We start from the raw sequence: 57,671 nt of genomic DNA, 5'->3' as shown, positions 1-57,671 counted from the left end.
ATTATAATCATATGCCATCAGAATTCCGGTTATTATCAGGATAAAAAGCGATGGCATTCCAACAGGTTCAAAGTTTTTTCTGAAAATAGATAATTCTTCTAATGATTTGGTTTTTATAGCTTTTGGAACATATCGCAATAATAAAATCAAATGACCGCCAACCCAAATAGTTGCAGCTAATAGATGAATTATTAAGTAAATTTGATGTAGCATATCAAATACAAATATACTTAAGCTAAAGTTTTATACATCATCACAGCCGAAATATTCATCGCTCGATTTTTAATTTCATCTGCTTTTGCACCTTCAAAAAGTTTGTCAACCGTTTGATTGAAAAGTTCATTCCAATGCTGAAAATGTTCTTGAGTCATGGTGCTTTTTTGATGCAATTCTTTGTGAACAGCCATTGGACTTCCGCTATAGTTGGCAGAATAGAACAATATGTTTTCCCAAAAATTGTACATTTTTGGTAAGTGCAATTCCCAGTTGACTTTGGCAACATCTGTAAACAAATAACCAATAACTTCATCCGTTTTGACTTTTTCATAGAAAGCATTTACTAGCTTTTCTATGTCTTTTCTATTTCTAATATCTGTTTTCATTTTAAAAAGTTTCGGGTTGAAGGTTTCGGGTTTCGGGTTTCAAGCTTAGTCAAAAACTCGCAACTCGTAACCTGTAACTTTGTAACCAATTTTACAAATCTTTTTTATTAAATTTTTTCAACGAAATAAAAAACGGAATAATTACCCATAAACTCAACAAGAAAAATGACACAATTAATCCAGTTGAAGTTCCAAAAAAGTCTTTAAAAATTGCACCTGTATAACCCATCATTGCTGAAACATCAAGATGCAATAGAATTTGAATTCGTGCCAGATCAATTGGACTAAAAGCAGTGATTACGACCATTGCATTTTCGATTGGATAATCTTGTAATTGAAATAATAAAAACAAAACCAATCCGTCAAAAAGTAAGGCAAAAAACAACCAAATCATAATAGCAATGCCGATTCCTTTGGCTTTATCTCTTGTTAAAATAGAGCTTAAAAACGCTAATGCGGTAAAAATTACGGTTATCAAACAGCCATTTAACAACATCATAATACCAATACTATCAGGCGAATTAATTAGCAATGGAATTCCAGCTCCAACAAAAAAAGCTAAAATCATTGAAAAAGAAAGTCCAAGGAATAAGCTTATCCAAATTTTTCTTCTTTTGATAGGTTGACTTAGTAAAAGTTCAATAAATTCGGAACTATTGTACAAATAAATCGTTGCAAAAAGTATGGAAACCAATGGAACTGTAAATAAAATTACATTCAAAATGGTCAAAATTCCTTTTGCAGAATTATCTTCTAGCGCAAACGAACTCCATGATAGGATGGCTAAAATAAAGGTATAAGCCAAAACTATTTTGCTTTTTAGAATATCGAGTAATATGATTTTTATAATTCTGTTCATGACACTTTTGCGAGTTTTGGGTTATGACTTTCAGGTTGCTTTTGTTTCAGAATACTGGCAATTGCTTTTGAAATTTTAGTTTCATTGGTTTCAGATTTTAAGACTTCAACTTTTTTATGAAAATGAACTTCACCATCTTGCATGAAAATAATTTCGGTAATCAAATCGTCTAATTCACTTAGCAAATGTGATGTTATGAAAATGAGTTTTCCTTTTTCTTTTTCTTTTATAATTTTTTCTTTCAAAATTTCAGATGCCAATGGATCTAAACCAGCTGTTGGTTCGTCTAAAATCAACACTTCTGGATTGAATAAAAAAGCTAAAACGGCACTTACTTTTTGAGTTGTTCCACCCGAAAGTGTTCGCATTTGCTTATCAAACATTTTTTCTAATTCAAATGCTTTTAGCAAATCTTCATCTAATTCTTGGTTGGAATTTCTGATTTTTTTTATCATTTCAATGATTTGCCCAATCGTCATATTATCAGGATAACGCCCAATTTGTGGCATATAACCAATGTTTTCACGATAGATATATTCACCTAAAACCGATTTTCCATTAAACTCAATCGAACCTTTATCTGGCAAAACCATTCCGAGAATTGATTTTATCAACGTTGTTTTTCCACAACCATTTGGTCCAATTAGCGCGATGCATTCTCCACTTTTACATGAAAGATTGACGTTTTTCAGCACTTCTAATTTTCCGAATTTTTTATTTATGTTTTTAATTTCAATCATTTTTTATTGTTGCGGGTTTCGTGTTTCGAGTTGCGGGTTTAAATAGTAACTTGAAACATTTACTTTTTATCAAATTTGCTTCCTTTATTATCAGATTTTACTAAATAAGACATAAACGATCCAATTTTTTTACTTTCTGTAATTGTCTTTTCTTTCAAAAAATCAAATTCTTCTTTACTGATATGTTTTCTGTCAAATGCTCTATTCAATTGCGATCTTAATTCACCACAAGAGCCTTTTGAATAACTTAAAAAATTAATGAATTCTCTTCTGCCATTTCTTTCAAATCCTTCAGCAATATTATCCATAATTGAACCCGATGATCTATTCATCTGATTTTTTAATTCAAAATCTTTTCCTAAACTTGTTTTTTCAAACAAATCCCATACATCTTGGCATATTACTCTACTTAATTGCCATATTTCAAGCTCTTCAAAATTATTTACTGTTGCCATATTATTAAGTTTATTATTACTTAATACAAGTTTACATAATTAATCTTTTCAAAACAAAACTCGTAACTCATTTCTCATAACTTTCAACACGTAACTCGCAACTCGCAACTTTTAGAGAACTAACCTATTCATTAAAGGCGTTTTATCTATAAAATTGTCTGGTGTAATACTTGGTAAAACTTTTTCTGATTTGTCTAAAAGTGTTATCATAAAACTTCGGTATAACAACATGGCAGAAGGTGTATTTTCGGTTAAAACAGCAAACAAACTTAATGGATGATACGGCACATCGCCTACTCCATTTTTGTCTAAATCATATCCTTCATATTTATCCCAATAATTAGAATTGAAAGTATTTAAAACCAAGCTTCCATTAGTGCTAATATCGAAAGTGTTTTTTAGATAATTATTGTTTACAATTTCATTTTCCATACAACTTGCTTGAATTTTCATTCCCCAACCATTTGATTCAAAAACGTTTTTTTCGACCTTGATTCTTGATGTTCCTTCCATGTAAATTCCAGAAGTATTTCGGGCAAATTTGTTATTAAAAATATAACTGTCGGCAATTTCTTTGAGCAATAAACCATAAGCAGAATCACCCCAATTTTCTTCAAAATAATTGTTATACATTTTTACATTTTTGGTAAACATGACAGCAACACCAGCACCATTATTTTTAAAAACATTCGATATGTAAGCATCGTCGTTAGAAAACATAAAATGCAAACCATAACGAATGTTTTTATTGGAAATATTTCTCCAAATGATAGATTGTGTTACAAATTCAAAATAAATTCCGTCGCGATGTCCCGAAATTTTGTTAGCAATTATTTGAAGATTATCGCTTTTCCAACAGTGAATTCCGTTTCCAATTAATTGTTCTTGTTTTCCGTAAGCGGTAATTTTATTGTTTTTGATTAAGCAATTTCTAGAATTTTGAAGATAAATTCCGAAGAAATTATTATCGAGAATATTGTTTTCAATTTTTACAAAAACTCTATCATACACTTTAATTCCGCATGGATCATCAAGAGAAGCATAGCCCGAATTAATGATTTTGAATCCTTTGATGACAACATTATCGGCATTAACAGAAACAACTTCAAACTTGCGTTGACCATCAAGTACTGGAAAACCTTTACCAAGAAAAATGATCTTTTTATTGATTAGAATATTGCCTTCTTTATAAACTCCGCTATTTACAATAATGGTGTCGCCATCAACAGCTAATTGAAGAGCTTGCTTGATTTTTTTGACAGGAAATTTGCTTCCTACTTGAATGGTTTTAGCATTTAAAATAGAAAATAAGAGTAAAAATAATATGCAGATTAATTTTTTCATTTATAAGAATCGTAAACTTGTTGCCAAGTCATAGGTTCAGCATTTAATTTGGGTTGGAATTCTTTTTGTTCTTTATCAGATGAAAATGCGGCAAGATTTCCACGCATTGGAGAATTGATTGCTCCGCCTTTTAGAAAAAAACATTTTTCGGCTGCAACTAATTCATTTTCTTTTAAATAATCATTTACAAAAAATACTTTTGAAGGAACTTCGCTTGTTTTGTCAAATTGAATCATGCATGCTACATCATCAAACTTGTAATATCTTCCTTTTTGAGTAATTAATTCGGCACCAAATTTTCCGTTTGCGATTGTCATTTTACAAAAATCACAAGAATCAGAATTTAGTTTAATTGGTTTTGGCTCGTTTGAATTGCAAGAAACCAAAAATGATGTTATTAGCACTATAAAAAATGATTTCATAACTAACTGATTTTCTTTTTAGTGAATAAATTATATTCTTTAAAAACGATGAAAAACAACAATAAACCACAAGCTGTCAAAAACCATCCACCAATATCTGGAATTGAATACGCTCCAAAGTTCAACAATTGTTTGTATCCAATTAACGGCGGTTGATAAGCCATTCCAGGCACTTTTATTGCTGCATTTGGATCAAGATTATGTCCGTATTCATAATTCCATCTATAGAAATCGATGGCTGCTAAAACCACAAAAAGTATATAAGTAATAAAGAATGCTAAAACTGCTTTTCTTTTTGCAAGAAAAATTAGCAACAAAGAAATCACTGCAAAACCTCCGAAAATATAAGGTAAAGCGGTGAACTCGAAAAAGTTTTCGGTATGCAAAGTTGCCATTCCGATGTAATGATTTAATCCGTTGATGATTTCTACATCGCCACCAATTTTGTTAGCATGCAATTTTAAGACCAAACCTTCAGGATATTGTGGAGCTTCTAATTCGATTTGCCACATTGGGACAAAAAGTGAACCAACAAATAAGATTGCAACTATCAATAATATCGCTTTTGAGACTATTGAAATTTTAGATTTTTCCATTTTTTTGTTTATTTAAAGTAATTAGTGACTAGTAATCAACGATTGGCATTTGCATTATTCGCTAACTACTAATCACTATTCACTAAACTATTATTTTGTTGCAGCAGGTAAATTAGTTCCTAAACTAAATGTTAGAGGAACATTGCTACCAGCAGGAGAAACTCTTATGTATCCTTGCATTTCTTGGTGCAATGCACTACAGAAATCGGTACAATAAAATGGAGAAATTCCAACTTTGTCTGGTGTCCATTTTAGAGTTGCAGTTTCACCTGGCATGATTAAAAGTTCACCGTTGTTTGCACCTTTAATTGCAAATCCGTGAGGAACATCCCAATCTTGTTCAAGGTTTGTAACGTGGAAATAGACTTCGTCACCCATTTTTATACCTTCAATATTATCTGGTGCAAAGTGAGAACGAATAGAAGTCATATAAACATGCACTTGATTTCCTTGACGAGTTACTTTGGCTTCTTTTTCACCTTTTGCAACATAAGGATGATGATTATCGGCTATTTTATAGAATTTAAGCTGACCATTATTTCTAATTAAATCAGCTGGTGCTGCTTGAGCATAGTGAGGTTCTCCAATAGTTGGAAAGTCTAGTATTAATTTCATTTTATCGCCACTAATATCATATATCTGAGCAGATTGTGCTAATTCAGGACCAGTTGGTAAATATCTATCTTTCGTAATTTTGTTATAAGCAACAAGATATTTTCCGAAAGGTTTCTTAGAATCTCCACCAGGAATACATAAGTGACCAACAGAATAATAGGTCGGAACTCTGTCTAAAACTTTCAATGATTTGATATCCCATTTTACGACTTCAGAAGAAACAAAGAACGTTGTGTAAGCATTTCCTTTTCCGTCAAATTCGGTGTGCAAAGGTCCTAAACCAGGTTTTTGAACTTCACCATGAAGAGCTGCTTCATATTTTATGACATTAATTCCGCCATAATTTCCATCAAATTTTTTGTCTTTGATGGCTCCCATTAATTTATCAAAGCTAAATACAGGAATCAAAGCTGCCAATTTTCCAGAACCTACAATGTATTCACCTGTTGGATCAACATCACAACCATGAGGCGATTTTGGACAAGGAATCATGTAACAAATATCTTTTAAAGCAGCAGCATCAAGAACCAAAACATCGGTTTTAATTTCAGATTTTGCAGAATGCGTTTTTTCATCCCATGTATTGTGAGCATAACGAGCTTTTTGTTTTATACCTTTTCCAGCTTTGATATATTCTTCGGCTTTTTTCCAGTTTACAGCCATGATAAAATCTTTGTCTTTTTGAGAAGCATTTACCTCTAACAAAGTATTGGCTTGTTCAGTATTATAGCAAGAAAAGAAAAACCATCCATGAGATTTTCCTTTACCCGCATGCGAAAGGTCAAAGTTTACACCAGGTGTTACAATTTGAAATGCTAAATCCATTTCGCCTTCTTTACCTACTTTTACAAAACTAATATGACCTTTGAAATTTTCTTTATAAGTATTAATCGCCACATCACCATTAGAATAATCTGCTGGAACGCTAAAACGAGTTCCTGCCACAACATATTCTGTATTTTCTGTGATAAATGGAGAAGAGTGATTTCCACCACTATTTGGCAATTCGATAATTTCTGCTGTTTTAAATGTTTTTAGGTCAATACGAGCAATACGAGGTGTATTGTTGGCATTACCAAAAACCCAACGACCATCAACTTCACCGTTAGTTTGAGACATTTCGGTGTGATGTAAATCATCCCAAGGCACAAAACCGTGAGAAGTATTCAACATTGGTTTAGTTTCTTCATTATAACCCCAACCTTTTTCAGGGTCAACAGAAAAAACAGGGATAACTCTAAATAATCTTCCACTTGGAAGACCATAAACACTTAATTGACCACTAAAACCTCCTGATACGAAGTTATAGAACTCATCATATTTTCCGGGTGCTACATAGGCTTTTTCTGCATCTCCTGCTGAAGCATCACTTGAATTTTTTGGTTTACAAGATTGCATCAACCCAATAACTAATGCAACAGCTAATGTTGCCTGTACAAATTTGGTTTTCATAATATATTGAAGTTAAATAAGATAGTCTGTTACTTTCACCCAACAGACCATCTCGATTATTTATTTTACACCATCATTTTTACGCATGTATTCTAAAATACTTCTTGCTTCCTCATCTGCTAAACCTTGATTTGGCATACGAACAAGACATATTTCTAATTGTGCTTGAACTTCTGGATCTTTGTCAATCATTGGGTCTGGATTGGTAATGAAGTTCATAATCCATTCTGGTTTTCTTCTTTCGGTAACGCCTTTCCAACCTGGACCAACTAATTTTTCTTCAGTTGTTTTGTGACAAGATGTACATTTTACACCTGCAACTTCTTCCCCTTTTGTTGCCATAGCTTGATCTAAAGCTGCTCCAAGTTCAACCGTTGTAAATTTACCTTCACCTCTTTTTGGGTCGTAAGATGACGGATCGGTTGTTGCTGTTTCTTCAGTTGATGCAGAAGGATTGTATTCTTCTCCTTCTTTTTCCTTTTTACCACAAGAAAATAACATTACTGTTGTGATAATTACTACTACTAGTTTTTTCATAAAATATTTAGTTTAAAATAATACCTCAAAGGTCTGAATAGAATAGACTTAAGTTTTATGACTGCAATCATAAAGAAGATTCTTTTTTTGATAGAATATTAAACTTTTGTTAAAGAATAAACCTTTTCAAAGTTGTCGAGTCTTATCATCATAACATTTAAAAAACATAAAATGAAAAATTTAATTTTAGCATTAGCACTAGTTTTTGGAATAACAACGTTTGCACAAGAACGTAAAATGGGAAAAGAAGACAGAGAAAAATTAACTCCACAAGAAAGAGTTGAATTTCAAGTAAAAAGATTGACAAAAGATTTAGACTTAAGCACCAAGCAAGCCGAGCAAGTAAAGTCACTTATGACAAAAAAAGCAGAAGTAAGAGATGCTAAGAAAAAAGAAATGGAAACAAAAAGAGCTTCAGGAACAAAGCCTACTGCTGAAGAAAGAGAAGCTATGAAAACTAAAATGCAAGACGAAATTACTTCTCTAAAAACAGAGATGAAAACTATTCTTACTGCAGAACAGTATACTAAATGGGAACAAAATTTTGAAGATAGAAAAGATAAAATGATGGAAAAACGTGCCGAAAAAAAGGGGAATAAAGAGCGCAAATAATCATCTATAACTTCAATTAAGATTACTAAACAGTCATGAATTTAATTTATGGCTGTTTTTTGTTATGCTAAATTTTGAAATATATTTTGTCCTTTAATAAAATTACTTTAGATTTGGGTTCTAATTTAAACAATTTTCAACATGAAAAAATTTATTCTTGCTATAACTATTCTTGTTTTTTCTATAAACAGCAATGCACAAGTTAAAAAAGCAGTTGTGACAAAATCTACTACTTCAACAACTACAGTTAATTCTAACAAAGCAACTAATGAAGTAAAAGCACAAAAAAATGTTGCTGATTTAAAAGCATTTACACCATTAACAGATGAAATGTCTTCAATATTACTTGGTTTATTCAAAACTAAATTTAATATGTTAGACGATGCTGGTTCAACGATTGAAAGAAGACAAGTTGTAAATAAAATTATTGAAAGAAAACTTGAATCAACACTTGATGGTGCTACTTTTGAAAAAGTAAAATCCAATGCAACTTTGTTTAAAAGTTTAGTTGATTAATTCTAAAAAGTAATTGATATAAAAAATCCCGTTCCTCTTTATAATGAACGGGATTTTAAATTATAACAAATTTATTATTTAGTTTGAACAATAGGCGGATATTGCGCTAAAATTTTAGAAACAAATTCTTTCACTCTTTCATCTTTCTTGGCTGTATTCTTTGTTAAATAGCCCGATCCTTCACCTTGCCAAATCATTTCTTTTTTAGACGCATCAATTAAATCAATGAATAAAGTTCCTTCTGTATTTGTAGAAACCGATGTTTGCATACCAAAACCAAACGGATTCCAGCCCCATCCCCATCCGTAACCCCAACCAGCATTAAACTGATTAACATTAACTTCTTCTCGTTCTTTTGTGAAAATGTTTACCAACAAATCTGGATTTTCACTTTTTACAAAACCTTTAGAAGCCATAACCTCATCTATCGAACGTAGAATTCTTTTTTTGTCCAAATCAGAAATCTCTACTTTATCTATACCATTTTTATAATAAGCATAGGTTTTATATTTAGTAAAATCTACACTTTTATCAAAATCAGAAGCTACTCTAACTGAAGCACAAGATGTCAAAAGAAAGATAGCAAAAACTGCAGTTAATTTTTGAATTGATTTCATAGTTTATTTATTTTAATTAAAAAGTCCTTCGTCAACTATATTAGGGATGGTCACTTTTAATAAAGGTTGTGTCTCCATAGCTCTTTTTATTGCAAAAATAGCTCCTTCGTTTCTTGCCCAACTTCTTCTTGAAATTCCGTTATTTACATCCCAGAAAAGCATTGATTCTAAACGTCTCGATGCTTCTTTAGTTCCATCAAGAACCATACCAAAACCACCATTAATAACTTCGCCCCAACCAACGCCGCCACCATTATGAATAGAAACCCAAGTTGCTCCGCGGAAACTATCTCCGATAACATTTTGAATTGCCATATCAGCAGTAAAACGAGAACCATCATATATATTTGAAGTTTCGCGATAAGGCGAATCTGTTCCTGAAACATCGTGGTGGTCACGACCCAAAATCACATAACCAATTTCTCCTTTTGCAATAGCTTGATTGAAAGCTTCGGCGATTTTGATTCTTCCTTCGGCATCGGCATAAAGAATTCTAGCTTGTGAGCCAACAACCAATTTGTTTTCTTGTGCGCCTTTTATCCATTGAATGTTATCTGCCATTTGTTGTTGAATTTCTTCAGGAGAATTTTTCATCATTTCTTCTAAAACATCGCAGGCAATTTTGTCAGTTTCAGCTAAATCTTTAGGGTTTCCTGATGCACAAACCCAACGAAAAGGCCCAAATCCATAATCAAAACACATTGGCCCCATAATATCTTGAACGTAGCTGTTATATTTGAAATCGATGTGGTTTTCTGCAAAAACATCGGCTCCAGCTCTAGAAGCCTCTAGTAAAAAGGCATTTCCATAATCGAAGAAATAAGTTCCTTTAGCTGTATGTTTGTTAATCGCAGCCGCATGACGACGTAAAGTTTTTTGAACTTCTTCTTTGAATTTTGTTGGATTATTTGCCATCATTTCATTCGATTCTTCAAATGAAAATCCTGTTGGATAATAACCTCCAGCCCAAGGATTATGCAGTGAAGTTTGGTCGGAACCTAAATCGATATGCAGATTTTCTAGGTCGAAACGTTCCCAAATATCTACTACATTTCCTAGGTAAGCAATCGAAACTACTTCTTGGTTTTCTAATGCTTTTTTAACTCTTGGAACTAATTCATCAATATTTTCAATTACTTCATTAATCCAACCTTGTGAATGACGAATGTGCGTAATTTTCGGATTTACCTCTGCACAAACAGTAACGCAACCTGCAATATTTCCTGCTTTTGGTTGTGCGCCTGACATTCCTCCAAGTCCAGAAGTTACAAATAAACCACCTTTTGGTGATTTTTTTATTTTTCTAAAACCATTTAAAACTGTGATTGTAGTTCCGTGAACAATTCCTTGCGGACCGATATACATATAACTTCCAGCTGTCATTTGTCCGTATTGCGAAACGCCTAAAGCATTCATTTTTTCCCAATCATCCGGTTTTGAATAATTTGGAATTACCATTCCATTTGTAACTACAACTCTTGGAGCATCTTTATGTGAAGGGAATAATCCCATTGGATGACCAGAATACATAGCTAGAGTTTGCTCATCAGTCATTTCTGCCAAATATTTCATAGTCAATAAATACTGAGCCCAATTTTGAAAAACAGCTCCGTTACCACCATAAGTAATTAGTTCATGTGGATGTTGCGCTACGGCATAATCCAAATTATTTTGAATCATTAACATAATGGCTTTTGCTTGCTCGCATTTTCCTGGATATTCTGAAATTGGTCGTGCGTATATTTTATAATCTGGACGCAAACGATACATATAAATTCTTCCGTAAGTTTCTAATTCGGCTTTGAATTCAGAAATTAATTCGGCATGATGCTTTGAGTCAAAATAACGTAAAGCATTTTTTAATGCTAACTTTTTTTCTTCGTATGAAAGAATTTCTTTTCGTTTTGGTGCATGATTTATTTCAACCTCATAAGGCTTTGGATTTGGCAAAACCGAAGGAATTCCTTGTAGTATTTGTTCTTGAAAGGTCATTTTGAGTTTATGGTTTATAGTTTGTTGTTGTATATTATATATTGTATTTTTTACTGAATACTGCGACTGAATACTGCTTACTTTTTTATTGTTCCAGTTTTTTTATCAAATCCATATGGACAATGTCGACATCCGCTTTTGCAGCAGTACCCTCTTTTTAAGTGATATTTTTCTGTAAAACATCGATAACCTTCTGGTGTTAAGTAAAAATCTTCACCTTCGATTAATTTATTTTCATTTTTATCTTCAAACATAAGCACAAATTTAGCAACTTTGCATCATATGATTCTAATTGTTTTCAAATATTTAACGCCAAGAGGTTTTAGAGGATTGACTTTTTTTCCTTTTGTTTTTTTAACAGATAAGGATGATAAGTTGAATACCGTCTTTATAAATCATGAAAAAATTCATATTAGACAACAATTAGAATTGTTAATTTTACCCTTTTACATTTGGTATTTGACAGAATATTTATTTCGATTGATTCAATATAAAGACAGAAAGAAAGCTTACTTCAATATTTCATTTGAAAGAGAAGCTTATGCAAATGAAAAAGACCTTAACTATTTAAAGAAAAGGTCTTTTTGGAATTTTTTAAAATATTCTTATTTTAATTGAAAACAACTTTCATCGAGTCAACCTTTTTTGAATCAACAACCAAATTCAAAACATATACACCTTTAATAAAATTATCTTTGAAGATTTTTTTATTAATATCTTTTCCTTTTTCTTGAACAATTAATTTATTTACAAGATTACCATTGAAATCCATCAATTGAAGACTTACATTTCTATCTTGCTCATTTACATCTATTGCAACATTTAAAATATCACTTGTAGGATTAGGGAATACTGAATTTATCTTTGAAACATTAAACTTTGTTTCTGAAATATTATAAGATGTTTCGTTTTTCTCATCAATTAACTGAGTAAGTTTATCAATCTGAATTTGTTGATCTTTAATTGATTCTACCAAATAAGGGATTAATTCCATATAATTAACCGCTTTTTCACCAGTATCACTTGTTACAACAAGATGAGGAAATATCTTTTCTAAATCTTGGGCTAAAAATCCACTATGCAAATTATCGTCAAATTCAATATCTTCATTTGCATTTTTGTTCCACAAATAGGTTTTTCCTTCTACTTTAAGAATACTCTCCAAAGCATTATCAATTGAATTTATGTCTTTTTTGTATCTTTTATCAGAAGTTGCTAAGTAAGCTAAAGATCTCGTATAACCATTTACTACTAATTTATAGTTTCCGGAGCTTTGAAAACTTCCAAGCATTGTACCAGAAGGAGAAGCCGTCCAACTAAAAAAAGCGTTTGATTGTGAACCTGTTCCTATTCCGACACTAGCAGAATTGTCAAAAATTTGACTACATTTTAAACCATTTGCTCCATCAGATTTTGCTAAAAAACTACTATTACAGGCTGATGTAAAGGCAGCACCTTGTATATCATCAACTAAAATAACATCACCGTCTCTATTAACTGTTAAAACTTGCTTATCTGATGTTGATGTTTGATTATAATTATCATTTTTCAAATTAGTAAATCTCAATCCAGATGGTGTAGCACTAGTCTCATCACTTTTTATTTCTAATTTATTTTGCGGTTTATCAGTTCCAATACCAATCATAGCACTTGCAGAAGTCATATCATCTGAACTAGAAATACCATTAAGATTACTTCCGTAAATTAAATTACCAATATTCAACAAATTATTTAATTGACTACTTGAATTTTGCCCAACAATATAATGCCCTAAAAGAATATTATTTGATCCCGAAATTGCAGTATTTTGATTACCAATTGTAATATTATTATTACCTGTAGTGTTCAAATAGCCTGTATTATGTCCTAAACCAATATTAAATTGTCCGGTATTTTCAGCTCCGTTATAAGACATATATCCAACTATTGTATTAAAGAAAGTGTGAGGTGAACCTAACAAACTATAATTACCTATAACAGTATTATAAGAACCATAATCTGCATTTTGCATTATTGAATGACCAACTAAAACATTGTTGTTATCATTTATACATTTCTTCATTACTCCATTACCTATTCCAATATTAAAATCAGATGAAATGGAGCTTTTCATAGACTCAGCTCCTATGGCTAAATTAGCGTTTCCAAACTCAACATCATATAACGCTTTGTACCCTAACGCAACGTTTGAGCTTCCGCCTTTTAAATTATACAATGCCTTAGAACCGAATGCACAATTATAAAATCCTGCTGGAGGTGTAATAAATGTTTTATCTCCAAAAGAAGTGTTAAACTCGCTAATCAAGCCCGAATTAAAGTTATTCCTTTTAAACTTGACATCAAAATTATTATAGGTTCCTAAATAATTCTCTACACCAGAAACAACGTTTGAAGGTTGTGTTACTTGTGCAAAAAAACTACAAGAATAGAGAAAAACGAATGGTAGGTAAATCTTTTTCATAATTACAACATTTTTATTAATAATCCTTGATTTTGGTTAGACAACAGCATTAATTATCTGGTCGAAAAACAGTTACAATACTGTTAATCGAATTTTATTTCCTTCGAACTTGACAATTTAACTTTAATTTTTTTTACTATATATACATAGAAATCTACTGTACACTAAAAAAAAAATTAGGCAATAACTTACAAAATTAAGAAAGCAATTATCTCAATTCAAAATTTAATTATTTTCTTTTTTCTTATAAATAGTTAATTGACTAACCAACAATTATTTTAAATATATCAAATTGTAGAACACTTTTTATTTAAAACTTTTATCTCTTAAAAACATTTTAAAATTAATTAAAAATCCCTTAAATGCAATAATTAATCGTTGAAATACGTCTTTTTTAACATTTTGAAGTCTTATTCTTATATTATTTCGTAATTTTTTTATTCAAAATAAGAATCCATTAAACATACAAGTAAGCACATTAAGATTAAAAAAGAAATGAAAAAAAGGATTAAAATTAGTTGAAATTTTTAGCTTATTGGTATTAATCTATATACTAACTCTTAAATAGTTAAATAAAAAAATTCACCAAAATATATGTTTATTTTGTTTTTTGATTATTTTTGTAAACTATTTTAAACACAAATCTAAATACCAATAATAAAAAAGTAACCGATTATTCTTATGAGAAAATTATACTTTATAATTGCATTTGTATCCTACTCAGTTTTTGCACAAACAAGCATAACTTTTACTGGAACATCTTATATGTATGTTAAAGATAGATTTGTTTTTGTTAAAAACGGAATAGATCTAAGAGCCAATACAAACTTGTATTTAAGAAACGAAGCCCAATTGCTTCAAGGTAGAGTCGGAACATCGCAAAATGCCGGCTCTGGAAAATTATCAGTTTTTCAAGAGGGAACTTCAGGCGAGTATTCATACAATTATTGGTGTTCTCCTGTAGGTAATACATTATTAGCTTCGGGTAACGAAACATTTGGTATTACTTTATTAAATCAACCTGTAAACAATATTACATCGACTCCAGTAGCTACAATTTCAGCACCAAATTATAATGGAACAGCAAATCCGCTTACAATTGCTGATTATTGGATTTGGAAATACAATACGGGTTTAAACTATTCTGATTGGGATTTTGTTGGAAGTACCACTAGTCTAGGTGCAGGAGAAGGATTTTCAATGAAAGGAACTGGAGGAGATGATACTGCAAACACACTAGCGATAGGAGAAGCCACTGCCAACAATCCAAGCAGTGCAGATGCACAACGATATGATTTTAGAGGAAGAGCTTATGATGGTGACATTACAATTCCTGTTCTTGCCGGAAATGAAACATTAACAGGAAACCCTTATCCATCAGCAATTGATTTAAAAGCGTTTTTATCAGATGTTGCAAACTCTGCTTGTACTGGCATTGCCTATTTTTGGGAGCAAGACAAAACGGTTCTTTCACATTATTTAGCTGATTACAAAGGTGGTTATGGTGCATATTCTCCTCTTGGAGGTGCAATAATTTCTCCTTATGGGAATATGGGTGTATATACTCCCGCAACATTTTATAATTATACAGGTAGTGGTTCAACCATACCAGTAGTAGTTGGTTCTGGCTCAACCTACCAAAGAAGATTTTGCCCTATTGGACAAGGTTTTCAAATTAAAGGTGCTACAAATGGTACAGTAACTATGAAAGATTCATATAGAGTCTATCAAAAAGAAGGCGCTACTAATTATTCACAATTTGAAAGAACAACTTCTTCAATCTCTGATAAAACAGTAAACGATACTAATACTGCTGGTTTTTTACCCGAAATACCATCTGTTTCTGGCTTTGATTACACAACCGTAAGCACGGCACAAGTTCCACAAATGCGTTTTAATGGAATGATAAATAATTTAGGCGTTAGACAAACAACGCTTGTACTTATGCCAGGTGCCTCTGACGGTCCAGAACATGCAATGGAGGCAGAATCGGTAGATGGATATAATAAAGATTATTACTTTTATTTGGGTGATAACAAGCAATACCTAATAAATGTTATTGAATTTGATATAAACAAAAAAATTCCTCTTGGTTTTAAAAACAACGAAACTACAAATTTCAAATTAACGTTAAATGAAATGATTAATTTTGAAACTCCAAATGTATATGTTCATGACAAAATAAATGACACATATACAGATATTGTAAATGGATTGTTTGAGGTTAATCTTCCTGCTGGCGTTAACAATAGTCAATATGAAATAACTTTTACAAATTCGACATTGGCTATAAATAATAATGCTATTTCTAACTTCACAGTTTTCCAAAACAATGATAAAGAATTATTAAACATAGCGAATCCAAACAAAATTGAAATCAACAATATAGTATTATATGATGTAGTTGGAAAAGTTATTTTTGACAAAAAAGAAACTTCATCAAAAGATACTTATCAATTCTCAACTTCAACCTATAGTGATGGTGTTTACATTGTAAAAATTATTTCTAAAGACAATAAAGAGTTTTCTCAAAAAGTAATTATTTCAAATACAAAATAATTCAGAAATTAAACTATAAACTAAGCAGTCTTCGGGCTGCTTTTTTATTAGAACAAGTTTATGAAATCGGAAAATCAATACATTCAACTTGATAATTCAACTATAACTTTAGCTATTAAACGCGAAGACTTATTACATCCTCATATTTCTGGAAACAAATACAGAAAACTTAAATATAACTTAATACAAGCCAAAGAAGAGAATAAAGACACCCTTTTAACATTTGGAGGTGCTTTTTCAAATCACATTGCTGCTCTTGCTTACGCTGGAAAATTACATAATTTCAAAACCATTGGTGTTATTCGTGGAGATGAACTTGAATCGAAAACAAACGAAAACCCAACGCTGAAATTTGCTCAAGAATGCGGTATGAAATTCAAATTTGAAACTCGAGAAAATTATAAAATCAAAGACAATCCTGATTACATAAATAATCTTCACGACGAATTTGGAGATTTTTATCTTATTCCAGAAGGCGGCACCAATGAATTAGCAATTAAAGGCTGTTTGGAAATTTTAAATGAAGATGATACAGACTTCGATTTCATCTGTTGTGCCATTGGATCCAGCGGAACAATTTCTGGAATAATCAAAAGTGCCAAAACTAATCAAACAATTTTAGGATTTCCATCGCTAAAAGGCACGTTTTTTGATAAAGAAATTCATAAATTTGCACCAAATTATTCCAATTGGAAAATAATTAGCGACTATCATTTTGAAGGTTACGGAAAAGTTACTCCAAAATTGGTTGATTTTTTAAATAAATTTTATTCAAAACACAGAATTCCGTTAGACCCAATTTATACTGGAAAGATGGTTTTTGGCGTTATAGATTTAATAAAGAAAAATTATTTTCCTGAAAATTCCAAAATACTAGTCATTCATACTGGTGGGTTACAAGGAATTGAAGGAATGAATTTAAAATTAAAAACAAAGAATTTGCCTCAAATTGAATCTTATGATTAAAAAGATTGTATTTATTTTCATTTCAATACTACTTGTTGCTTGCGGTAGCACAAAATCTGTTGTAAGAACCAAGATAGATGCTAAAAAAACGACTGATCCAAAAAAAGTTTTAGTTTATAGCAAACCTGTAAAAAAAGCAACTAATCCAGCAACAAAGACAGCATCTTCAAAAACAACTACAGCATCGAAATCAACAGTGAGTAAACCAACTGTTCCTGCTAAAAACACAACTGCAACTCCAAAAACAGAGATTGCAAAAAACACTGCAAACAATACAAAACCTTCTATTGAAACCAAACCAGTAGTCCGAAAAACTACTGAAACACAAAAGCCTACAACAAACGAAGTCGCAACTACTAAACTTAGCGATGAAGATAATTTGATATTAGAAATAATAGAAAAGGCACGTTCAAAAAAAGAAAATGAAGAAAACAAACCTCATTATGTAAAAACAGAAGTGTTAGAAGCAACATCTAAAGTAAAAGTTACAACACAAATGGTTCAAGATTACATAAACAAGTATAAAACCATCGCCAAAAGTAATATGGCAAACTTCGGAATTCCATCAAGTATAATTTTAGCACAAGGAATCTTAGAATCAGGAACAGGAAAAGGTTCACTAAGCCTTTTAGCCAATAATCACTTCGGAATAAAATGCAAATCAGAATGGACAGGACCATCCGTTTTCTTTGACGATGATGAAGAACAAGAATGTTTTAGAAAATATGAAAGTGGTGACGAGTCTTATACCGATCATGCAGTTTTCCTAACAAGTCGACCTTATTATGTTCCTCTTTTTGAACTTGAAAAAGACGATTACAAAGGTTGGGCTTATGGACTAAAAAAAGCAGGCTATGCAACCGATGTAAACTATCCAACAAAACTTATTGGCATTATTGAAAAATATAATTTACAAAACTATGATGCCGAAGTTTTAGGAAAAATGATTTTTCAGCCACCTAAACAAGAAGTAGCAACATCAAGCAACGGTTTTACATACCAAGTCAATCCTGGCGATACTTTGTATTCCATTTCAAAAAAATTAAATGTTCCTGTAAAAGTTATTATTGAAAAGAATAATATTCAAAACAACAGTCTTACAATCGGACAAAATCTTATTATCGATTAATCATGTTATACCAAAGAAGTAGTCAGCTTTTTATCGAAGCCGAAAAAGTAATTCCAGGTGGCGTAAATTCTCCTGTTAGAGCATTCAAATCTGTAGGCGGAACTCCTATTTTTGTCAAAAGTGCTAAAGGTGCTTATCTATTTGACGAAGACGGAAATAAACTTATAGATTACATCAATTCTTGGGGACCAATGATTTTAGGCCATGCTCACCAACCTGTTGTAGATGCCATAACCGAAAAAGCCAAACTAGGAACTTCTTTCGGAATGCCAACTGCTCTAGAAACTGAAATTGCCGCCTTAGCCGTTAGTATGGTTCCTAACATCGATAAAATACGATTTGTAAATTCAGGAACAGAAGCTTGTATGAGTGCCATTCGTCTAGCTCGTGGATTTACAAAAAGAGATAAAATCATCAAATTTGCAGGTTGCTATCACGGTCATTCCGATTCGTTTCTTATTCAAGCAGGAAGCGGCGCCATCACTTTTGGAAGTCCAAATAGTCCTGGTGTAACTTCTGGAACTGCCAAAGATACTCTACTAGCTAATTATAACGATATACAAAGCGTAAAAGCCTTAATCGAAGCTAACAAAAACGAAATCGCAGCCATAATCATTGAACCTGTTGCTGGAAACATGGGTTGCATTCCACCACAAAAAGGATTTTTAGAAGCACTACGTGTTTTGTGCGACGAAAACCAAATTTTGCTAATTTTTGACGAAGTTATGACTGGTTTCCGTTTGGCAAAAGGTGGTGTTCAAGAACTATTCAACATCAAAGCCGATATCGTAACTTTCGGAAAAGTAATTGGTGGCGGGTTGCCTGTTGGTGCATTTGCCGCTCGTGCTGAAATCATGAACTACCTTGCTCCTATTGGCCCTGTTTACCAAGCTGGAACGCTATCAGGAAATCCTCTTGCAATGGCGGCTGGTTTAGCAATGTTGACCGAATTAAATGAAAACCCTACCATTTTTGAAAGCCTAGAAAAGAAAACCGATTATCTAGAAAACGGCATTCATAATGTGCTAACCGAAGCTCAAATCGACTTTACCATAAACCGAGTTGGCTCCATGATTTCTGTTCACTTCGACAAAAATCCCGTTATCGATTTCGCTACAGCTAAAAACGGCGACAACGAAACCTTCAAGAAATTTTTCCACGGATTGCTTCAAGAAGGCATTTATATTGCACCATCAGCTTACGAAACTTGGTTTATCACAGAAGCACTGACTTACGAAGATTTAGATTTTACCATCGAAGCCATTAGAAAAGTAGCAAAGAATTTATAGTTTTTTTTAGAAGCTAATCCTGCTGTACGCTATATCTTTATCTTTTTAAAGAAAAAAGATAAAGGATGCCGCTTCCATCAGGGCTAGGAGTTCACGGTGAAAATGAACTTGTAATTTTTCAATCAAAAATCTTCCTCCATTTCAAAAAAATTATTCCAAAAAGTGTAATTTTACCAGCATGGAAGCACCATTAGCAGAACGCATTCGTCCACAAAAATTAGAGGATTATATCAGTCAACTTCACCTAGTTGGACCAAGTGGTTCGCTTACACAACAAATTGCTCGTGGCATTATTCCATCCATGATATTTTGGGGTTCACCTGGAACAGGCAAAACAACTTTGGCACAAATTATCGCCAAACAAAGCAATCGCCCTTTTTATGAACTAAGTGCTATCAACAGTGGCGTAAAAGACATTCGCGATGTAATAGAAAAAGCCAAACAAAGCGGCGGATTGTTCACAGCTAAAAACCCAATTTTGTTTATCGATGAAATTCATCGGTTTAGCAAGTCACAACAAGATTCGCTTTTGGCAGCAGTTGAAAAAGGTTGGGTAACGCTGATTGGTGCCACAACCGAAAACCCAAGTTTTGAAGTAATTCCGGCATTATTATCGCGTTGTCAGGTTTATATTCTCAATCCGTTTTCTAAAGAAGATTTACTTTCTCTTTTAAATCGCGCCATGAAAGAAGACAAAATCATGGCTTCCAAAAAAATAAAACTCAAAGAAACCGAAGCGTTGCATAGACTTTCAGGCGGTGATGGTAGAAAATTATTAAACATTTTTGAATTAGTGGTTAATGCAAGTCCCGAAGGTCAAATCACAATTACCAATGATAAGGTTCTTGAACTAGTTCAGCAAAACACCGTTTTATACGACAAAACAGGTGAACAACATTACGATATTGTCTCGGCTTTTATAAAATCTATAAGAGGAAGTGACCCAAACGGTGCAGTCTATTGGCTCGCCAGAATGATAGAAGGCGGCGAAGATGTAAAATTCATAGCAAGAAGAATGCTAATTTTATCGAGTGAAGATATAGGAAATGCAAATCCAACGGCTTTTATTATGGCAAATAATACGTTTCAAGCGGTTTCTACAATTGGCTATCCCGAAAGTCGCATTATTTTAAGTCAATGTGCAGTTTATTTAGCAACTTCTGCCAAAAGTAATGCAAGTTATATGGCGATTGGTGAAGCACAAGCGAAAGTAAAACAAACTGGAGATTTGCCAGTTCCAATTCATTTGAGAAATGCACCAACCAAATTGATGAAAGAATTAGGTTATGGTGACGAGTACCAATATTCGCACAACTACACCAACAACTTTAGCGAACAAGAATATTTACCAGATGCAATTCAAGAAACTAAATTCTATGAACCTGGAAATAACGCTCGAGAAAATGAATTACGCAAGTTTTTGCAAAATCGTTGGAAAGATAAATATGACTATTAGTTAGAAGTCATTTTCTACAATTTAACCTCAACTTTTTCAGATAGTAATTTTTCATTTTGATAATATTCAAAAAACCATTCGTTATTTTTTGAAATCAAAACACCTTGCAAATTTCCTTTAGCGGCTAAGTATAAATCTTTTACTGAAGTTTTATATATTTTGTAAATCACTTTTGGTTCAGCATTTATCAACTGAAAACCATTAGTTATAGGTTGTGCAAAAAGTTGACTTGAAACCAAATTTTCAGAATTTAGCGATTGATTTTGAACTTCAATTTTCGTTTCTTGAACAACTTTATTTTCTTCGACCACTTTGTCGCCAGCATATTTATACTGAATCGTTTTCATCGAATTAAAAGCTTCACGTAAAGCCAAATTATAGGCAGTCTTATATTCTTTTTCCTTATTAGAACCTTCTTTAGAAGTAAATAAAACTTTCCCTTTACAATCTTTCAATACAACGGTCAGCTTTGTTGAAAACATATTGTTATTTTCTAAAACATCAAAATAAATTTTGTTACAATTATTTTCAAAAAAATCATTTGGCGCTTCGTCATTATCAAAATAGGTTTCAAAACCAAATTGTTGCATGTACATTTTAGAAAGCAAATTCAAATTGTATTGATTTTTTTCTTTCAAAAAAGAAAATTTTGCAGGAACCAAAACATATTTATATTGATTCAAATCTTGAGCAAAACCTATCGAGGTAACTAACAATAGCAAAAATGTAATTTTCTTCATTTTAAAAAATATTTTTTAGTTCAATTAATTGATTTATTTGTTTAATCTCGTTAGAAACTTCTTTTTTAGTTTCATTAAAATAAATAGCTTCCATACCATACTCTAATGCTCCACGAACATCAGCATCAATACAATCTCCAATCATTACAGATTTTTCTTTGCTTGTTTTGGCCGCTTTTACAGCGTATTCAAAAATTGTAGGATGCGGTTTTTTCACACCAGCCATTTCTGAATTGGTAACAGAAATAAAATATTCAGCAATACCAGCATTTTTCAATTTTTTATATTGAACTTCGGCAAAACCATTTGTGATAATGTGAAGTTTATAATTGGGATTCAAGTATTCTAAAACCTCAATAGCACCATCAAAAAGAATATTATTTTCTGGCAAAAAAGTAATATAATCAACAGCCATTTGATAAATTACATCATCAGAAATTGAATAACTCAAAGCATCAAAAGAATCTTTCAATCGTTTGTAGCGTAATTCGTCATGAGAAATTTTATCGACTTGGTACAATTTCCAACAAGCTTGATTTATTGGTGCATAAATTTCAACAAATTGTTTTGTATCAATTTGCGGATGATTTTCTCTAAAAATTCTATCAAAAGCTAATTCAGAATTTCGGTCAAAATCCCAAAGCGTGTGGTCTAAATCAAAGAAAATGTCGGTAATTTTTTCTTGTAACATTTAATTTCCTTTAACGATTACAACATCATCAATATTATAAATCCAATCATCGGCGTTGTCTTCATTATATCTAAAAACACCTTGAACTGTAACATATTGATCCGTTTTTAATTTTGGAAGATTCCCTTTAAATTTCAATCCTGCAATGGTTTCTGGACCTGCTTTTCCACAAAAGAAACAGGATGCAAAAACATTTTTACTTATCGCATAATTTTTGCTATCTATAGGAACAATAAAACCTTTGATAACCACTTTTTTGTTGGCTAATTTTTTAAGATTGTCATTCACAACTGGAAATGAAATTTCACCGTAGGTTGGATGCTTTTTAGAAACAAATCGAATAACCGAAAGTTGTTTCCAAGTAAGCGTGTCTTGCAAAAATGTATTGTTTTCATTTTTCATTTGAGGTTTTGTTTCAAACGAAAAACTCATTGCAACAAATGCAACTACTACCGAAAACAAAATTTTATAACGATTAAGCATTGGCTAATGTTTTTGAAATATTTAATCTATAAGCTTTAATCGCTGGAATTAACGCCGCAATTATACCTACAAAGATAGTCACTAAAAATAAAATTACTTCTTTATTCCAAACAATTTCAAAAGGATTAAATGCCATTTTAAAATCATCTTGAGCAGAATTAGAAATAAAACTTATGGCAATTCTACCAAAAATCGTTCCGAAAAGAAAACCAACAACTACCAAAAATAAACTTTCTATAACTAATAAAAATAGTAGTTGCATTCGGCTTGCACCGTTTATTCGTATCAAAGCAAACTCATATTTTCTTTCTTTCAATCTATTGTAAAGCGCAATAAAAATGGATATTCCCGAAATTAGCATAATAGCATATGCCAAATATTCTAGTGCTTTTAGTCCAACTCCAAATAAACTAAAAATTCTATTGACTTCAATTGCTGGTGAAGCTACTTGCATTTTAGTATTTTGAGCAATAATTCTTGGCCAAGTTACAATTCCCATTTTGTTACGAAACTTCAACAAAACAGCAGTAATTTCCATATTTGGTTCGTCAATAGTCATTTCGTGATGACTTTCTTCTTCGTGTATTTCATGCATTTGCCAAACACTTGGAATGTTGCACAAAATTAAATTATCAATAACTTTTCCCGTTGGCGAAGCAATTCCGGTCACGATATAATTGAATTCTTCGTGCTTCTCACCTTCTTTTGCACTACCGTGAGAACCATTAAATTTTGTTCCTATTTTTAAATTTAATTTCTTTGCTATTTCACTTCCAACAACAACTTCAAAGTTTTTTGAAAACAATTTTCCTTCCGAAATTTTGGCTTGGTACTTTTCTAAATAATCCGAATTGGTGCCTAAAATTTTGTACCCTAAATAATTATCACCAAAAGCCAACGGAATTGCTTTCTCTACAAATGGATGTTTCATCCAAACTTTTGCCGAATCATAACTTATATTTCCCGTTGGATTATCGATATGATAAACCGACGAAAGTATCAATTGCATTGGACTTCCTTGTGCGCCTAAAACCAAATCGACACCATCAATATTACTTGAAAATTTTTCTTCAAATTGTTTTTGCAACAAAATCAAAACCGTAATAATGGCAACACTTGAAGCTAACAAAACAATACTCAAAACTGTATTTAACGGTTTGAACCACAAATTTTTCCAAGCTAATTTTGCAATCATTTTAATTGAGATTTAGTTGGTTAGGAAATTTATCTTTCAAACGCTTGTCGTGCGTAACAATTACCAAAGCAGCTTTGTATTCTTTAGATAATTTTTGAAGCAAATTGGCTACAACCATAGCATTTTCATCATCTAAACTTGATGTCGGTTCGTCTGCCAAAAGGAGTTTTGGTTCGTTTATCAACGCTCTTGCAATAGAAACTCGTTGTTGTTGCCCAATACTTAATTGTGATGGGAATTTATGTTTTTGATTGACCAAATCTAGTTCGTCCAATAACTTTTCGGCTTTTTGAACCGCTTCTTTTCCTGTTGCTAGCCACGAAGCCAAAACCACATTTTCTAATACCGAAAGCGATGCAATAAAATGAGATTGTTGCAAAATCAATCCGATATTTTTTCCTCTAAATTGGTCTAACTTTTTTTCGGAAAGTTGTGCAATATCCGTTTCATCGACAGCAATTTTGCCGTTTTCAGGTCTAAGTAATCCAGCTAAAAGATGCAACAAAGTGGTTTTCCCTTTTCCAGAATTTCCAGTAATCAATAGTGTTTCCGACGAATTGCATCTCAATTCAGGAAATGAAAATTGTGTATGTTTATTATAAGAAAAAGTAAGTTCTTTTGTTTCTAACATAATCAAACGAATAGTGTTGCAAGTTACTGAAATGCAATTCAATTTGTTCTTAGATTTATCTTAAAATATTCCATCATCTTGAAAACTATAATAACCCGTTTCAGTGATAATGATATGGTCAAGTACAATTACGTCGAGTTGTCTTCCGGCCATTTTTATTTTTTCAGTGAGTTTTTTGTCTGGTTCACTTGCATATAATTTTCCCGAAGGATGATTATGTGTAAGAACAATTGAAGTTGCGTTATGTTCAAAAGCAATTTTAAAAACAACCCTCACATCTACAATTGTTCCTGTCATTCCGCCTTTAGAAAGTTGTGCTTTATGAATGACTTTGTTAGCATTGTTTAGATACAAAACCCAAAACTCTTCATGCATCAATTCACCAATAATTGGTTGCATAATTTCAAAAACGGCTTTGCTTGAAGTGATTTTTTTATGTTCAAATGCATCTTCTGAACGTCTTCTTCTACCTAATTCTAAAGCGGCTGCTATCGAAATTGCTTTTGCCTCGCCTATTCCTTTGAATTCCATTAATTGTTGGGCAGAAAGTTTTCCGAGTGCATTCAAATTATTATTGGCAGAAGCTAAAATGCGTTGACAAAGTTGCACGGCACTTTCGTTTCGAGAGCCAGAACCTATAAGAATAGCAAGTAATTCGGAATCGGATAAAGAAGATTTTCCTTTTAGAAGAAATTTTTCGCGTGGACGATCGTCTTCAGCCCACTGATTAATTGGCGTGTACATATTATTTTGGCTTATATTAAAGTACAAAAGAAATAATTATTTCAATCAGTTCAAAATAAATTGATTATAATTTACGTTTTGAAAATAAAAACTTATGAAGTTACTACCTATTTTCCTATTTATCTGCTTCTCATTTGGTTGCAAAAAAAGTGAGATTGTTTCAAAACCAACCGCTTCACTCATTGAAAATCCATCTACTTTTGAAGAAAAATTAGCCAATGCCGCTATTTCAATTGTTGATCCAACTGTAACTTATACACCCGATTATATTTCTTTAAAATATCCAAATGGCGATGTTCCAGCTAAAACTGGTGTTTGTTCCGATGTTGTGATTCGTGCTTATCGCAAATTAAACATCGATTTGCAGAAAGAAGTCCATGAAGACATGAAAGCAAACTTTTCTAAATATCCAAAAAAATGGGGTTTGAAATCTTGCGACACTAATATTGACCATAGAAGAGTTCCAAATCTTGAAGTTTTCTTTACTAGAAAAGGTGAAAAATTAGAAGTTTCTGATAATCCAAATGATTACAAGGCAGGCGAAATTGTAACTTGGATGATTAACGGAAAATTACCTCATATCGGAATTGTAACTCACAAAAAATCAACCGATGGCAAGCGTCCAATGCTAGTTCATAATGTTGGTGGCGGACAAGTTTTGGAAGACTGTTTGTTTGATTATGAAATTGTTGGGCATTTTAAATATATAAAATAAAATTAATCATATATTGTAACACATTTAATAAAATAACTACTTATATCAATATTCAACTTAAAACAAACATTATGAAAAATTTATCTTTACTCGTTAAAACATTAGTAATCGTACTAGGAATTAGCAATGCTCATGCTCAAACAGCTGATGAAGTTGTAAATAAGTACATTGAAACAATCGGTGGAAAACAAAAATTGGAAGCTGTAGCTTCTACCAAAATGGAATTAGTAGCAAATTACCAAGGAATGGAAATTCCTGTGGAAGTTTCTAACTCTAAAGACGGGAAAATGCTTGTCAAAATAAACTTGATGGGAAAAGAAATGACGCAAGTAGCTTTTGACGGAACTACAGGTTGGTCAACGAATATGATGACCATGAAAGCAGAAAAAATGGCTTCAGAAGATATTGAAAACATGAAAAATACTGCCACAAAAGATTTTCCTGATCCTTTTTTAAATTATAAACAAAAAGGATATACTGCAGAATATATAGGAAAAGAGACCAAAGAAGGCACAGAATGTCATAAATTGAAATTAACAAAATTACCTAAATCAGTAAATGGTGCAAAATTGCAAGATGTAACATTTTACTATTTTGACACCGAAAACAATGTTATTGTCATGACTGAATCTGAAATGCAAGAAGGCCCAATGAAAGGTCAAATGGCAACATCTAAAATGAGTAATTACCAAGAAGTTGATGGCATTTATTTCCCTTTCACCATGAACCAATTTGGACAAGAAATGACTGTTAAAAAAATTACACTCAACGCAGCAATCGACCCGAAAGCATTAGAATTTAAAGCAGAATAATTTTAGATTATGAAAACCCTAAAACTAATAGCTTTAATTGGTCTTGTATCTTTTCAAGCGAATGCTCAAGAAGATGTTGTTCTAAAAGGTAAAGAACTGTTTGGAGATATAAAAGCCCGACAAATTGGCCCTGCCATAATGAGCGGAAGAATTGCTGATATTGCACAACATCCTACTAACAATCAAATTATTTACATCGGCGCAGCAGGTGGCGGTGTTTGGAAAAGTAGTGATGGTGGTGCGAGTTTTTCGCCAATGTTTGACAAACATAATCAATCAATAGGCTGCATTACTGTAGACCCTAATAAACCCGACAATGTAATTTGGGTTGGAACTGGAGAAACTTGGACTAGAAATAGTGTTTCTGCTGGAGATGGCATCTACAAATCTACTGATGGCGGATTGAACTGGACAAACATGGGTTTGCCAAAATCTGACCGAATTTCTTCTATTGTAATTGACCCTAGAAATTCAGACAATGTTTGGGTTGGTGTTTTGGGAGCACTTTGGGGTGATAGCGATGAAAGAGGAATCTACAACTCAAAAGATGGTGGAAAAACTTGGACAAAAATTTATGGAATTGATGCTAAAACAGGTTGCTCAGATTTAGTTATTGACCCAAAAAATCCAGATGTTATGTACGCCAGTTTTTGGGAATTCAGAAGAACAGCATGGTCGTTTAATTCTGGTGGACTAAACTCTTGTTTGCTAAAAACTATCGATGGTGGAAAAACATGGAATAAAATTCATAATGGTTATCCAACAGGAAAATTAGGAAGAATAGCAATAGCGGTTGCTCCATCAAATCCTGATATTTTATACAGTGTTATAGAATGTGAAAAAGACAGTCAAAAAGGAATGTATAAATCTACCGATGCAGGAAAAAGCTGGACACATTTAAACAGTGATTTTGCTCTTGTAGTAAGACCATTCTACTTTTCACGAATAGTGGTTGACCCTAAAAATCCTGAAATTGTATACAAAGGTGGACTTTTTGGTTCGATAAGTCGTGATGGTGGAAAAACTTTCAAAAACCTTGGAAGTATGCATGCCGACATTCACGATATAGCAATTGACATGAATGATACGAATAGAATTTATTGCGCAACAGATGGTGGCTTATATAGAAGTTGGAATAGTGGTAGCACATTAGATATTGTTAAAAATTTACCTCTTTCTCAATTTTATCATATTAGTATAGATGATGCTGAACCCTACAATATTTATGGAGGATTACAAGATAATGGTTCATGGTACGGACCAAGTAAAAGTGATGGCGGAATTGAGGCGCGCGATTGGGAAAGCGTGGGTTATGGCGATGGATTTAGAGTTTTAAAACATCCTACAAAACCTATAATTTATAGTGAAATGCAAGGTGCAGAAAATATTTGGCGTTATAACATAGCTACCAAAGAATTAAAAACTATTCAACCTTTGCAAGAAAAAGGTGTTACCAAATTGCGTTTTAATTGGAACACACCAATTGTAACAGGAATTGCGAATCCAGATAGAATATATGCTGGAAGTCAATTTGTTCACGTTTCAGATGATATGGGTGCAACATGGAAAATAATTTCACCTGATTTGACTACCAATAATCCTGCAAAATTAAATCAAGAAAACTCTGGTGGATTGTCTAAAGATAATTCTGGTGCAGAAAATCATTGTACGCTTTTTACTATTGCAGAATCGCCAAAAGATAAAAATGTTATTTGGGCAGGAACCGATGATGGAAATGTTCAAGTAACCAAAGATGGCGGAAAAACTTGGACAAATGTTACAGCAAATATCAAAGGTTTACCTTTAAATACTTGGTGCTATCATATCGAAGCAAGTAATTTTAATGCTGGTAGCGCTTATGCCATTTTTGATGGTCATACCAAAAATGATTATCAAGCTTATGCCTATAAAACAACTGATTATGGTAAAACTTGGAATTCGATTATCACAAAAGACATTGATGGTTTTACTAGAAGCTTACAAGAAGATTATGTAAATGAAAATCTATTGTTTCTAGGAACAGAAAAAGGTCTTTATATTACTATTGATGGCGGAAAAAACTGGTCTAAATTTGAAAACAACATGCCTGCCGCGCCCGTTTTTTATTTAGATTTACATAAAAAAACCAATGATTTAGTAATGGCAACTCATGGTCGCGGCATTATTATTTTAGATGACATTAGTGTTTTAAGACAAGTTACTCAAGATGTTGTTAAGAAAGATGTTCACTTTTTCCAAACTAAAGCGTATCCTAAATTGGAAGAATCTAGTTTTGGCGGAACTGCTTCTGAACTAGAATTTGTTGGCGAAAATCCTAATAGTGCTGCTCAAATAGTTTATTATTTGAAAAAAAGAAACACATTTGGCAAAATGGAAATGGAAATTCAAGATGCAAATGGCAAAAAAGTTGTCAAACTTCCTGCCTCTAACCAAAAAGGAATCAATATTGTAACTTGGGGTTTTAACGAAAAAGGGCCAAAAGGTGCGCAAGGAAAAACCATAGATTTTAGCGGTTTCACAACTCCATTAGCACCTGCTGGTAACTACAAAGCGGTTTTAACAAAAGGAAAAGAAACCTATACTCATGAGTTTGAAATAACCAACGACCCAAAAAGTGTTATAACACAAGCAGCAAGAGAAGAACAATACAAAACAGCTCACATGTTGTTTGATAAAGTTCAAGAGCTAGCTTATATGGTTTATCAAGTTGATGAAATGCTTAAAGCAACAGACGAATTAAGTGCAAAAGTGCCTTCGATGAAAAAAACAAATGCAAAAATTTCATCCGATTTAAATGCGCTAAAAAACACCATGGTTGTCACAACTGGCGATAACTATGTTGGTGCTGCTGAAAAACAGTTACGTGAAAAATTAGGTTCAATATATTCGTCAGTAACTGGTCAATATGATGCACCTTCGCCTTCTCAAAAAGCAAATATTGAAAGTGTAATGGAACTTTTCAATACCGCTAAAAACAAATTTGAAAGTTTAAAAGCAAGTAATTACAAAAAACTTACTGATGCTGCCACCAAAAATGGAATTCCTTTCAAACTAAAAACAATGGAAGAATTTTTAGCTGAATAATTAGTAAAAAAAATGCCTCATAAAAAAGTGAGGCATTTTTTTATTCTATTAGCAAAACATATTTCTAATTGATTAACTCCTTTACTTCATCAAAATTCAATCCACCATAATTTCCTGAACTCATTAGTAATAATGCTGAATTATCAAAATTTTGACTGAATAAGAAGTTTTTAAAATCGGCAGGATTAGTATAAATAATCAAATCTTCTCTTTGAAACGAATGTGCTATTTGCTCGTAAGTTACTTCTTCCAGTTGTTTAATTTTAACAGCATCTGGCGAATAAAAAACAACTGCAACATCGGCTGCATCTAAAGCTCCTTGGTATTCTTTCAAGAATTCGGCATTCAAACTGCTATAAGTATGTAATTCCAAACACGCAATTAGTTTTCTATCTGGATATTGATTTTTGACTGCTTTGGTTGTTGCCGAAACTTTACTTGGCGAATGGGCAAAATCTTTGTAAGCTACTTTCCCTTTTCCTTCGGCAATTTTTTCTAAACGTTTGCTTGCTCCTTTGAAACTTGCAATGGCTTCGTAAAAATCGGCTTCATCAACACCCATGTTTTGGCAAATCCATTTGGCGCCAGCAAGATTGTTTAGATTGTGTGCTCCAAAAACTTCTATTGGCATTGGTCCTTCTGGTGTGTCGAGTAAAGTTGTTCCATCTTCTACGGTGTAACTTGGTGTTTGATAAGCAATTTTTCTAATCGGATTTGTTGCTTCTTCTGCTACTTTTTTTACCGTTTCGTCTTCTTCGTTGTAAACAAGAATTCCGCCATTTGTGATTTGCTTGACAAAAATTTCGAACTGCTCCACATAATTTTCAAATGTTGGAAACACATTGATATGATCCCAAGCAATACCCGATAGCAAAGCAATATTAGGTTGGTACAAATGAAATTTTGGTCGTCTATCGATTGGTGAAGACAGATATTCATCGCCTTCAAGCACAATAAAATCGTTGTTTTCTGTGAGATGCACCATTGTATCAAATCCTTCCAATTGTGCACCAACCATGTAATCAACTTCGATATTATGATAATGCATTACGTGCAAAATCATAGAAGTGATGGTCGTTTTTCCGTGCGAACCTCCAATTACAACACGTGTTTTGTTTTTGGATTGCTCGTACAAAAATTCGGGATAAGAATAAATTTTTAATCCTAATTCTTTTGCTTTTAGCAACTCAGGATTATCAGCTTTGGCGTGCATTCCAAGAATTATTGCTTCAATATCAGAAGTTATTTTTTCGGGAAACCAACCCATTTCTTTGGGCAACAATCCTTTTTTTTCTAAACGTGATTTGGATGGCTCAAAAATAGCATCGTCGCTACCTGTAACTTGATATCCTTTGTTATGTAATGCAAGTGCTAAATTGTGCATGGCTGCTCCGCCAATGGCTATGAAATGTGTTCTCATTAATCTAGTTTAGAGGTTTAAGAGTTTAAGAGTTTAAAGTTGTTTTCTCAAGGAATTAAACAATTTTAAACTTTCATTAAACTATCTTAAACTATTTTTATTTTTCGAAATGTTCTTTTAACTTTTTTGCTTTTATTTTGTCTTTAATTTTATTCAAATATAGGTTATAAAGCTTTTGAAAAGTTGTTTTTGAATTGCCAATTTCGTGGGCTTTTATATAATTTGCTTCAGCTTTGTTGTACCTGCTATAATATTCGTCGATGTAACCTTTGGCTAAATAGCCGTCAACTTTGGAAAGTTCTTGTAATTCATCGGCATATTTTTTGGCTTTGGTTTCGCTTCCACCAACAATTCCTGGTAATTCAATATATAACATGACTAATGCCCAGCGTGATTCGATATGTTTTGTATCAAGCTTAGCTGCTGTTAGAAAGGATTTTTCTACTTCGTCAATCATTCCAAGTGCTTTGAACTTGTTAACCGATTTAGCTTTCATTCCTAAAGCTCCACCATATTTATACCAATAATTCGCTGTTTTAGAAAATTGTGTTTTTAATACTTTGTATTGTTTGATTGCTTCATCCCATTTTTTTTGATGTCCGGCAATATCGCCAAGATATTCAATAGTTTTATAATTATTGGGATTGGATTTTAGATAGTTTTCAAAAAGCACTTTGGCTTGTTCGTACTTTTCTTGTTTGAAGAGTTTTTCGGCTTTTTCAAAATCGGTTTCTGCCATCATATTTATGGAGATTAAAAAAAATAAAAAAGATAGAAACTTCATGTGTTGGTTTTATTTTTCAAAAATAGGAAAAACGATTTTGTTTCTGATATTTGATAAGATTTTTTTGTAATTTGTCATGGATTTTATTTGAAATAAAAAACAACTTTCTCTATGAAAAATATTCTATACATCATTTTATTATTTTCTTCTATTTCATTTTGCCAAAACAGCGACAAAAACTGGGCACAAGTTATTGAACTTGAAAATGAAGACAAGATTAAATCAGCCTCTGAAATTGTCAATGATATATATAAAAAAGCCACTAGAAAAAATAATGAAGCGGAAATCATCAAATGTTTTTTTTATCAATCTAAATATTTACAGCGTATTGATGAAAATGCACAAAGTAAAATCATTGACGATCTAAATTCTAAAATAAAAAAAGCATCTGTTCCCTCAAAAGCTATTTTATATCTTGTATATGCAAAATGTTTAGAAGATTATTCTAATAGATATAGTTATGATTTACAAAAAAGAACAAAAACTGATAGTCTAGCAACTAAAAACTTTTTGACTTGGAATCATTCTGATTTTTATTATGAAATTGAAAAAGCCTATAAAAAATCATTAGAAAATGTGTCTGAATTGAAAGATATCTATCTCTCAAAATATGAGCCAATTTTCGATTTCTTAACAATTGAAAAATTTAAAAACACTACTTTATATGACTACATAATTGATGAAAACATCAATCATTACAGAAAAAATGGAGTCAGTACAATGCATGGTTATATTGATAAATTTTACAAACAAGATTTAGTAGGAAACACAAACGAGTTTTTAAATTTAAATATTGATACTCTGTCTAGCGAATCGGCAAAAGAGATTATCCTTTTATTCAAAAAACTAGAAGAAAGACCGACTTTTGAAAAACAATTTAACAGAATAAAATTCATGAACGAATCGTTTATTGGAGTAAATGAAAATTATCAAAAAGCGCTGAATAGACTTCAAAAATATGCTATTGATGATTTTTTACTTCAAAAGATTCAATACGAAAAAGCTATTTATATTAGAGGGTTGGCTTCAAAAAAAAGGACTACAAATTATAATTTAAAAGCAATAGAAGTTTTGGATAGTATACTAAGCATCAAAAATAATTCAAATGCTTTTAAATTAGCCAATGTGATGAAAAACCAAATTACCTCTAAATCATTGACTATTCAACTTCAAAAATATACGTACCCAAATGAAAATACCAGAGCTCATATTATATATAAAAATGTAGATAGCTTAAAAATTTCTTTTTATCGAATTGATGCCAAAACACTTCATAACATAGCTTACTACTACAATTATAAGTTTGATAAAGATAGTATTTATAAATCCGAATTGAGCAAAAATAAACTCTACAAATCAAGCTCTTACTCGGTACAAAACAGAAATGACTTTTTTGAATATTCAACAGAAGTTCTTCTACCCAATCTAGAAGCTGGAAGCTATTTGGTTTGTTTTGAAAGTAAAGGTTCAGATAATTTAAAAAATATCCAAACTTTTGAAACTATATCAGTAACAAATTTTTCACTTTTAGCAAATGAAAATGAATCAACAGTATTTTATCAAGTTGTTGATAGAAAATCAGGAAAACCTATTGAAAATGTTACTGTAAAAAACAAATATTTTGAAGTAAAAACCAATCAAAAAGGTGTTGCTAGTGTTGACAAAAGGAAGTTTAAATCTGAAAACACATATTATAATTACAGAGATTTTATCGAATTACATAAAAATAATGATTCAATAACTGCCTACAGTGGATATGTTTCCAATTATGATGAATATTCAAAAGACAAAACAGAAAACCAAAAAAGTAAAGTAGAAATCTACCTAGACAGAGCTATCTATAGACCTGGACAAACTGTATATTACAAAGGAATAGCATTTCAAAAAAATGGCGTTAAATCTAAAATAGTTAGCAATTTATTAGCAAAAGTAATTATCACAAATGCAGATGATGACGAAATCAAAGAATTTGATGTTACAACCAATGAATTCGGTTCGTTCTCTGGCGAATTTGTTTTGCCTAAAACTGGATTGACTGGAAATTATTCTATTGAAATTGAAGAACCAGATGATACAGAAAAATGCTCTTTATATAACAAATCAAAAGATTTTCATCCATTTTGGGAAAATGCAGATTATAGAGAAATATTTGAAAATTCGAGAATAGAATTTAGAGTTGAAGAATACAAACGTCCAAAATTTGAAGTCACTTTTGACAAAATCAAAGAAGATTTAGTAATTAATCAAAAAATAAAAGTAAAAGGTTTGGCAAAAGCTTTTTCTGGAAGCGTATTGACAAATGCAAAAGTGAATTACACTATTGATCGAAACACCTATTCTTACAACGATAATTATCGCGACAATGAAGAAGAACTTTTTGAAGGTGAAGTAACAACAGATGCAAATGGGAATTTTGAAATTGAATTTGTTGCTGAGCCAGATGAAGACGCCGATAAAAAAGACCTGCCTGTTTTTAGTTATGTTATAAAAGTTGATGTAACAGACATAAATGGCGAAACACGTTCGGCTCAAACTATTGCTAAAGTTGGTTACCATACACTAGTATTGGAAACATATATTCCTAATAGGATCAATCTTAAAGAAGAAAATAAAGTTACTTTTAATTCAACTAATCTCAACGATGAGTTTTCTGCTACCAACGGTGAAATTAAAATTTACTTTAAAAAAGAATTTCAAACAAAATTTAAGAAGAGAGTGTTTGCAAAACCCGAAATTGACGGAATTTCTGCTGAAGAATTTGAAAAACTTTTCCCTTATGAATTAAACGAAAAAGATATAATAACCGAAGAACTCGGTGAATTAGTCTATACAAAAAAGGTCAATACTCAAACCGACAAACAACTTATTTTAGACTTTATTAACAACTATAAATCTGGTTATTACACTTTAGTTTTTTCTGCTTTTGACAAATTTAATAATCTTATTGAAAACAAAAGAGAATTTGAAATTTTAGACAGAAGAAAACCGTTATCAAATAAATTATTTACCGTCGAAAAATTAAATGAATTCCCTAAAAAAGATGGTTTTATTTCGTTAAAAATCCATTCAACAGTGCCCGAAATCCATTTATTTTCATCAGCAGTATATAAAAACCTTGTTTTTGATGAACAAAATATAACGATCCAAAATGAAATTGCCTATTTAAAAATTCCAATGAAAAAAGAATTTGAAAGCTCTATAAAAATAGGTTTAGAAAGTATTTTTGACAATCAATTATTCACGGAAACTTTTGATATTTATTTTGTTAATGAAATAGAAAAAATTGAAATAGAAACTGAAACTTTTAGGAATAAAATTGAACCCGGAAGTTCAGAATTTTGGTCATTCAAATTAAAACAAAAAAATGGACTTAGTGAATCCGAGGTTTTAGCATCAATGTATGACAGTTCATTAGACCAATTTACAAAACAAGATTGGAGATATCTTTCTATCAACGAATACGATTATAATTATCCGAGATTTAGAACAAATTTTTGTTTTGAAAACACAAACACACATTTCAAAAATTTAAATACTTACAGCGGAAATGCAAAAACCAGAAACGAGGATAACAAACTAATGTGGTTTGGATTTGATTTTACTAATACTTACAGCTATTACAAATCGGAAGAATACAAACAACAACTAACAAAAAAAATAAAAAAGCCCAAAAACAGCAATTGGATTTCTGGTTATGTTATGGATTCTACTGGACCACTTCCAGGTGCAAATGTAGTTGTTCGGGGTACTGAACGTGGAGTTCAAACCGATTTTGATGGTTATTATGAAATAGAAGTTGCTCCAAATGAAGAATTAGTTTTTTCATTTATTGGTATGAATAATGAAAGAATAGTTGTTGGTGAACAAATACAATATGATATTACTTTAGAAGTCGATAGTGGCGTAAGCTTAGAAGGTGTAGTTGTAACAGCAATGGGTATTAAAAGAGAAAAAAAATCATTGGGTTATGCAGTTAGAATGGTCTCTTCACCAGATTTAGCTATGAGTTTTGGTAGAGATGTTTTAACAGAACTCTCAGGTAGAGTTGCTGGTGTACAAATAGTAAATGGCACTGGTGAAGCTAGTCCAAAAATTGTAATTAGAGGTAATAATTCTCTAACAGGAAACAATAATGAAGTCCTTTATGTTGTCGATGGAATTATTATGTCATCTACTGAAGTTCAAAATTTAAATCCAAACGATATTCTTTCTGTTAGTGTTTTAAAAGGTGTTTCCGCAACCGCTCTTTATGGCACACAAGGTTCAAATGGGGTTATTCTAGTAACAACAAAAAAAGCTGTTCAAGAACTGACTCAAGTAAAAGCTAGAAAAAATTTATCTGAAACCGCATTCTTTTTGCCTCATCTAAAAACAGACAAATCTGGCAAATTAAGTTTTAACTTTACTTCACCAGAAGCGCTGACTGAATGGAAATTGCGATTATTAGCGCATAACAAAAGTGCTGTTTCTGGCTATTTAGAAAAAAGTCTAGTTACTCAAAAAGACTTGATGGTAACGCCTAATTTCCCTAGGTTTTTAAGAGAAAAAGACACAATTACTATTTCAACTAAAATTGCTAACATCACTGAAAAATCAAAATCTGGTATAGCAGTTTTACAACTATATGATGCCACTACTCTAGAAAGTATCGATAAAGTTATGCTAGAAACTAATGGTATTAAAAACTTTACGATTCCTGCATTTGGAAACACAACAGTGAGTTGGAAACTAATTGTTCCTGAAGGTTTGCAAGGTGTTCAGTATAAAGTTTTGGCAAAATCGGGTACTTTTTCTGATGGAGAAGAAAATATTTTACCAGTTTTAACAAACAATATGTTGGTTACCGAAAGTATTCCTATTTGGGTTCGAGAAAATTCAAAAAAAGAATATACTTTCAATAATTTAAAGAATAACGAATCAACCACATTACGCAACCATCAATTTGTTTTGGAATATACTTCAAATCCAACTTGGCTTGCTATAAAATCACTTCCTTATTTGATGGAATTTGAGCATGGTTGTGCCGAGCAGACTTTTGCCCGTTTTTATTCTAATGCATTAGCATCTGAAATTATTGATAGCAATACTAAAATTGCAACTGTATTTACTACTTGGAGAAACAATAATAAATCAGGCAGTAAATTAGAAGAAAATGAAGAGTTAAAATCAATAATTTTAGCTGAAACTCCATGGCTAAATGATACAAAAAACGAAGATGAAAAAAAGAAAAAACTAGCATTATTATTTGATTTAGAAAAAATGAAAAATTCACAAGAAGCCATTTTCAATACCTTGAAACAAATGCAAAAACCATCAGGAGCATTTTCATGGTTTGGTGGAACTTATGAAAGTGAATATATAACAAGACATGTTTTAGCAGGATTTGGACACCTAAAAAAACTTTCTTCCAAACCTGATTTAAAAACCAAAATTGCTAAAATTTCAAAAAATGGAATTCCATATTTAGACAAGAAATTTTTAGAAAATAATAATCGGATTGACTACTATTCCAAAACAAATAGATTGATTAATTGGGAAAATCATTATTCGGATTATCACTACTTATACATGAGAAGTTTTTATTTAGACGATTTTCCTTTGTCTGATACTTTACGAAAAGTAACAAACAAACAACTCGAAATATCAAAGGAAAATTGGATAAAAATGTCGCTTTATCAAAAAGCACAATTAGCAATAACCTTAAATAGATTTGGCGATTCAAAAACAGCAAAATTAATTTTAGAAGGCTTGAAAGAAACCGCTTCAAACAATGAGGATTGGGGAATGTACTGGATAGAAAACAAATCGGGTTGGTATTGGTATCAAGCACCTATAGAAACGCAAGCCTTGTTAATTGAAGCATTTTCAGAAATTACTAATGATACTAAGTCTGTTGATGCCATGAAAGTATGGCTTCTTAAAAATAAGCAAGATAAAAATTGGCCAACGACTAAAGCAACTACAGAAGCCGTTTATGCATTATTAATGCAAGGAAATGATTGGCTAAGTGTAAAAGACAATACTGTTTTTCAAATTGGCAATGAAAAAATAATGACCAAAAAGTTGGATGAGAATCAAAAAGAAGCTGAAACTGGTTATGTAAAACTTACTTGGAATGCAAATGAAATAAAGAAAGATATGGCAACCATCAAGATTGAAAATAAATCAAAAGTTCCGGGCTTTGGTGGTGCTTATTGGCAATATTTTGAAGATTTAGATAAGATAAAAAATGATAATTCAGGAATTATGTCGGTTGTTAAAGAACTTTACATAAAAAGAAAGAAACCAAATGGAGATATTTTAGAGAAAATTAATTCAACAAATCATTTAAAAATTGGAGATTTAGTTACAGTAAAACTAATTATCACTTCAAAAGAAAACATGGAATTTGTTCATTTAAAAGACATGAGAGCTTCGTGCTTTGAACCTGTGAATGTGCTTTCTGAAAATGTTTATAGAGATGGTTTATATTATTATATGAGCACAAAAGATGCCGCAACACATTTCTTTTTTGATACTATAAATAAAGGAACTTACATAATTGAATATGATATAAGAGTTAATAATAGCGGGAATTTCTCAAACGGAATAACTACAATTCAAAGTATGTATGCTCCTGAATTTTCGAGTCATACTAAAGGAATTAGAGTTGATGTAAAAAACTAACAAACAATCAACACAAAACCTATCTAGCCCTGATTGAAAGGAAAAACCTTTGCTTTTGGGCAAAGTTTTGGGATGAAAGCAGGAATTACCACAACAAATAAATCCCGAGCCTTTCGCTCATAAAAAAACTCCGAACTAATTGCTTAATTCGGAGTTTAGATTCCTACGGAATGACAAATTGGTTTACTTCACCAAAGTCATTTCGTCAACGATGTGTTTGGCACCTGAGAAATTTTCGATTACCCAAAGTACGTAACGAATATCTACGTTGATAGTTCTTTGTAATTTGTTGTCAAAAATTACGTCACCAGCCATAGCTTCAATGTTTCCGTCGAATGCTAGACCGATTAATTCTCCTTTTCCGTTAAGAACTGGCGAACCTGAGTTTCCTCCTGTAATATCATTGTCTGTCAAGAAATTTACGTGAAGTGAACCGTCTTTATCAGCATAACGACCAAAATCTTTGTTTTTGTTCATTTCTAAAACACGTGATGGTAAATCAAATTCTTGATCTCCTTTTTTGTATTTTTTTACTTGTCCAGCCAAAGTTGTGTAGTTGTTGATTGTAGCATCATTACGTTTGTCAGCTGGTAGAGAACGAACTTTTCCGTATGTTAAACGCAAAGTTGAGTTAGCATCTGGATATTTTGTTGTTCCGATTTTAGATTCTCTTAAACCTTCAACTAATAGACGGAAAGAAGCACCATAATCATTTTGAGCTTTAGCAATTTCGTCAGATTTTGAAGAAAAATGAGTTATCATATCGTTAGACAAAGCATATAATGGATCGTTTGTCAACATTGCTTCGCTTGGCAAATCTAAGAATGCTTTAATTCTATCAACAGAAGTTAAAATACTTAAATCGATTGCTGCGCTTGCATATTTAGTAAAATCGTTATTGTTTTCGTCACCAATTTTCTTAACCATTGGAGCGATTGCATAACCTGTTGATTTAGTTGCATACGTTTTTAATTGTGCAGCTAACAAGTCTTTTTCGGCAGGAACATGAAGTTCTTTGAACATTTCAGTCGCCATTTCTACAATTCCAGGTGCCATTTGAGCACGTTTAGTAGCATCTGCTTTTACGTAGTTTTCTAATTGTTTTCCGATTGATCTTCCTATTGTTCCGAAAGCAGTTGTACGGAATAATTGTTGTAAATAGTTATCGTGACGAGATTTTTCATTAGTCAACGAATAAAATTTATTGATGTTTGAAATTACATTTCCGTATTTAGCTTTGTTAGCAGGTTTGTTTGCCCATTTGTTGAATTTTGCTTCTTGAGCAGCTTTAGATTTTGCTGTTCCAAATTTGGTTAAAGCATCAATCATTCCTTGACGGTTTTTCCAGTAGTTAGCTGTTGATGCATATTTAGAAGCATATACTAGATTCAAAGCATCACTTTGATCCATGTATTTTTTCATGTTGTCCATTCCTGTTTTTGCTCCTTCAACCCAAGCAGGATAAGCAAATTTTACGTTTTGCTCTATTCCACCAGCTGGCATCCAACGGTTAGTACGACCTGGATAACCCAAAATCATTGCAAAATCATTTTCTTTAACACCACCTAAATTTACTGGCAAATAGTGTTTTGGTTTTAATGGAACATTATTTTCTGAATATTCTGCTGGTGAACCATCAGCATTTGCATAAACTCTAAACATAGAGAAATCTGCAGTGTGACGTGGCCATTCCCAGTTATCAGTATCACCACCAAATTTCCCTAAACTTTCTGGAGGAGTTCCAACTAAACGTACATCTTTATAATCTTGGTAAACAAAATAGTAGTATTCATTTCCTTGAAAAAATGGACGAACAGAAACGGTATATTTTCCGCCTTCGTTGTTTTCTTTTTCAATTTTAGCAATTTCAGCATTGATAGCTTTTTCTCTATCAGCTTCGCTCATACTTGAATTTGTAACTGCTAAAATTCTTTTTGTACAATCATCCATTCTTACGAAAAAACGAACATACAAGCTAGAAGGTTTCATTTCTTCTTTTCTGTTTGCAGCCCAATATCCGTCTTTTAAATAGTTTTTTTCCGCAGAAGAAAGTTCAGCAATTGCATCGTAACCACAGTGGTGATTGGTTAATACTAAACCGTCTTTAGAAATAATTTCGGCAGTACAACCACCATTAAATTGCACAATAGCATCTTTCAAACTGTGATTGTTGATGCTGTAAATTTCTTCGGCTGTTAGTTGTAAGCCCATTTTTTGCATGTCGCGGTGGTTCAAACGCTCAATGAACATTAAAAACCACATTCCTTCATCGGCTTTTACACTTGTAGGAATGAGCATAATTCCAACGATTAAGGATAAAAATAATTTTTTCATGATTGAATAATAAAAAGTTAATTGTTTTATAGTAATAGTCTATTCAAAATGTAAATTGTTACATAAGAAATTGAATATTGCAAAATTTTAGTGTGGCGAAGTTAGTATTTTTTGAGGATTTATTAAAATTCTTTAAAGAAAACATAGTAAGACTATTTAATTTTAACCTTATTTTAGGAATTCTGAAAAGTGCAAAAAAAAGCCTCGAATGAATCGAAGCTAATTTTTCTATTTAAAATATCTTAAATACCGTGACTATTTGTAGGCTTTTCATCTTCCAAATTCAACATTTGCCACAACTTATCTTTTAGTTCTTGCAAACCTTGATTGGCTACAGAAGAAATAAACAAATAAGGAATTCCTTTAATTTCTTTATCTAAAACAGCTTTCATTTCGGATTTTAATTCTTCATCAAGCATATCGCTTTTTGAAACTACCAAAAGTCGGTCTTTGTCTAGCATTTCTGGATTGTAACGACGCAATTCATCAAGTAGAATTTCATATTCTTTTTTGATATCATCGGCGTCGGCTGGAACTAGAAACAATAAAGTAGAATTTCGTTCGATATGTCGTAAGAAATAATGTCCGAGTCCTTTTCCTTCAGCTGCTCCTTCTATAATTCCTGGAATATCGGCAATAACAAATGATTGAAAATCTCTGTAAGCTACAATTCCTAAATTAGGTTTTAGTGTTGTAAATGGATAATCAGCTATTTTCGGTTTGGCAGAAGTCAATACCGAAAGCAAAGTAGATTTTCCAGCGTTTGGGAAACCAACTAATCCAACATCGGCAAGGACTTTTAATTCTAAAATAACATCAACTTCTTGAACAGGTAATCCTGGTTGAGAATATCGCGGTGTTTGATTGGTAGAACTTCTAAAATGCCAGTTTCCTAATCCGCCTTTTCCACCTTTTGCTACAATTCTTACTTCGTCGTGTTCGGTTATTTCGTATAAAATTTCATTGGATTCTTGATCGCGAACTACTGTTCCTAATGGCACTTCGATGTACTTGTCTTCACCATCATGACCTGTACTTCTATCGCCACCACCATCGCCACCGTGACCTGCACGAATGTGTTTGATAAATTTTAGATGAAAAAGCGTCCAAAGATTTTTATTTCCTTTTAAATATACATGTCCGCCACGACCACCATCTCCACCGTCTGGACCACCTTTTTCGATGAACTTTTCTCTGTGTAAATGCGTTGAGCCTTTTCCACCTTTTCCAGATGAAACATATATTTTTACGTAGTCTACGAAGTTACCTTCTGTCATTTTTTTAAGTTTTCAGTATTCAGTCTAAGTTTTCAGTTAGCTGCGACTGTAAAACTGTGACTGTAAACTATTTTATTCTTTATACGCTTTAATCAACACTTTGTCGATTTTGGCACCTTCCATTTTTAGGGCTTCTAACTCAAGTTTGTTCCAGATGATTTTTTCGCCTTGCGTTGGAATATTTCCTAACTCAGTGATAAAAAATCCACTTACGGTAGTTACTTCATAATCATTGATAATCTCATCAAGATCGAAATACGTTAAGAAATCGTGTAACGAATATTGACCATCAACAAGCCAAGTTCCATCTTCATTTGCAACCAATTTGTATTCGTCTTCGTCAAAATCGGATGCGTCACCAACCAATGCTTCTAAAATATCATTTAAAGTTATAACACCTTGAAAAATAGCGTGTTCATCTACAACAAAAGCGTAGTGTAATTTTGATTTTTTAAAATTTTCAAGTGCTTTATAAGCTGATGTTTGCTCTATTAAATAAACAGGTTCTTTAGTAATTGACCTCAAATCAAATTTTCCTGTTTCAAAACTTACAAATAAGTCTTTTAGCAAAACCAACCCAATTACGCTGTCTAAATTTTCTTCGCAAACAGGGTAAACTGAATGAAGTTCATCTAGAACTTTCTCTTTTATTTCTTCTTTTGTATCTTCCAAGGACAAGTAAACAATATCTGAACGATGCGTCATTAGTGAATTTACTTTTCTGTCTCCAATGTGAAAAACACGCTCCACAATATCTTGTTCAATTTCTTGTACTTCACCAACTTCTGTTCCTTCTTTGATAATGGCTTTGATTTCTTCTTCGGTAACTTTACCGTCGGCAGTTGGTTTTATTTGAAAAATTTTCAATAAAAAATCAGTTGAAGTTGTTAGCAACCAGATAAATGGTGCCGTAACTTGAGAAACAATTTTCATTGGAACAGCTACTGCTTTTGCAATTGCCTCTGGATAATTCAATCCAATTCTTTTAGGTAATAATTCGCCTAAAACTAATGAGAAGAAAGTTAATATTACAACTACAATTCCGACACCAATACTTTTAGAATAAGGCGCTAAAGCTTCAAATGAGGCTACAAACTCTTGAACATCTGTTGTTATTTTATCGCCAGAATATATACCGGTCAAAATCCCGATAAGTGTGATTCCTATTTGAACTGTTGATAAAAATTTGTTTGGAGAATTAGCTAAATCGAGTGCGACTTTAGCGTTTGTATTTCCTTTTTTAGCAGCAGTGTCTAATCTGTTTTTTCGTGCAGAAATCAATGCTATTTCTGACATTGAGAAAACACCGTTAAGTAAAATCAATAAAAGAATTATGAATATTTCCATTATATTATTTAAAAAAAGAGCTGAATTCTAAAAGAAGAATATAGCTCTTTACTATTTTGCAAATATCAGAAAAAAAATCGAATGCTCGAAATTTATATCCAAGTCAATTATTTTAATTAAAATTTATTAAAAACAACTGTTAATCTTTCAGTTACTTCTTCGATGGTTCCGATTCCGTCAACCGCGTGAAATTTGCCTTTATCTTTGTAATAATTCATCAAAGGCGCTGTTTTTTGGTTGTATTCGTCATAACGATTTCTGATTTTTTCTTCATCTTGATCGTCTGGTCTACCTGAAGTTTTTCCTCTTTCTAACAAACGCGCTACTAGAATATTATCATCAGCTTCAAGCGCAACGGTTGCCGTTATACTTTGACCTTTTGATTCTAAAAATTTATCCAAAGCTTCTGCTTGCGCTAAAGTTCTTGGAAAACCATCAAATAAAAATCCTGCCGAATCTGGGTTTTTATCAACTTCGCTTTGCAACATTTGAATAGTTACTTCATCAGGAACCAAATCGCCTTTATCCATAAATGTTTTGGCTAATTTTCCTAAATCTGTATCATTTTTGATGTTAAATCTAAAAATATCTCCTGTAGAAAGATGCGTTAAATTGTATTTTTCTTTTAAAAATTCAGCTTGTGTGCCTTTTCCTGCACCTGGTTTTCCGAAAAGAACGATGTTGATCATTTTTTTTAGTTTATGAGTTTAAAAGTTTATGAGTTTAAAAGTTTTGTTGCACACCGAAACTATTCACTTAACACTGAACACTTTTTATTGTGCTAATTGATAAACGTCTGCTAGGTTTCTTCCTAATCCGTCGTAGTCTAAACCATATCCAACGATGAATTTATTTGGAATTCTAATTCCTACGTAATCAATTTTAATATCTTTTTTGTATGCTTCTGGTTTGAAGAATAAAGTTGCAATTTTTAAATGCTTTACTCCTTTTGATTTGAAAATTGCTTTCAATTCTTCAACAGTATTTCCTGTATCTACGATATCTTCAACAATTACAACTGTTCTACCTTCCAAATTTTCATTAATTCCGATTAGTTGTTTTACATCATTTGTAGATTGAGTTCCTTCATACGACGCCATTTTCATAAAACTCACTTCACACATACCTCTGTAATGCTTCATTAAATCGGACATCACCATAAAAGATCCATTTAGAATTCCGACAAAAACCGGAACTTCATCAAAAAAGTCATCATCCATTTGTTTAGCCATATTTACAATTGCAAAATCAATTTCTTCTGAAGAAATAAAAGGCTCGAAAGTTTTATCGTGAAGGTGTATCATTGTTATTTGATTTAAAAAAATAAAGGAGCAAATTTACGAACTAATAACTATTTAATAACAAGTATTTTGACTTTTTTGCTAATTTAATATATTTACAAAATGAATGCAGAATATTACAATCAAATAGCTAAAAGTACCGCACATAGAAAAAGTAGAGATGATAATAAAGATTTCATCTTTGCTAATCCCGATTATTTAAAGTATTTAGTAGAAATTGCATTTAATGTTAAAGATAAAAATCATCATAAAGCCTGTTGGATTTTGGAGTTGATTTGTGAAGAAAAAATGGATTTGTTTTTACCTTTCTTAGATAAATTTTGCGAAACATTACACCAATACAAATCGGATTCTGCCATACGTTCGATTTCTAAAATCTGTTTGTTTCTATCCAATTCTAAAAAATATTCTTTAACAGAAAATCAAGAAGAAAAGATAATTGAAACTTGTTTAGATTGGTTGATTGAATCCAACAAAGCTGCAAATGCTGCATACACAATGCGAACTTTATACAATCTTGGTAAAAAACACCATTGGGTAAATGACGAACTAAAATTTTTACTTCAAAGAGATTGCAGTCATCAAACTCCTGCTTATAAATCGGCAGTGAAAGATATTTTGAAGCGATTAAAATAATTTTCAAATGTTTATCTTTGCGCAAACAACTACAACAACAAATGAATTATTTCTCATCCGATTTTAAATTAGGAATTCTCGGTGGCGGACAATTAGGTAAAATGCTATTGACCGAAACTAGAAAATTCGATATACAAACTTTGGTTTTAGAACCAAGTGAAGAAGCACCAGCAAGATACAGTTGCAACGCTTTTTACAAAGGAAGTTTGATGGATTATGACACCGTTTATCAATTTGGAAAAATGGTGAATCTTTTAACCATCGAAATCGAAAATGTAAACCTTGATGCTTTAGACGTTTTGGAATCAGAAGGATTACCTATATTCCCATCGCCAAAAACCTTAAGATTGATTCAAAATAAAGGTCGTCAAAAAGATTTTTATGTTGAAAATAACATTCCAACTTCACCTCATCAACGATTTGTAGATTTGAATGATTTGAGAAAATCGCTAGAAAAAGACGAATTAGAATTTCCTTTTGTGTGGAAATGTGCTCAATTTGGTTACGATGGAAACGGTGTAAAAATAGTTCGCTCAACAATAGACTTAGTCAATTTACCTGAAGTGGAATGTATTGCTGAGCAAATGGTTCCGTTTAAAAATGAATTGGCTGTAATTGTATCGCGTTCGGTTTCTGGCGAAGTAAAAACCTATCCTGTTGTTGAAATGGAATTTCATCCTGAAGCTAATCAAGTAGAATATGTAATTTGTCCTGCTCGAATTGACGAAAAAGTAGCCCAAAAAGCACAAGGAATTGCCTTAAAAGTTTCTGAATCCTTCAATCATGTTGGATTATTAGCAGTAGAAATGTTTCAAACCGAAGACGATGAAATTTTAGTAAACGAAGTTGCTCCAAGACCACACAATTCGGGACATTATTCGATAGAAGCTAGTTATACTTCACAATTTGAAAATCATTTGCGCGCCATTTTAGATTTACCTTTAGGAACTACCGATAGCAAAGTTGCTGGAATTATGGTAAATTTGGTCGGCGAAGAAGGTTTTTCGGGACAAGTAGTTTACGAAAACATCGAAAAAATAATGGCAATTGATGGCGTTACACCACACATTTACGGCAAAAGAGAAACTCGTCCGTTTAGAAAAATGGGACACGTTACTATTGTAAATGAAAATATGGTGGAAGCTAGAAAAATTGCTGAAGAAGTTAAGAATAGTATACGAGTGATAAGTGGTCAGTCGCAGTAATCAGTCGCAGTTGGCAGTTGTGGTCAATAGTAACAACTTTAAACTAATAAACAATTTAAACAACATTAAACTAAAATAATGAGTAAAGTAGCCATAATAATGGGAAGTATTTCAGATATGCCGGTAATGCAAGAAGCCATCGACATCTTAAAAGGATTTGACATCGAAACTGAGGTTGATATTGTTTCGGCACACAGAACACCCGAAAAATTATTTGATTTTAGTAAAAACGCACACACTCGTGGTATTTCAGTAATAATTGCTGGTGCTGGCGGTGCGGCTCATTTACCTGGAATGGTTGCTTCAATGTCACCTCTTCCTGTAATTGGAGTTCCTGTAAAGTCGAGCAATTCTATCGATGGTTGGGATTCGGTTTTATCTATTCTTCAAATGCCTGGTGGCGTTCCTGTGGCAACTATTGCGTTAAACGGAGCAAAAAACGCCGGAATTCTAGCCGCACAAATCATCGGAAGTCATGATAAATGTGTGCTTGACAAAATTATTTTCTATAAAGAAAGTTTGAAAGAAGCTGTGAATAAAGCAGCATCTGAATTGAAAAAATAATTATCTTTGATAAAAAGAATACTATGAACATTCAAACTTCTAAAATTGAGTTGGCAAAGGTTATTTTGGATATTGAAAACCCAAAGTTGATTGAAGAAATTATACTTTTGATACAATCCAAATCCACTTTAACCGAAAAGCAAAAAGCGGCTATTGATGAAGCAATTTATTCATTGGAAAATAATGAAGGAATTACTCACAATATGGTTATGGAAGAAACTAGAAATCGTTATTCAAAATATTTCAAATAATGAATGTTATTTGGTCGCCACAAGCTAAAAAAGACTATTGGCAAAACATTGATTATCTTGAAGCTGAATGGACATTTCAAGATGTTGTGAATTTTATCGACAAAGTTGACTACACAATTACTTTATTAGATAAAAACAACATTGAATTCATTTCAACAAATTATAAAGAAGTTAATAAAGTGGTGATTACAAAACAAATTACTCTTTATTACAAAATAAATTCCAACACCTTAGAATTACTTCGTTTTTGGAATACCTACCAAAATTTAGAAAATTTTAAACTTTAAAAAACTTTGCGCCTTTGCGCCTTTGCGAGCAATGAAAACTCTTACCTCAACATTCAACACCAAACATAATACCGCACCTTTTTCGCTAATAAAATTAGAAGATTACAAACCTGCTTTTATCGAAAATATCGCAAAAGCAAAAGCTGAAATTGATGCCATAATTACAAACTCTGATGCTCCAACATTTGAAAATACTATTGTTGCTTTAGATTTTTCTGGTGAAAATTTAGATAGATTGTCATCGATTTTCTTCAATTTGAATTCGGCAGAAACTTGTGACGAAATGCAAAAAATCGCTCAAGAAGTTTCTCCGTTGTTGACTGAATTTAGTAATGATATCGCTTTAAATGAAGATTTATTCAAACGAGTAAAAGCAGTTTATGATCAAAAAGATTCTTTGAATTTAACTACTGAACAAGCTACTTTATTAGATAAAAAATTCAAAGGATTTTCTAGAAATGGAGCATTACTGAATGAAGAAGACAAATTAAAATTACGCGAAATTGATACCGAATTAGCCAAAATCAAATTGACGTATGGCGAAAATGTTTTGGCTGAAACCAACAATTATCAATTGCATATTACCAATGAAGAAGATTTAAAAGGTTTGCCTGATGGCGCTAAAGAAATGGCAGCAAGTTTGGCAAAATCAAAAGAATTGGAAGGTTGGGTTTTTACTTTAGATTTTCCGAGTTATTTGCCTTTTGTGACTTATGTTGAAAATCGTGAATTGCGAAGAGAAATAGCAATTGCTGCTGGAAAAAAATCATTTCAAGATAACGAATTTGACAACAAAGAAAATGTTAAACGAATAGTAGAATTACGTCATAAACGTGCTAATTTATTAGGATATAAATCGCATTCTGATTTTGTTTTGGAGGAACGAATGGCACAAAATCCTGAAAAAGTACGTTCTTTTTTGAATGATTTATTAGAAAAAGCAAAACCAGCTGCTCAAAAAGAATTTGCTCAATTAACCGCTTTCGCAAAAGAACTTGACGGAATTGACCAACTCGAAAAATGGGATGGCGCTTATTATTCGGAAAAATTGAAGCAAAAATTATTCAACTTTGATGATGAAATTTTAAAACCTTATTTCAGGTTAGAAAATGTTTTACATGGAGCATTTACCATTGCCGAAAAACTATTCGGAATTACTTTTAAAGAAGTTTTTGATATTGACAAATACCACGAAGATGTTCAAACATTTGAAGTTTTGTCCTCAAGCAGTTGGGGATCGGAAGGTCAATTAGTTGCCATTTTCTACTCCGATTTTTTCCCAAGAAAAGGAAAACGAAATGGCGCTTGGATGACTTCGTATAAATCGCAAGCTATAAAAAACGGAATCAATGAAAGACCACACGTTTCTATAGTTTGCAACTTTACTCCACCAATTTTAACTTCCGAGAAGTCTGAAGCCAAACCTTCACTCCTAACCTTCAATGAAGTAACAACATTATTCCACGAATTTGGTCACGCTTTACACGGAATGTTAGCCAATACAACTTATCCAAGTTTATCTGGAACTTCGGTTTATTGGGATTTTGTTGAATTGCCAAGTCAAGTAATGGAAAACTGGTGCTACGAACCGGAAGCATTAGCATTGTTTGCTAATCATTACGAAACTGGTGAAATCATTCCGCAAGAATATGTAGAAAAAATAAAAGAAAGTGCGAGTTTCTTAGAAGGCATGGCAACGTTACGTCAATTGAGTTTCGGAATTTTAGATATGACCTATCACGGAAAATCACAAACTATCGCTGATGTCAAAGCTTTTGAAAAACAAGCTATGGAAGGTACAAGTTTATATCCTGATGTTGCTGAGAATTGTATGAGTACATCGTTTTCTCATATTTTCCAAGGTGGCTATTCTTCTGGATATTACAGTTATAAATGGGCAGAAGTTTTAGATGCTGATGCGTTTGCTTATTTCCAAGAAAAAGGCATTTTTAATAAAGAAGTGGCAACCAAATTTAAAGACAATGTACTCTCAAAAGGCGGAACAGAATTACCAATGGAATTGTATAAAAAGTTTCGTGGTCAAGAACCTAAGGCTGATGCGTTGTTGAAACGTGCTGGACTTTTGTAGAAATCACATAATACTGAAGTTATGAGAAAATTATTTTATTCTTCGATCATAGTATTATTTCTTTTTAGCTGTAAAAAAGAAAGAAATGTTAATAATTTCGATGAAATTATTCATTATGTCATTACTGATGAAATTGCTGATAAAAATGATACTACAAAAAGATTTAATGAAATTTTCATGAGCGTTTATGGACATAAATTAAATTTTCAAACTTTTGAAAAAGAACTTATTTCATATGGTTACATAAAAAATCTTGTACCTAAAGAGAAAATTAAAAAAATTGATGAATTCATAACAAATGATATTTATTATGAAAGTCATTTAACAGCATGTGTTCCATCATACAGAGATATATTAATTTTAAAGAAAAACAATAAAATTGTCAGTGTTTTGAAACTCTGTTTTGAATGTGGCATGATTGATAAATATGGTGTTATAGAATCAAATTGTAGTGAAAATATTGATTTTGATACTTATTTTATGAATTTTGAGGGTTTTTATAAAACTCTACATGGAAAAACCTATAAACGATAAATTTAACCATTAAGAAAATTAAGATTTAGAACTTACTGCCACTTAATTTCTTAATGGTTTTTATAATAATTCTATTTCAAAAATTACCTAAAATTATACTTGTTCACCAATTTAATATGTTTTTTGGTGAACGTATTCACCAATATTATATATTTATTAGTGATTGTATTCACCAATTTATACGTTTTTAAATAAAAACAAACAAACTTTCATTTTTTTTTGAAACTTTAAAAACTTTTATATACCTTTGTCTTATCAAAATGAAATAACCATCAAAATGGAATTTAAAGAAGCTAAAAATAAATTCGTTCAAACTTGGGGTGCATTGGGTAGTCAATGGGGAATAAATAAAACCATGGCTCAAATTCATGCGCTTTTGATGGTTTCTCACGAAGCAGTTTCAATGGAAGACATAATGGAAGAATTGCAAATTTCGAGAGGAAATGCTTCTATGAATTTAAGAGCATTAATGGATTGGGGAATTGTTTATAAAGAATACAAAGCTGGTGAAAGACGTGAATTTTTTACAGCCGAAAAAGACTTAGACGAATTAGCAGTAAAAATTTCAAGAGAACGTAGTAAACGAGAAATCAAACCTGCTTTGAAAGTTTTAAAAGAAGTTTCTTCCATAACATCAGATAATACAGCAGAAGAAAAACATTTTGTAGATCAAACCACTAAACTATATGATTTTGTTCTAAAAGCAGATAATATGTTAGACAAAATGACAGAATACAAAGACAATTGGTTAGCAAAATTGGTTGTTAAAATAATGAAATAGAGTAAAAAAAATTTAACTAAAACTTTCATTTTTTTCTGAAAGATTTAAAAATAACAAATACAATAGCAATTTCAATTCCTTTGGTATTATTACTAATTGGCTTTATAGAAGAAGGTTTCTTTTATCTAGCTGCATATTCAACAATGTTAACTGGATTACTTCAAATAATAATTGGCCTTATTTATTGGAATAAGTATAGAGAAAATCTGTATATAAAAATATATTTCCTTTTAGTAATAGCTTTCTTTTCTTTATGGTATTACAATGAAAACATAAACTATGTTGATACTTTAACTTGGGTTTTGATATGTTTTCCTTTAGTTCTTTGCATTTTTCTATCTGTAATAATATATACAAAAAAACAGAAACCATGAACCTCAACATTATTGGTTACACAATTTACCTATTGATAACCACGATAATCATAATAAAAGTCGGAAAAATATGTTACAACAACGGCAACATATTCGTTTCAGAACTTCTTCCAAATCATGAAGATTTGTGTCACAAAATCAATCAAATATTGTTAGTTGGCTATTATTTATTGAATTTGGGTTATTGTGCAATGACTTTAATCTCTTGGGAGAAAATCCTTTCGTTTCATCAACTTATTGAAATTATTGCTTTCAAATCGGCGGTCATTATTTGCACTATTGCCATGATGCACTACTTCAATATTATCCTCCTTACGAAATATATCAAAAAATTAATTTAAATACATTTATTATGGAAACTACAAAAATTTTAATCGGTTACGCCATTTACTTACCAGTTGCTTTATTCTTAACCTATTACGTTTCAAGAACGCTTTTCAAAAACAGTAAAGTTTATATGTTAGACATTTTTAAAGGTCGCGAAGAAATTGCAAATGCGACCAACAAATTATTCGAAACAGGTTTTTATTTATTAAATTTAGGTTTTGCATTAATGATTCTTGAAATGAATATGTATCAAGACAGTTATCAATTATTAATAGAAAAATTAAGCTATAAAATTGGAGGATTTACTATCTATTTAGGAATCATGTTATTTTTAAACTTGTACTTTTTCTTTTGAGGAAAACGAAAAGCAAGTGAAACAAAAGTTGAAGAACGAATAGTTTTCAATGGCTAAAAATCCAACCTGACAGGTTTAGAAAACCTGTCAGGTTTAAATTATTTCAACAACCAACCACCAAAATATCGGAATACTTTCCACCCAAAAAGAAGCATAATACCTTGACCTATTTTCATTTGAAAACAACAAAAACAAAATTGTTGTTATTGCTAAAGCCGATTTTAAAGAAAAAAATTCTATTCTAAAATCCGTCGATAAAAATTCTAATAACACGAATAGTAGCATCAAAGTAACTGCTACTCGTTTGGTTTTTACGACTCCTATTTGCTGCGGAACGGTTTTCAAATGCGGATCATCCAATCTTAAATCGATGATTTCAAAGATTAAAATCAATACAAAAATCAATATAAATCGTTGTGCTGCAACCAAAAACACATAATTTGTAAAAGGTAAATTATTATTAATTATAGGTAAAAACAGAGTCACGCCAACCCAACACAAAGCCACAATGTAAATTTTAAATCCAGCCCAATTTCGAGCATTTTTTTTGTTGGGAAAGAACGGCAAAGTATATAATAATGTTATGGCGAGAAATACAAAACCAATAAATTGTGTAGTTTTTTGCAATCGAAAAAAATAATATCCAGTAGCTATCAAAGACAGAAAACTCAAAAAGGCAATTCCTTTTAATTGAAGTGACATTTGTATCTTTTTTGTTCTTGCTAAAGCATCGTATTTCACAAAATTATATCCCACAATTGTTCCGAAAAAAGCGAAGTAAGAAGTAGCAAAATCATTAGAAATGCTAAACAAAATTTGCGTCAATTGAACCAAAGCATAAACAGACAAAGCCACATGAATGCTTGAATTGATGTAAAAACCAAAAAATTTTCTAAAAAATCGCATGCTACAAAACTAATCATTATGTTAATAAACCTTGTTTTTAGTTAACAATTTCTCAAAATATTACCCTTTGTTTAACTTAAAAATAAAAGTTTAATAATTACTTTTGTTCTCTTAAAACAACACACAAACTTTATATATATAATTATTTAAATGAAAACAGACTCATTTGCATTACGCCACATAGGTCCACGTGAGAACGACCTACAACATATGTTTAAAACCATAGGAGTAGAAAGTCTTGACCAGTTAATTTATGAAACTGTGCCAGACAATATCCGTCTAAAAAAAGACTTGGATTTAGACGCTCCAATGACTGAATATGAATACCTAACGCACATTCAAGAATTAGGAAAGAAAAATAAAGTTTTCAAATCGTATATTGGTTTGGGATATCATCCAGCGATTGTACCAGCAGTGATTCAGAGAAATATTTTTGAAAATCCAGGTTGGTACACAGCTTACACACCTTATCAAGCTGAGATTGCACAAGGTCGTTTAGAAGCAATTCTAAATTATCAAACTACGATAATCGAACTTACAGGAATGGAGATTGCCAACGCATCACTTCTTGACGAAGGAACTGCAGCTGCTGAAGCAATGGCTTTATTATTTGATGTTCGTACACGTGATCAAAAGAAAAACAATGCTAGTAAATTCTTCGTTTCTGAAGAAATTCTACCTCAAACATTATCGGTTTTACAAACACGTTCAACTCCAAAAGGAATTGAATTAGTAATTGGAAATCACGAAACATTTGATTTTTCAACAGATTTTTTCGGAGCAATTTTACAATATCCAGGAAAATTTGGTCAAGTAAATGACTATGCCAATTTTATTGCAAAAGCACACGAAAACGAAATAAAAGTGGCTGTAGCTTCAGATATTTTATCATTGGTAAAATTAACTCCTCCAGGAGAAATGGGTGCTGATGTAGTAGTTGGAACTTCACAACGTTTCGGAATTCCGATGGGTTATGGCGGACCACATGCTGCGTTTTTTGCAACTAAAGAAGAACACAAACGTTCAATGCCAGGAAGAATTATTGGTGTTACAATAGATGCTAACGGAAATCGTGCCTTGAGAATGGCTTTAGGAACTCGTGAGCAACACATCAAACGTGAAAAAGCAACTTCTAATATTTGTACAGCTCAAGTTTTATTGGCTGTTATGGCTGGAATGTACGCCGTTTTTCACGGTCCAAAAGGATTGAAATATATTGCCAATAAAGTGCATGCCTCTGCAGTAACTTTATCAGATGCTTTAAACAAATTGGGCGTTTATAATGTAAATACTTCTTTCTTTGATACTATTTCTGTAAAAGCAGACGCTTCAAAAGTAAAAGCAATTGCAGAAAAACATGAAGTTAATTTCTTTTATATAGATGGTGAAACTATTTCAATTTCTGTAAATGAAACGACTTCAATTTCAGATTTGAATCAAATCATTGCCATTTTTGCAGAAGCAACAGGTAAAGAAAGTTTCAAAGTTTCTGAATTATCTTCAACAAATAATATCCCATCATCATTAGAGAGAACTTCAACTTTCTTAACGCATGATGTTTTCAATAGTCATCATTCTGAAAGTCAGTTGATGCGTTATATCAAAAAATTAGAGCGTAAAGATTTATCGTTAAATCATTCCATGATTTCATTAGGTTCATGTACGATGAAATTGAACGCTGCAGCCGAAATGCTACCATTATCAATGGCAAATTGGAACAGCATTCACCCATTTGCTCCAGTGGAACAAGCGGAAGGTTATCAAATTATGCTTAAAAAATTAGAGCATCAATTAAATGTAGTTACTGGTTTTGCAGGAACAACTTTGCAACCAAATTCAGGTGCACAAGGAGAATATGCTGGCTTGATGGCAATTCGTGCTTATCATTTATCTCGCGGTGATGATCACAGAAATGTATGTTTGATTCCATCATCAGCTCACGGAACCAATCCAGCTTCGGCAGCTATGGCAGGAATGACTATTATCGTGACCAAAACAATGGAAAACGGTAACATTGATGTAGAAGATTTAAGAGCAAGAGCTATTGAACATGCAGCAAATCTTTCATGTTTGATGGTAACTTATCCTTCAACGCATGGAGTTTTTGAAAGTGCTATTTGCGAAATCACTCAAATCATTCACGACAATGGTGGTTTGGTTTACATGGATGGAGCGAATATGAATGCACAAGTTGGATTAACAAATCCGGCAACAATTGGTGCTGATGTTTGTCACTTGAATTTACACAAAACATTCGCTATTCCACATGGTGGCGGTGGACCAGGTGTTGGACCAATTTGTGTAAACGAAAAATTAGTTCCGTTTTTACCAACCAATCCAATTATTCCTACTGGTGGAGATCAAGCAATTACTGCTATTTCTGCTGCGCCTTACGGTTCGGCTTTAGTTTGCTTAATTTCTTATGGATATATATCTATGTTAGGTTCAGAAGGCGTTACAAATGCTACAAAATATGCAATTTTGAATGCTAATTATATGAAAACGCGTTTAGAATCGCACTATCCAGTTTTATATTCAGGAGAAATGGGAAGAGCGGCACACGAAATGATTTTAGATTGTAGAGCATTCAAAGAAAAAGGAATTGAAGTTACCGATATTGCAAAACGTTTAATGGATTATGGTTTCCACGCACCAACAGTTTCTTTCCCAGTAGCTGGAACTTTGATGATTGAACCAACAGAATCAGAAGATTTAGCCGAATTAGATCGTTTTTGTGACGCTATGATTTCTATTAGAAAAGAAATTGAAGCAGCAACTAAAGAGGAAACTAACAATGTGTTGCACAATGCACCACATACATTAAACATGTTAACTGCCGATACTTGGGTTTTTCCATACACAAGAGAACAAGCAGCTTACCCATTGGAATACATTGCTGAAAATAAATTTTGGCCAAGCGTTCGTCGTGTAGATGATGCTTATGGCGATAGAAATTTAGTTTGTAGCTGTGCTCCTATTGAAGCGTATATGTAGTATTAAGATTTTAGTATTAAGTATTAAGACGATAAAGGTTTCAAATTAATTTTTGAAACCTTTTTCTTTTATAAATATGACATAAATCAGCCTATTGAATTTGTAATCGTGTAACTTTGCACTTTAATTTTTTCTGAAATGAATGACGTTCAAAATCAAGACGACTTATATATAATTGTAGAGGATTTTTACAAAAAACTTTTATCTGATGCTAAAATCAGTTACATTTTTACTGATGTTGTCAAAATAAAGTTAGAGGAACACTTGCCTATTTTAGTGACTTTTTGGTCTCAAGCCATTTTTGGAACCGGTGGTTATTTTAATAATTTGACTCAAATTCATTTGGATGTAAATATGAAATCTTATTTATCAAAAGAGTTGTTTGAAATTTGGTTGACACATTTTGAAGCAGCCATCAACGAAAATTTTGAAGGTTTTAATTGCGAACGCATGAAAAATATGGCTCATAATATTTCTACAATTATGCAAATAAAAATTGTACAAAGTGAAGATAAAAAAAGCTGAAAATAATTTCAGCTTTTTTTTATTAATTCTTAACTAATTTCTTGAATACAACCCTTCCTTTTTCGTCTTCTATTTTCACAAAATAAATCCCTTTTTGTAAAGATGAAGTTGACATTTTTTTCTGTTTCGCAATTAAAACTAATTGCCCATTACTATTATATAAAGTAACCTTATCTATATTTAAACTTGTTTCTATTTCAAAATAATCATCTGCAGGATTAGGGTATATTTTCGCTTCATCAATGCTATTATTCACTATTGAAAGAGTTGGATTCTGAACACAAATGGTAAAATTGGTAGTCAGTAAACTTGATTCAGCATGAAATACTCGAACATAATAAGTCTGTCCAACCATAAAAGTATTATTTTGATAAAACTCACTCAAACCACTTGAACTACT

General features: G+C 32.0%; 53 protein-coding genes (1 of these 53 running past the window's edge). 24 read left to right on the top strand and 29 right to left on the bottom strand.

What is annotated here, in order from left to right; genetic code table 11:
* The 10 genes from O9267_RS10795 to O9267_RS10750 form a co-directional block, all read right to left on the bottom strand.
* On the bottom strand, nt 1–213 hold the 5' portion of the coding sequence (locus tag O9267_RS10795) for a copper resistance protein CopD (protein ID WP_298179240.1). It extends 231 nt beyond the left edge of the window; 213 of the gene's 444 nt are visible here — the first part of the coding sequence; the start codon lies at nt 211–213; its stop codon lies beyond the left edge, outside the window.
* Nucleotides 214–230: 17 nt separating this feature from the next.
* Nucleotides 231–602, bottom strand: coding sequence for a group III truncated hemoglobin (locus O9267_RS10790; protein ID WP_298179238.1), 372 nt, complete (start codon nt 600–602; stop codon nt 231–233).
* 91 nt (nt 603–693) lie between these two features.
* Nucleotides 694–1,461 (bottom strand): ABC transporter permease subunit, encoded by a 768-nt coding sequence (locus tag O9267_RS10785; protein ID WP_298179234.1) that lies wholly within the window; start codon nt 1,459–1,461, stop codon nt 694–696.
* Nucleotides 1,458–2,201 carry an ABC transporter ATP-binding protein gene (locus O9267_RS10780; protein ID WP_298179232.1) on the bottom strand — a complete coding sequence of 248 codons (744 nt, stop codon included), beginning with the start codon at nt 2,199–2,201 and terminating at the stop codon, nt 1,458–1,460. Before O9267_RS10780 ends, O9267_RS10785 begins: the two co-directional genes overlap by 4 nt.
* Before the next feature lie 59 nt (nt 2,202–2,260).
* Nucleotides 2,261–2,656 (bottom strand): four helix bundle protein, encoded by a 396-nt coding sequence (locus O9267_RS10775; RefSeq protein WP_298179230.1) that lies wholly within the window; start codon nt 2,654–2,656, stop codon nt 2,261–2,263.
* Nucleotides 2,657–2,767: 111 nt separating this feature from the next.
* Nucleotides 2,768–4,000, bottom strand: a complete 1,233-nt coding sequence (locus tag O9267_RS10770) for a nitrous oxide reductase family maturation protein NosD (protein ID WP_298179227.1) — start codon at nt 3,998–4,000, stop codon at nt 2,768–2,770.
* Nucleotides 3,997–4,422 carry a nitrous oxide reductase accessory protein NosL gene (locus O9267_RS10765; RefSeq protein WP_298179225.1) on the bottom strand — a complete coding sequence of 142 codons (426 nt, stop codon included), beginning with the start codon at nt 4,420–4,422 and terminating at the stop codon, nt 3,997–3,999. The genes O9267_RS10770 and O9267_RS10765 overlap by 4 nt, the downstream gene beginning before the upstream one ends.
* Nucleotides 4,423–4,424: 2 nt before the next feature.
* Complete coding sequence (locus tag O9267_RS10760) at nt 4,425–5,018, bottom strand: hypothetical protein (protein WP_298179221.1); 594 nt, start codon at nt 5,016–5,018, stop codon at nt 4,425–4,427.
* Nucleotides 5,019–5,108: 90 nt separating this feature from the next.
* Entirely contained in the window at nt 5,109–7,085 is a 1,977-nt protein-coding gene (gene nosZ, locus O9267_RS10755) for a Sec-dependent nitrous-oxide reductase (RefSeq protein WP_298179217.1), read from the bottom strand.
* Between the two features lie 60 nt (nt 7,086–7,145).
* Nucleotides 7,146–7,622: a c-type cytochrome gene (locus O9267_RS10750; protein ID WP_298179214.1), complete on the bottom strand. Its 477-nt coding sequence runs from the start codon at nt 7,620–7,622 to the stop codon at nt 7,146–7,148.
* A gap of 171 nt (nt 7,623–7,793) precedes the next feature.
* Between O9267_RS10750 and O9267_RS10745 the strand changes: the two genes are divergently transcribed.
* Together O9267_RS10745 and O9267_RS10740 are read left to right on the top strand one after the other, a co-directional pair.
* Entirely contained in the window at nt 7,794–8,234 is a 441-nt protein-coding gene (locus O9267_RS10745; protein ID WP_298179212.1) for a hypothetical protein, read from the top strand.
* Nucleotides 8,235–8,375: 141 nt separating this feature from the next.
* Nucleotides 8,376–8,750, top strand: coding sequence for a hypothetical protein (locus tag O9267_RS10740; protein ID WP_298179209.1), 375 nt, complete (start codon nt 8,376–8,378; stop codon nt 8,748–8,750).
* A gap of 74 nt (nt 8,751–8,824) precedes the next feature.
* On the opposite strand, the gene O9267_RS10735 is transcribed toward O9267_RS10740, so the two are convergent.
* The 3 genes from O9267_RS10735 to O9267_RS10725 all read right to left on the bottom strand — a co-directional run bounded on the left by O9267_RS10735 (nt 8,825) and on the right by O9267_RS10725 (nt 11,613).
* On the bottom strand, nt 8,825–9,367 hold the full coding sequence (locus tag O9267_RS10735; RefSeq protein WP_298179208.1) for a DUF4136 domain-containing protein: 543 nt from the start codon (nt 9,365–9,367) through the stop codon (nt 8,825–8,827).
* A gap of 12 nt (nt 9,368–9,379) precedes the next feature.
* Entirely contained in the window at nt 9,380–11,359 is a 1,980-nt protein-coding gene (locus O9267_RS10730; protein ID WP_298179205.1) for a urocanate hydratase, read from the bottom strand.
* A 77-nt stretch (nt 11,360–11,436) separates the two neighbouring features.
* A complete protein-coding gene (locus O9267_RS10725; RefSeq protein ID WP_298179202.1) occupies nt 11,437–11,613 on the bottom strand; it encodes a DUF5522 domain-containing protein in 177 nt (58 codons plus the stop codon).
* Between the two features lie 28 nt (nt 11,614–11,641).
* Between O9267_RS10725 and O9267_RS10720 the strand changes: the two genes are divergently transcribed.
* Nucleotides 11,642–11,977 carry a hypothetical protein gene (locus O9267_RS10720; RefSeq protein WP_298179199.1) on the top strand — a complete coding sequence of 112 codons (336 nt, stop codon included), beginning with the start codon at nt 11,642–11,644 and terminating at the stop codon, nt 11,975–11,977.
* Here O9267_RS10720 and O9267_RS10715 read toward each other — a convergent pair.
* On the bottom strand, nt 11,970–13,820 hold the full coding sequence (locus O9267_RS10715; RefSeq protein WP_298179197.1) for a tail fiber domain-containing protein: 1,851 nt from the start codon (nt 13,818–13,820) through the stop codon (nt 11,970–11,972). The genes O9267_RS10720 and O9267_RS10715 overlap by 8 nt on opposite strands.
* A 681-nt stretch (nt 13,821–14,501) precedes the next feature.
* Here O9267_RS10715 and O9267_RS10710 point away from each other — a divergent pair.
* The 5 genes from O9267_RS10710 to O9267_RS10690 all read left to right on the top strand — a co-directional run bounded on the left by O9267_RS10710 (nt 14,502) and on the right by O9267_RS10690 (nt 21,219).
* Nucleotides 14,502–16,379, top strand: a complete 1,878-nt coding sequence (locus O9267_RS10710) for a T9SS type A sorting domain-containing protein (protein ID WP_298179196.1) — start codon at nt 14,502–14,504, stop codon at nt 16,377–16,379.
* Nucleotides 16,380–16,439: 60 nt separating this feature from the next.
* The gene (locus O9267_RS10705; RefSeq protein ID WP_298179193.1) at nt 16,440–17,345 is read left to right on the top strand and encodes a pyridoxal-phosphate dependent enzyme; all 906 of its coding nucleotides are present in this window, start codon (nt 16,440–16,442) and stop codon (nt 17,343–17,345) included.
* Nucleotides 17,338–18,474 carry a glucosaminidase domain-containing protein gene (locus tag O9267_RS10700; RefSeq protein ID WP_298179191.1) on the top strand — a complete coding sequence of 379 codons (1,137 nt, stop codon included), beginning with the start codon at nt 17,338–17,340 and terminating at the stop codon, nt 18,472–18,474. Before O9267_RS10705 ends, O9267_RS10700 begins: the two co-directional genes overlap by 8 nt.
* A gap of 2 nt (nt 18,475–18,476) precedes the next feature.
* Entirely contained in the window at nt 18,477–19,763 is a 1,287-nt protein-coding gene (gene hemL, locus O9267_RS10695) for a glutamate-1-semialdehyde 2,1-aminomutase (protein WP_298179189.1), read from the top strand.
* A gap of 178 nt (nt 19,764–19,941) precedes the next feature.
* Nucleotides 19,942–21,219, top strand: coding sequence for a replication-associated recombination protein A (locus O9267_RS10690; protein WP_298179186.1), 1,278 nt, complete (start codon nt 19,942–19,944; stop codon nt 21,217–21,219).
* A gap of 14 nt (nt 21,220–21,233) precedes the next feature.
* Here the strand turns inward: O9267_RS10690 and O9267_RS10685 are convergent, their stop codons facing one another.
* From O9267_RS10685 to radC, 6 genes are read right to left on the bottom strand one after another with little or no spacing between them, the layout of a single operon-like run.
* Nucleotides 21,234–21,959: a hypothetical protein gene (locus O9267_RS10685; protein ID WP_298179183.1), complete on the bottom strand. Its 726-nt coding sequence runs from the start codon at nt 21,957–21,959 to the stop codon at nt 21,234–21,236.
* A gap of 1 nt (nt 21,960) precedes the next feature.
* Complete coding sequence (locus O9267_RS10680) at nt 21,961–22,650, bottom strand: YjjG family noncanonical pyrimidine nucleotidase (RefSeq protein ID WP_298179181.1); 690 nt, start codon at nt 22,648–22,650, stop codon at nt 21,961–21,963.
* Nucleotides 22,651–23,133, bottom strand: coding sequence for a hypothetical protein (locus tag O9267_RS10675; protein ID WP_298179178.1), 483 nt, complete (start codon nt 23,131–23,133; stop codon nt 22,651–22,653).
* A complete protein-coding gene (locus O9267_RS10670) occupies nt 23,126–24,328 on the bottom strand; it encodes an FtsX-like permease family protein (RefSeq protein ID WP_298179175.1) in 1,203 nt (400 codons plus the stop codon). The genes O9267_RS10675 and O9267_RS10670 overlap by 8 nt, the downstream gene beginning before the upstream one ends.
* 1 nt (nt 24,329) lies before the next feature.
* Nucleotides 24,330–25,001, bottom strand: coding sequence for an ATP-binding cassette domain-containing protein (locus tag O9267_RS10665; RefSeq protein ID WP_298179173.1), 672 nt, complete (start codon nt 24,999–25,001; stop codon nt 24,330–24,332).
* Between the two features lie 18 nt (nt 25,002–25,019).
* Complete coding sequence (gene radC, locus O9267_RS10660) at nt 25,020–25,703, bottom strand: DNA repair protein RadC (protein WP_298179170.1); 684 nt, start codon at nt 25,701–25,703, stop codon at nt 25,020–25,022.
* 94 nt (nt 25,704–25,797) lie between these two features.
* Here radC and O9267_RS10655 point away from each other — a divergent pair, with 94 nt between their 5' ends.
* From O9267_RS10655 to O9267_RS10645, 3 genes are all read left to right on the top strand, one after another.
* Nucleotides 25,798–26,418: a DUF1287 domain-containing protein gene (locus O9267_RS10655; RefSeq protein WP_298179166.1), complete on the top strand. Its 621-nt coding sequence runs from the start codon at nt 25,798–25,800 to the stop codon at nt 26,416–26,418.
* Nucleotides 26,419–26,489: 71 nt separating this feature from the next.
* Nucleotides 26,490–27,230, top strand: a complete 741-nt coding sequence (locus O9267_RS10650; protein WP_298179163.1) for an outer membrane lipoprotein-sorting protein — start codon at nt 26,490–26,492, stop codon at nt 27,228–27,230.
* A gap of 9 nt (nt 27,231–27,239) precedes the next feature.
* The gene (locus O9267_RS10645) at nt 27,240–30,314 is read left to right on the top strand and encodes a hypothetical protein (protein ID WP_298179161.1); all 3,075 of its coding nucleotides are present in this window, start codon (nt 27,240–27,242) and stop codon (nt 30,312–30,314) included.
* A 64-nt stretch (nt 30,315–30,378) separates the two neighbouring features.
* Here the strand turns inward: O9267_RS10645 and O9267_RS10640 are convergent, their stop codons facing one another.
* Together O9267_RS10640 and O9267_RS10635 are read right to left on the bottom strand one after the other, a co-directional pair.
* On the bottom strand, nt 30,379–31,734 hold the full coding sequence (locus tag O9267_RS10640) for a Mur ligase family protein (RefSeq protein WP_298179158.1): 1,356 nt from the start codon (nt 31,732–31,734) through the stop codon (nt 30,379–30,381).
* 97 nt (nt 31,735–31,831) lie between these two features.
* Nucleotides 31,832–32,518 carry a hypothetical protein gene (locus O9267_RS10635; RefSeq protein ID WP_298179155.1) on the bottom strand — a complete coding sequence of 229 codons (687 nt, stop codon included), beginning with the start codon at nt 32,516–32,518 and terminating at the stop codon, nt 31,832–31,834.
* Between the two features lie 111 nt (nt 32,519–32,629).
* Between O9267_RS10635 and O9267_RS10630 the strand changes: the two genes are divergently transcribed.
* Nucleotides 32,630–39,184: an MG2 domain-containing protein gene (locus O9267_RS10630; RefSeq protein ID WP_298179151.1), complete on the top strand. Its 6,555-nt coding sequence runs from the start codon at nt 32,630–32,632 to the stop codon at nt 39,182–39,184.
* Between the two features lie 183 nt (nt 39,185–39,367).
* Here the strand turns inward: O9267_RS10630 and O9267_RS10625 are convergent, their stop codons facing one another.
* From O9267_RS10625 to hpt, 5 genes are all read right to left on the bottom strand, one after another.
* A complete protein-coding gene (locus O9267_RS10625; protein ID WP_298179147.1) occupies nt 39,368–41,518 on the bottom strand; it encodes a S46 family peptidase in 2,151 nt (716 codons plus the stop codon).
* A gap of 242 nt (nt 41,519–41,760) precedes the next feature.
* Entirely contained in the window at nt 41,761–42,795 is a 1,035-nt protein-coding gene (obgE, locus tag O9267_RS10620) for a GTPase ObgE (RefSeq protein WP_298179145.1), read from the bottom strand.
* A 72-nt stretch (nt 42,796–42,867) separates the two neighbouring features.
* A complete protein-coding gene (locus O9267_RS10615) occupies nt 42,868–44,142 on the bottom strand; it encodes a hemolysin family protein (protein WP_298179143.1) in 1,275 nt (424 codons plus the stop codon).
* 116 nt (nt 44,143–44,258) lie between these two features.
* Nucleotides 44,259–44,831, bottom strand: coding sequence for an adenylate kinase (locus O9267_RS10610; protein ID WP_298179141.1), 573 nt, complete (start codon nt 44,829–44,831; stop codon nt 44,259–44,261).
* A gap of 84 nt (nt 44,832–44,915) precedes the next feature.
* The gene (gene hpt, locus O9267_RS10605; protein ID WP_298179138.1) at nt 44,916–45,446 is read right to left on the bottom strand and encodes a hypoxanthine phosphoribosyltransferase; all 531 of its coding nucleotides are present in this window, start codon (nt 45,444–45,446) and stop codon (nt 44,916–44,918) included.
* 99 nt (nt 45,447–45,545) lie between these two features.
* Here hpt and O9267_RS10600 point away from each other — a divergent pair, with 99 nt between their 5' ends.
* The 10 genes from O9267_RS10600 (at nt 45,546) to O9267_RS10555 (ending at nt 52,846) form a co-directional block, all read left to right on the top strand.
* On the top strand, nt 45,546–46,079 hold the full coding sequence (locus O9267_RS10600; RefSeq protein WP_298179132.1) for a hypothetical protein: 534 nt from the start codon (nt 45,546–45,548) through the stop codon (nt 46,077–46,079).
* A gap of 41 nt (nt 46,080–46,120) precedes the next feature.
* A complete protein-coding gene (locus O9267_RS10595; protein ID WP_298179129.1) occupies nt 46,121–47,284 on the top strand; it encodes a 5-(carboxyamino)imidazole ribonucleotide synthase in 1,164 nt (387 codons plus the stop codon).
* 78 nt (nt 47,285–47,362) lie between these two features.
* The gene (purE, locus tag O9267_RS10590) at nt 47,363–47,848 is read left to right on the top strand and encodes a 5-(carboxyamino)imidazole ribonucleotide mutase (protein WP_298179126.1); all 486 of its coding nucleotides are present in this window, start codon (nt 47,363–47,365) and stop codon (nt 47,846–47,848) included.
* A 23-nt stretch (nt 47,849–47,871) separates the two neighbouring features.
* Entirely contained in the window at nt 47,872–48,099 is a 228-nt protein-coding gene (locus O9267_RS10585; RefSeq protein ID WP_298179123.1) for a hypothetical protein, read from the top strand.
* On the top strand, nt 48,099–48,386 hold the full coding sequence (locus O9267_RS10580; RefSeq protein WP_298179120.1) for a type II toxin-antitoxin system RelE/ParE family toxin: 288 nt from the start codon (nt 48,099–48,101) through the stop codon (nt 48,384–48,386). Before O9267_RS10585 ends, O9267_RS10580 begins: the two co-directional genes overlap by 1 nt.
* 31 nt (nt 48,387–48,417) lie before the next feature.
* Nucleotides 48,418–50,475: a M3 family metallopeptidase gene (locus tag O9267_RS10575; protein WP_298179118.1), complete on the top strand. Its 2,058-nt coding sequence runs from the start codon at nt 48,418–48,420 to the stop codon at nt 50,473–50,475.
* Between the two features lie 21 nt (nt 50,476–50,496).
* Complete coding sequence (locus O9267_RS10570) at nt 50,497–51,009, top strand: hypothetical protein (protein WP_298179116.1); 513 nt, start codon at nt 50,497–50,499, stop codon at nt 51,007–51,009.
* Between the two features lie 277 nt (nt 51,010–51,286).
* A complete protein-coding gene (locus O9267_RS10565) occupies nt 51,287–51,790 on the top strand; it encodes a MarR family transcriptional regulator (protein WP_288132980.1) in 504 nt (167 codons plus the stop codon).
* 370 nt (nt 51,791–52,160) lie between these two features.
* On the top strand, nt 52,161–52,505 hold the full coding sequence (locus O9267_RS10560; protein WP_298179108.1) for a hypothetical protein: 345 nt from the start codon (nt 52,161–52,163) through the stop codon (nt 52,503–52,505).
* Nucleotides 52,506–52,516: 11 nt separating this feature from the next.
* Nucleotides 52,517–52,846 carry a hypothetical protein gene (locus tag O9267_RS10555; RefSeq protein ID WP_298179106.1) on the top strand — a complete coding sequence of 110 codons (330 nt, stop codon included), beginning with the start codon at nt 52,517–52,519 and terminating at the stop codon, nt 52,844–52,846.
* Nucleotides 52,847–52,939: 93 nt separating this feature from the next.
* Here O9267_RS10555 and O9267_RS10550 read toward each other — a convergent pair whose 3' ends face one another.
* Nucleotides 52,940–53,752, bottom strand: coding sequence for a hypothetical protein (locus tag O9267_RS10550; RefSeq protein WP_298179103.1), 813 nt, complete (start codon nt 53,750–53,752; stop codon nt 52,940–52,942).
* A 150-nt stretch (nt 53,753–53,902) separates the two neighbouring features.
* Here O9267_RS10550 and gcvP point away from each other — a divergent pair, with 150 nt between their 5' ends.
* Together gcvP and O9267_RS10540 are read left to right on the top strand one after the other, a co-directional pair.
* Nucleotides 53,903–56,746: an aminomethyl-transferring glycine dehydrogenase gene (gcvP, locus tag O9267_RS10545; RefSeq protein WP_298179101.1), complete on the top strand. Its 2,844-nt coding sequence runs from the start codon at nt 53,903–53,905 to the stop codon at nt 56,744–56,746.
* Nucleotides 56,747–56,884: 138 nt separating this feature from the next.
* The gene (locus O9267_RS10540) at nt 56,885–57,271 is read left to right on the top strand and encodes a group III truncated hemoglobin (protein ID WP_298179099.1); all 387 of its coding nucleotides are present in this window, start codon (nt 56,885–56,887) and stop codon (nt 57,269–57,271) included.
* Nucleotides 57,272–57,293: 22 nt separating this feature from the next.
* Here the strand turns inward: O9267_RS10540 and O9267_RS10535 are convergent.
* Nucleotides 57,294–57,671 (bottom strand): T9SS type A sorting domain-containing protein (locus tag O9267_RS10535; RefSeq protein WP_298179097.1); only part of this gene is annotated, 378 nt, incomplete at its 5' end.

Source organism: Flavobacterium sp., from assembly GCF_027531705.1.
Lineage (GTDB): Bacteria > Bacteroidota > Bacteroidia > Flavobacteriales > Flavobacteriaceae > Flavobacterium.
This window is presented reverse-complemented; position numbering and strand designations above follow the sequence as displayed.

What these genes read in the sequence shown, in the direction of transcription:
- O9267_RS10675 (WP_298179178.1), bottom strand. Translation starts at nt 23,133, where the DNA reads ATGCTTAATCGTTATAAAATTTTGTTTTCGGTAGTAGTTGCATTTGTT.
- O9267_RS10625 (WP_298179147.1), bottom strand. Translation starts at nt 41,518, where the DNA reads ATGAAAAAATTATTTTTATCCTTAATCGTTGGAATTATGCTCATTCCT.
- O9267_RS10610 (WP_298179141.1), bottom strand. Translation starts at nt 44,831, where the DNA reads ATGATCAACATCGTTCTTTTCGGAAAACCAGGTGCAGGAAAAGGCACA.
- O9267_RS10705 (WP_298179193.1), top strand. Translation starts at nt 16,440, where the DNA reads ATGAAATCGGAAAATCAATACATTCAACTTGATAATTCAACTATAACT.
- O9267_RS10540 (WP_298179099.1), top strand. Translation starts at nt 56,885, where the DNA reads ATGAATGACGTTCAAAATCAAGACGACTTATATATAATTGTAGAGGAT.
- O9267_RS10635 (WP_298179155.1), bottom strand. Translation starts at nt 32,518, where the DNA reads ATGAAGTTTCTATCTTTTTTATTTTTTTTAATCTCCATAAATATGATG.
- nosZ (WP_298179217.1), bottom strand. Translation starts at nt 7,085, where the DNA reads ATGAAAACCAAATTTGTACAGGCAACATTAGCTGTTGCATTAGTTATT.
- O9267_RS10575 (WP_298179118.1), top strand. Translation starts at nt 48,418, where the DNA reads ATGAAAACTCTTACCTCAACATTCAACACCAAACATAATACCGCACCT.
- O9267_RS10720 (WP_298179199.1), top strand. Translation starts at nt 11,642, where the DNA reads ATGATTCTAATTGTTTTCAAATATTTAACGCCAAGAGGTTTTAGAGGA.
- O9267_RS10555 (WP_298179106.1), top strand. Translation starts at nt 52,517, where the DNA reads ATGGAAACTACAAAAATTTTAATCGGTTACGCCATTTACTTACCAGTT.
- gcvP (WP_298179101.1), top strand. Translation starts at nt 53,903, where the DNA reads ATGAAAACAGACTCATTTGCATTACGCCACATAGGTCCACGTGAGAAC.
- O9267_RS10560 (WP_298179108.1), top strand. Translation starts at nt 52,161, where the DNA reads ATGAACCTCAACATTATTGGTTACACAATTTACCTATTGATAACCACG.
- O9267_RS10685 (WP_298179183.1), bottom strand. Translation starts at nt 21,959, where the DNA reads ATGAAGAAAATTACATTTTTGCTATTGTTAGTTACCTCGATAGGTTTT.
- O9267_RS10585 (WP_298179123.1), top strand. Translation starts at nt 47,872, where the DNA reads ATGAACATTCAAACTTCTAAAATTGAGTTGGCAAAGGTTATTTTGGAT.
- O9267_RS10775 (WP_298179230.1), bottom strand. Translation starts at nt 2,656, where the DNA reads ATGGCAACAGTAAATAATTTTGAAGAGCTTGAAATATGGCAATTAAGT.
- O9267_RS10710 (WP_298179196.1), top strand. Translation starts at nt 14,502, where the DNA reads ATGAGAAAATTATACTTTATAATTGCATTTGTATCCTACTCAGTTTTT.
- hemL (WP_298179189.1), top strand. Translation starts at nt 18,477, where the DNA reads ATGTTATACCAAAGAAGTAGTCAGCTTTTTATCGAAGCCGAAAAAGTA.
- obgE (WP_298179145.1), bottom strand. Translation starts at nt 42,795, where the DNA reads ATGACAGAAGGTAACTTCGTAGACTACGTAAAAATATATGTTTCATCT.
- O9267_RS10770 (WP_298179227.1), bottom strand. Translation starts at nt 4,000, where the DNA reads ATGAAAAAATTAATCTGCATATTATTTTTACTCTTATTTTCTATTTTA.
- O9267_RS10735 (WP_298179208.1), bottom strand. Translation starts at nt 9,367, where the DNA reads ATGAAATCAATTCAAAAATTAACTGCAGTTTTTGCTATCTTTCTTTTG.
- O9267_RS10645 (WP_298179161.1), top strand. Translation starts at nt 27,240, where the DNA reads ATGAAAACCCTAAAACTAATAGCTTTAATTGGTCTTGTATCTTTTCAA.
- O9267_RS10565 (WP_288132980.1), top strand. Translation starts at nt 51,287, where the DNA reads ATGGAATTTAAAGAAGCTAAAAATAAATTCGTTCAAACTTGGGGTGCA.
- O9267_RS10595 (WP_298179129.1), top strand. Translation starts at nt 46,121, where the DNA reads ATGAATTATTTCTCATCCGATTTTAAATTAGGAATTCTCGGTGGCGGA.
- O9267_RS10715 (WP_298179197.1), bottom strand. Translation starts at nt 13,820, where the DNA reads ATGAAAAAGATTTACCTACCATTCGTTTTTCTCTATTCTTGTAGTTTT.
- O9267_RS10690 (WP_298179186.1), top strand. Translation starts at nt 19,942, where the DNA reads ATGGAAGCACCATTAGCAGAACGCATTCGTCCACAAAAATTAGAGGAT.
- O9267_RS10740 (WP_298179209.1), top strand. Translation starts at nt 8,376, where the DNA reads ATGAAAAAATTTATTCTTGCTATAACTATTCTTGTTTTTTCTATAAAC.
- O9267_RS10570 (WP_298179116.1), top strand. Translation starts at nt 50,497, where the DNA reads ATGAGAAAATTATTTTATTCTTCGATCATAGTATTATTTCTTTTTAGC.
- O9267_RS10655 (WP_298179166.1), top strand. Translation starts at nt 25,798, where the DNA reads ATGAAGTTACTACCTATTTTCCTATTTATCTGCTTCTCATTTGGTTGC.
- O9267_RS10615 (WP_298179143.1), bottom strand. Translation starts at nt 44,142, where the DNA reads ATGGAAATATTCATAATTCTTTTATTGATTTTACTTAACGGTGTTTTC.
- O9267_RS10630 (WP_298179151.1), top strand. Translation starts at nt 32,630, where the DNA reads ATGAAAAATATTCTATACATCATTTTATTATTTTCTTCTATTTCATTT.
- O9267_RS10785 (WP_298179234.1), bottom strand. Translation starts at nt 1,461, where the DNA reads ATGAACAGAATTATAAAAATCATATTACTCGATATTCTAAAAAGCAAA.
- O9267_RS10760 (WP_298179221.1), bottom strand. Translation starts at nt 5,018, where the DNA reads ATGGAAAAATCTAAAATTTCAATAGTCTCAAAAGCGATATTATTGATA.
- O9267_RS10670 (WP_298179175.1), bottom strand. Translation starts at nt 24,328, where the DNA reads ATGATTGCAAAATTAGCTTGGAAAAATTTGTGGTTCAAACCGTTAAAT.
- hpt (WP_298179138.1), bottom strand. Translation starts at nt 45,446, where the DNA reads ATGATACACCTTCACGATAAAACTTTCGAGCCTTTTATTTCTTCAGAA.
- O9267_RS10600 (WP_298179132.1), top strand. Translation starts at nt 45,546, where the DNA reads ATGAATGCAGAATATTACAATCAAATAGCTAAAAGTACCGCACATAGA.
- O9267_RS10730 (WP_298179205.1), bottom strand. Translation starts at nt 11,359, where the DNA reads ATGACCTTTCAAGAACAAATACTACAAGGAATTCCTTCGGTTTTGCCA.
- O9267_RS10765 (WP_298179225.1), bottom strand. Translation starts at nt 4,422, where the DNA reads ATGAAATCATTTTTTATAGTGCTAATAACATCATTTTTGGTTTCTTGC.
- O9267_RS10725 (WP_298179202.1), bottom strand. Translation starts at nt 11,613, where the DNA reads ATGTTTGAAGATAAAAATGAAAATAAATTAATCGAAGGTGAAGATTTT.
- O9267_RS10640 (WP_298179158.1), bottom strand. Translation starts at nt 31,734, where the DNA reads ATGAGAACACATTTCATAGCCATTGGCGGAGCAGCCATGCACAATTTA.
- O9267_RS10780 (WP_298179232.1), bottom strand. Translation starts at nt 2,201, where the DNA reads ATGATTGAAATTAAAAACATAAATAAAAAATTCGGAAAATTAGAAGTG.
- O9267_RS10680 (WP_298179181.1), bottom strand. Translation starts at nt 22,650, where the DNA reads ATGTTACAAGAAAAAATTACCGACATTTTCTTTGATTTAGACCACACG.
- O9267_RS10790 (WP_298179238.1), bottom strand. Translation starts at nt 602, where the DNA reads ATGAAAACAGATATTAGAAATAGAAAAGACATAGAAAAGCTAGTAAAT.
- O9267_RS10700 (WP_298179191.1), top strand. Translation starts at nt 17,338, where the DNA reads ATGATTAAAAAGATTGTATTTATTTTCATTTCAATACTACTTGTTGCT.
- purE (WP_298179126.1), top strand. Translation starts at nt 47,363, where the DNA reads ATGAGTAAAGTAGCCATAATAATGGGAAGTATTTCAGATATGCCGGTA.
- O9267_RS10550 (WP_298179103.1), bottom strand. Translation starts at nt 53,752, where the DNA reads ATGCGATTTTTTAGAAAATTTTTTGGTTTTTACATCAATTCAAGCATT.
- O9267_RS10750 (WP_298179214.1), bottom strand. Translation starts at nt 7,622, where the DNA reads ATGAAAAAACTAGTAGTAGTAATTATCACAACAGTAATGTTATTTTCT.
- radC (WP_298179170.1), bottom strand. Translation starts at nt 25,703, where the DNA reads ATGTACACGCCAATTAATCAGTGGGCTGAAGACGATCGTCCACGCGAA.
- O9267_RS10580 (WP_298179120.1), top strand. Translation starts at nt 48,099, where the DNA reads ATGAATGTTATTTGGTCGCCACAAGCTAAAAAAGACTATTGGCAAAAC.
- O9267_RS10650 (WP_298179163.1), top strand. Translation starts at nt 26,490, where the DNA reads ATGAAAAATTTATCTTTACTCGTTAAAACATTAGTAATCGTACTAGGA.
- O9267_RS10745 (WP_298179212.1), top strand. Translation starts at nt 7,794, where the DNA reads ATGAAAAATTTAATTTTAGCATTAGCACTAGTTTTTGGAATAACAACG.